We start from the raw sequence: 56877 nt of genomic DNA, 5'->3' as shown, positions 1-56877 counted from the left end.
ATGCCGCTGGTTTTCAGCGTGATGTTCTTCTTCTTCCCTGCCGGTTTGGTCTTGTATTGGTTGACCAACAACGTGCTGTCCATTGCCCAGCAGTGGCTCATCAATACCCGCATGGGCGTGCCACCGCAGTTCAATCTGCCCAAGTTCAAGTAAACGCCTGAACCACAGTCCCAGCAAAGGCCGCGCAAGCGGCCTTTTTTCCGCCACACTGCATCCTTTTGGAAGCCGATTTCACCATGCTGTCCCGCCACCACGATCCCATTGCTGCCATTGCCACTGCTCCAGGTCGGGGGGCCGTGGGCATCGTGCGGGTTTCGGGTAAGGGGCTGGAGCCACTGGTGCATTTGCTGTGTGGCCGCTCCCTCCAACCACGCGAGGCCACCTACCTGCCCTTTCGTGATGCCCAAGGCCAAGCCATTGACCAAGGTCTGGCCCTGTACTTTCCCGGCCCACACAGCTACACCGGCGAGGATGTGCTGGAGCTGCAAGCCCACGGCGGCCCGGTGGTGCTGCAACTGCTCTTGGCCCGCTGCTTGGAGGCGGCACAAACCCCCCACGCCAGCAGCGGTCAGCCCCTGTTGCCGGGGCTGCGGCTGGCCCAGCCGGGCGAGTTCACTGAGCGTGCCTTTTTGAACGACAAAATTGATCTGGCCCAGGCCGAAGCCATTGCTGACTTGATTGATGCCAGCACCGAGGCCGCCGCGCGCAGCGCCAGCCGCTCGCTCTCTGGGGCGTTTTCGCAGCAGATCCATTTGCTGCGCGATGCGCTGATTCACCTGCGCATGTTGGTAGAGGCCACGCTGGATTTTCCAGAGGAAGAAATCGACTTTTTGCGCCAGGCCGATGCCGAGGGGCAGCTGGCGCACCTGCGCCAGACACTGACGGGGGTGCTGCAACGCGCCCAGCAAGGCGTGCTGCTGCGCGAAGGCATCAAGGTGGTGATTGCTGGCCAGCCCAATGCAGGCAAGAGTTCACTGCTCAATGCGTTGGCCGGGGCCGAATTGGCTATCGTTACGCCGATTGCGGGCACCACCCGCGACAAGGTGCAGCAAACCATTCAGATTGAAGGTGTGCCGCTGCACATCATCGACACCGCTGGGCTGCGTGACAGCACCGACGAGGTGGAACGCATCGGCATTGAACGGGCTTGGAGCGAAATTGCCAATGCTGATGCGGTGCTGTTCTTACACGACCTGACCCGCACCCACCTGCCCGATTACCAAGCTGCCGATGCGGCCATTGCCCAAACCATGCGCGCCAGCTTACCAGCCCAAGTGCCCGTGCTTGATTTGTGGAACAAGAGCGATTGCCCCCCTCCCGGACAACCCTTGCCGGGCACTGGCATCTTGCTCTCGGCCCGCACGGGGGCCGGTCTGGACGCCCTGCGCCAGCAATTGCTAGCCCTGGCGGGCTGGCAAACGGCGGCCGAGGGCTTGTTTATTGCCCGCGCCCGCCATGTGCAGGCGCTGCACAGTGTGCAAGAGCATCTGGATACCGCCGCGCAGCAACTGCAAGGCCACAGCCCCGCGCTAGACCTGCTGGCGGAAGAGCTGCGGTTAGCGCAAAACGGCCTCAGCGCCATCACGGGCGAGTTCACCTCCGACGATTTGTTGGGGGTGATCTTTTCCAGCTTCTGTATTGGCAAATAAACAGCATCCAACGGCTGTTTAGCCGTGCGTGTGCGGGGGGGAGGCCACCTCTGCCTCTCCTAGTGCACCGTCCTCTTCAGCGGATGGTGCCCCTTCCTGATCGAGCCGCTGCATGTTGTCTAGCAGCTTGAGCAGGTAATGCAGGGTGTGTGCCATGTCCCCCACCGAAAAATCGGCCAGCGCCTGTGCGTAATAGCGCCGGATATTGGGCTGAGCCTCATGCAGCCAGACATGCCGCCCCGATGCCGTCATCGTAATGCGCCGTGAGCGCCGGTCTCGGCCATCGGGGGCATTGGCCAGATGGCCATCGCGCTCCATGCGGCTGAGCAGCCCCGAGAGGTTTTGTCGGCTCACCATCAGGTAACGGGCCAGATCTCCCACGCTCATACCGTCCTGCGCTTCGGGCCTCGACAGCGCGCCCAGCACCGCCCATTGCTGGGTAGTTAGCCCCTGCTCCTCTACGGCCCGGGTGCCAGTTTTGTGCAACATATTGGCACATTGATACAACCGGAAGAAGATGCGATTGGCTAAATCCATCTGAACTATTTCTCTTGTATCAGGGTTTCCCATGAAAAAATTTCCTATTTTTGTGGCTTGTGCAATGTGGGGTGTCGTTCTAATATATGTCAATGTATTGATATAAATGGCTGCGGAAAAACCCAGGGGCTGGCAGTCGATCAATCTCAAATCCATCTCAACCTTAACGGAGAAACAGATGCAAAGACTAGATGGCAAGACCGTGATCGTGACGGGCGGCGGCGGTGGCATTGGTGCTGCCACCTGCCGACGATTGGCCCGTGAGGGGGCCAAAGTGGCCGTGTTGGACATGAACCTCGACGCGGCCCACAAAGTGGTTGCCGACATCTGTGCCGATGGCGGCCAAGCCGTGGCCTTTGCCTGCGATATCACCGACCGCGCTCAGGTAGATGCTGCGGTGGCCGCCACCGAAGCGCAACTGGGCCCCGTGGCTGTGCTGGTCAACAACGCGGGCTGGGATGTGTTCAAGCCCTTCGTCAAAACCGTGCCTGAGGAGTGGAACAAGCTCATCGCCATCAACCTGACGGGTGCATTGCACATGCTGCACGCCGTGCTGCCCGGCATGGCCGAGCGCAAATATGGCCGCATCGTCAATGTGGCCTCGGATGCCGCCCGTGGCGGCTCTTCAGGCGAGGCGGTGTATTCCGCCTGCAAGGGGGGGCTGGTGGCCCTGTCCAAAACGCTGGCGCGTGAGCATGCCCGCCAAGGCATCACTGTCAATGTGGTGTGCCCCGGCCCCACCGACACCGCCTTGCTGGCCGGTGTGGCCGAGGGCGCCCGCGACCCAGCCAAGCTGATCGAGGCCTTTCGCAGTGCCATTCCGCTGGGCCGTTTGGGCCAAGGTGACGACTTGGCCAATGCCATTGCCTTCTTTGGCAGCGATGACGCAGCCTTTGTGACCGGCCAAGTGCTCAGCGTGTCGGGTGGCCTGACCATGCACGGCTAACCCCCCCGACCCTACCTTTCCCCTGACAGAGAAAAACACCATGCAATTTGAAGACATCCTGTACGAAATCCGCAACGGCGTGGCTTGGATCACCATCAACCGCCCAGACAAAATGAACGCCTTTCGGGGCACCACCTGCGATGAGATCATCAAGGCGATGAACAAGGCCGGTTACGACCGCAATGTCGGTGCCATCGTACTGGCGGGCGCGGGTGAGCGGGCCTTCTGTACCGGCGGCGACCAGTCGGCCCACGATGGCAACTACGATGGCCGGGGCACCATTGGCCTGCCGATGGAAGAATTGCACAACGCCATCCGCGACGTGCCCAAGCCCGTGATTGCCCGTGTGCAAGGCTTTGCCATCGGCGGCGGCAATGTGTTGGCTACCATTTGCGACCTGACCATCTGCTCTGAGAAGGCGATTTTTGGTCAAGTCGGCCCCAAGATGGGTTCGGTCGATCCGGGCTATGGCACCGCCTTTCTGGCCCGCGTGGTGGGTGAAAAGAAAGCCCGCGAAATCTGGTACCTGTGCAAGCGTTATTCTGGCCAAGAGGCCGTGGCGATGGGCTTGGCCAACGTTTGCGTACCACACGACCAGTTGGATGCCACCGTGCAGCAATGGGCTGAAGAAATCGCCGAGAAAAGCCCTACCGCGCTGGCCATTGCCAAGCGCAGCTTCAATGTGGATACCGCACACCAAAGTGGCATTGCGGGCTTGGGGATGTACGCGCTCAAGCTGTACTACGACACCGAAGAATCGCGCGAAGGCGTGAATGCGCTCAAAGAAAAGCGCAAGCCCGATTTCCGCAAGTACGCCAATTGACATCCTCGCCGCCATGAATGGCGGTGATTTCCTCTACAGGACGGCCATGCCCGACCGCATCGGCTTGTGCCGACTCATTCAGCAAAGCGCCTACCTTTCGGACTCCCACAAGGGGACGGCGAATTACCGGAGATTTCTGTGCTCAATCCCGACTGCCTGATGGCAAAAGAAGAATTCGGAACTGTTGTCGCAACAGGCGAAATGCTAGCTCAATCCAACATGAGGACGCCTACGGCGTCCGCGCTCTGCATCCTCGGCATGAATGCCGAGGCTTTTCGCGCAACTTGGTAAACCACTGGAGCCGTGACGATGAACCCGAATCCCTATATCGACGAGGACTTGCAGGCGCTCGCCACAACGGCCCGCCGTTTTGCCCAAGAGCGTGTGGCCCCCGGCTTTTTGGAGCGCGACCAGACCCGCGTGCTCGACCGTGCCCTGCTGCGCGAGATGGGCGAACTCGGCTTCATCGCTCCAGAGCTGCCTGAGCAGTTTGGTGGGTTGGGCATGGGCTGCTTGGCCGCTGGCGTCATCCATGAAGAAATCGCCCGTGCCGACCTGAGCTTTTCGTACCTGAACCTGCTGGCCTCGCTCAACGGGCAAATCCTATCTAAATATGGCAACCCAGAGGTTGTTGGCCCTTGGCTGCAAAAGCTGATTGCTGGGCAGGCCATTTGCGCCATTGCCCTGACCGAACCGCGCGGCGGCTCGGACGCGGCCCACCTGCGCTTGCGCATTGAGCGCGATGGTGACGAATACATCATCAATGGCGAAAAAACCTCCATCTCTGCCGCAGACCAGGCCGATATGGCTGTGGTGTTTGGTCGCACCGGCACGCCCGAATCGGGTGCGCACGGCGTGACGGCCCTGCTGGTGCCTATGAACACCCCTGGTATCACCACCAACCGCTTTGACTGCCACGGCCAGCGCGCCATTGGGCGCGGCTCGATCTTTTTTGAGAACGTGCGTGTACCCGCCAACCACCGTTTGGGCGATGAGAACAAAGGCTTTGTGCAAGTGATGCACGGTTTTGACTTCTCGCGCTCGCTCATTGGGCTGCAATGTCTGTCGGTGGCCCGTGTATCGCTAGAAGAAACCTGGGAATACATCACCCAGCGCGAAGCCTTCGGCCAGCCGCTGTCGGCCTTTCAGGGGGTGACGCACCCGCTGGCGCAGTACGACACCGAAGTCGAAGGCGCACGCCTGTTGTGCCTGCAAGGACTTTGGTTGAAAGACCGAGGGCTGGCACACACCGCTGAAGCGGGTATGGCGAAGTGGTGGGGGCCGAAACTCGCCTATGACGTCATCCACCAGTGCTTGCTGTGCTACGGCCACGGCGGCTACGACCGTGGGCTGATGGAGCAGCGCCTGCGCGATGTGCTGGGCTTCCAGATTGGCGATGGCACGGCACAAATCATGAAAACCATCATTGCCCGTGTGCGTGCCGGACGCAAGTTCGTGCCTGCCTGAGAGCCGCCACGGTGGCCCCTATCGGCACCTGCCAACGCAGTGGGTGCCGGTTTATCCCAACAATCACCAGGAGACAAGACATGGAATTTGACGCCGTATTGCTGCCGCCCCGCCGTGCAGCCATGGTGGCCCAAGGTTGGTGGCCCGAGCGCACCATCAATGATGCACTCGATGCCTGCGTGGCCGTCTGCCCCGACCAACTCGCCCTGACGGCGGTACAGGTAGAAACGGGAGAAGTGACCCGCTTTACCTACCGCGAACTGGCCCGGATGGCCGATCGCATTGCGGTCGGCCTTTCCCGTCTGGGGGTTGGAAAAAACGACATCGTGGCCTGCCAGTTGCCCAACTGGTGGCAGTTCACGCTCACCTACCTGGCCTGCTCGCGCATTGGGGCCGTTATCAACCCACTGATGCATATCTTCCGAGAGCGCGAACTCTCATTCATGCTCCAGCACAGCGAGGCCAAGGTGATGATTGCACCGCACACCTTCCGGGGCTTCGATTTTGAGCAGATGATCACGGCATTGCAACCCAACTTGCCACACCTGAGGCAACTGGTGGTGGTGGGTGGCAACGGTGCCAACAGCTTTGATGCCTTGCTCAGTGGCCCTGCGTGGGAGCAAGCCCCCGATGCTGCTGCCATTCTGGCCCTGCACCGCCCCGGCCCCGATGACATCACCCAGCTCATTTACACCTCGGGCACCACGGGCGAGCCCAAGGGCGTGATGCACTCGGCCAACACCACGATGGCCAACATCTTGCCCTATGCCCAGCGCATGCAGCTCGACAGTGAGAGTGTCGTGCTGATGGCCTCACCCATGGCGCACCAAACCGGCTTTATGTATGGCCTGATGATGCCCATCTTGCTCAAGGCCCGTGCTGTGTTGCAAGACATTTGGGAGCCGAAAAAAGCGATAGAACTCATCCGTACCGAAGGGGTCACCTTCACGATGGCTTCCACCCCATTCCTGACCGACCTGGCCCGCACCGTGACAGAAACCGGCCAGAGCGTGCCCACGCTGCGCACCTTCTTGTGTGCCGGTGCCCCCATTCCTGGCCCCTTGGTAGAGCAAGCCCGTGCGGCACTGGGTGCCAAAATTGTGTCGGCCTGGGGCATGACAGAAAACGGTGCCGTCACCACCACCTGTCTCGATGACGATGACGAACGCGCGTTCAACACCGATGGTTGCCCGCTGCCCGGCGTTGAGATCAAGGTAGTCGATGGCGATGGACACCCCCTGCCCGCAGGCCAACCGGGCAAATTGCTGTTGCGGGCCTGTTCCAACTTTGGTGGCTACCTGCACCGTCCACACCTCAATGGCACCGATGCCGAGGATTGGTTTGATACCGGCGACTTGGCCCGCATTGACGAGCGTGGCTATTTGCGCATCACTGGGCGCAGTAAAGACGTGATCATCCGGGGGGGAGAGAACATCCCGGTGGTGGAGATTGAGTCGCTCTTGTACCGCCACCCGGCGGTGGCACTGGCGGCCATCGTCGCCTATCCCGACGAGCGCCTGGGCGAGCGTGCCTGCGCTGTGGTGGTGCCCAAGCCCGGCCAGAGCCTCGATTTGCCCGGCATGGTGGAGTTTTTGAAGGCGCAGAAGGTGGCGTTGCAATACATCCCCGAGCGGCTGGTAGTGCGCGACGACCTGCCCTCCACCCCCTCAGGAAAGATCCAGAAGTTCCGCCTGCGTGAGCTGATGCGCCACAGCGCCCTCTGATGCTGCCCAAGGTGATTTTGAGACAACTACGACGGAGACCACACCAGATGACTTCCCCTTTCTCTCTTGCTCGCCGCACGGTGGCACAAGCGGCTTTGGCCCTCTGTGCCGTCACGGCCTTGGGCAGCGCGCAGGCGCAACAAAACGGCACGGCCTGGCCCAGTGCCAAGCCCATCCGCGTGGTGGTGGGTTTTGCTCCCGGCGGCAGCACCGATGTGATGGCCCGCATCGTCTCGCAGGCGATGGGTGAATCCCTCGGCCAGTCGGTCGTGATTGACAACAAGCCCGGCGCCAGCGGCAATATTGCCGCCTCGGAAGTGATTCGTGCAGCCCCCGATGGCTACACCTTTCTGATCGCCCCTACCTCGGTAGAAACCGCCAATCCCTCGCTGTTCAAGTCCAACATCTTGCCTGCGCGTGATCTGGCCCCAGTGGGCGGCGTGGGCAAAACGCAAATGTATTTGGTCAGCAAGCCACAACTGGACGTGAAGGATGCGCGTGAATTGGTGGCACTGGCCAAGGCGCAACCGGGCAAGCTCTCATTTGCTTCGGCAGGCCCAGGCACGCCGCCCCATTTGGCCTGTGAACTGTTCAAGCTGGCTACTGGCACTCAGATGGCCCATATCCCCTACCGGGGGGCTGCCCCAGCCTTGCAGGATGTGATGGCGGGCCAAGCCGATTTTGTCTGCGATCCGGGGATTGCCTTTCCGCACATCCGTACGGGCAAGGTCAAGCTGCTAGGGGTGGTGAGCGCCAAGCGTTCGCCATTCTTCCCAGAAGTGCCCACCGTGGGTGAGCAGGGCTTCAAGGAGGCTGACTTGGACATTTGGTTTGGTTTGTGGGCACCCAAAGGCACGCCGCCTGAAGTGATTGCCCGCATGAACAAAGAGCTTGCCAAAGCCTTGGCCTTGCCGGGCACCAAGACGCGCTATGCCGACCTGGGGGCCGAGCCAGTGCCGCTGGACACGGTGGAATTCAAGAGCCTGCTGAGTAAGGAAGGAGCCTTGCTGGCGAAGCTCATCAAGGAGCAAAAAATCATCGTGGATTGATGGACGATGGTTGGATGCAGGGGAGAAGAAAAAACCGGGCCTGACGGCCCGGTTTTTTTCTGTCTGGGCGGCGATGGCCTCAGTGCTGCAAAAAGTCCAGCACCATACGGTTGAACTTGTCGGCATGTTCCCACTGCGCCCAATGGCCGCAGCGGTTGAAGATGTGCAGCTCGGCGTTGGGCAAGCCCCACACCAAACGCAGACCCACATCCAGCGGCACGAAGCGGTCGTCGCGGCCCCAAATCACCAGCGTCTCGGCCTTCACTTCGCCCAAGCGGTGTCCATAGTCTGGGAACTGCTTAGGATTGGCTTCTAGGCTCTTGACAAAGTTTTCTAGGTGATCGCGGCGGTTGAGCATGTTTGCCAAGCGTGCTTGGTACAGCTCTTCGGTCAGGCTGCTGGCGTCAAACACAAACACATTCATCATGCGTTTCAGGTTGTCGATGCTCGGGTCGCGGTAGAGCGCCCCAATCAGTTTGATGCCCTCGGTGGGCATGGGCACAAACTGGCTGGGCCCGCCCGTGCCGCCGCCCATCAAGACCAGCTTGCCCACGCGCTCGGGGTTGGCCAAGGCAAAAGCCACGGTGCTGTGTGCGCCCATCGAGTTGCCGATGATGTGCGCTTTGTCTATACCCAGCGCATCCAGCGTGCCCTTGAGCGCACGGGCATTGAGGTCGGAGCGCGAGCCAGTGTTGATGATGGGGTCGCTTTTGCTCCAGCCGGGGCAGTCCAGCAGAATCACGCGGTAACCAGCGTTCACCAACGGCTCAATGTTGCGGTGGAAGTTGGCCCAGCCGCTGGCACCGGGGCCAGAGCCATGCAGCATTACCACGGTCTCGGCTCCAGAGCCGATGTCGTTGTAGTGCAGTTGCAGGTTCAGGTCGCCGTCTTGGATACGGACAAATCGGCTGGTAGCAGCTTCGCTCAGGGCGGGGGTGGTGTCTGACACAGTAGCTTCCTTGGAGATAGCGGTTTAATCCACGCTGGCGCCGCTGGCCTTGATCAATGGTGCCCAACGGTTGACTTCAGACTGCATGAAGCTGCCAAACTGGGCCGGAGTCGATGGGAAGGGCTGCATGCCTTGGTCGGCAAAACGTTTCAGAATGGCGGGGTCTTTCATGGCCGTCACAAAGGCCGTGTTGAGTTTATCGACCACTGGGGCAGGTGTGCCTGCCTTGGCTACCGCACCAAACCAAACACCCGCATCCACGCCCTTGATGCCCAATTCGGCCAATGTGGGCACTTCGGGCAATTGTGGCGAGCGTTTGGTGGCAGCAATGGCCAGCGGCTTGAGTTTCTTGCCCGCAATCAGTGGGGCGGTGGTGATCACAGGGTCAAACATCATGTCGACTTGACCAGCCATCACGTCTTGCAGGGCTGGCGCCGAGCCTTTATAGGCCACATGGTTGTAGCTGCCGCCAGTTTGGCCACGGAACAACTCCCCCAGCAGGTGGCCGATGGAGCCGATGCCTTGCGAGGCAAAATTCAGGCCACCCTTGGTGCTTTTGGACTGTTGCACCAAGTCGTTCACATTGTTGATTGGGCTGGTGCTGGGCACCACCAACACCAGTGGCGAGGCAATCAGTGAGGTGATGGGGGTGAAATCTTTGAGGGGGTCGTAAGAGAACTTGCGAAACAGGTTCTGGTTGATGGCAAACATTTCGGTGGCAGCCACAAACACAGTGTGGCCATCGGCCGCCGCTTGCTTGACTTGCATGGCTGCAATCTGACCACCGCCACCGGGTTTGTTGTCCACAATCACCGATTGGCCCAAGGTTTCACCCATTTTTTGGGCCAGGGCACGGGCAATCTGGTCGGTGATGCCACCAGCAGGAAAGGGCACGACCATGGTCACGGAGCGACTGGGAAAGGCTGGCGTCTGGGCATGGGCCACACCGGCAAGGGCGGTGGCAGACAGGGCGGCAATGACAGTGCGGCGAAGCAGCATGGTGGAGGTTTCCTAAAGGATAAAAAAGAGACCCGGCACCCTGGGGCAGCCGGATCGGTGGAGAAACAGCAAAGAGGTTTAGTGGCCGAAATGCGCCCGCACGGTGCCCACACCGCTGATGTGCGCCTCAAAACGGTCGCCCAGTTGCACCGGAGCCATTGGCCCTAAGGCACCGGTCAGCACCAAGTCACCCGCACGCAGCGGCTGGCCCAAAGAGGCCAGACGACGGGCCAACCAGACGGCCGCGTTGAGTGGATGGCCCAAGCAAGCGGCACCGTTGCCGCTAGAGACCTGCTCACCGCCACGGGTCATGGTCATTTCAACCATTTTCAGATCGAGACCATTGAGCTTGGTGGGCACGCCGCCCAGCACCACCAGACCGCTGGAGGCGTTGTCGGCCACGGTGTCGATGAACTGAATGTTCCAGTTGGCAATACGGCTGCCTACGATCTCGATGGCGGGCAACACATAGGCGGTGGCGTTGATGACGTCAATCAGCGTGGCATCGTCCAAGTCCAGATCGCGCTCCAACACCAGTGCCACCTCGGCCTCGACCTTGGGTTGCAGGGTGCGGCTGGTGGGGATCTCTTCGTCGTCGCCATACACCATGTCCGACAGCAGGGTGCCAAAGTCGGGCTGGTCTACGCCCAGCTGCTTTTGCACGGCTTTGGAGGTCAGGCCAATTTTGCGGCCCACAATGCGCCGACCCTGTTCCACCGCATGGCGCACATTGGCCAGTTGCACAGCATAGGCAGTTTCACCATTGGGGATTTCGTCGCGCAGTGGCGCTATGGGGGTGCCGGTGGCCTCGGCGTGGCGCAGGCGTTCGGCCCAAGCGTTGATTTGCAATTGTTCGGGAGTGCTCATGGGGTTCCTTGGGTTGAAAGAGCGCCATCATGCACGTTGCACGAATAGCAGGCCACCACCCATGACCGGCCAAGTGGCAGGAGATGGCAAGGCATGGCACGGGGTATTTAACCCATTGTCTTGAGGCCCGGGCAGGCTGTAAACTGAGTGCATCTGGTGCACCTCTGGTTGGGGGTAAACCCTCACCTGCTCTCGGAAACATTGCCCTTGCCGTCTCTGTCCATCCCCGCCGTGCATCCCGTGGCCCCCCCTGCGGTGCCCTACAAAGATGTGCGCAGCTTGGCGCGGGGGCTGGAGGTGCTCAAGGCACTCAACCGTGCCCCCGGTGGCCGCGCCACCACCACCGAACTGGCGCGGGCCTGCGGTATGCACCGCACCACCGTGAAGCGCCTGCTAGAGACGCTGCGCCGCGAGGGGTTTGTGCGCCACGGCGAGCGTGAGGGCCAGTATTACCTGACCTTTGAAGTGCGCCGCCTGAGTGAAGGCTTTGAAGACGACCCCTGGATTGACCATGTGGCTGCCCCATTGATGCGGGCCTCGGTGCGTGAGCTGCTTTGGCCCTGCGATTTGGGCACGGTAGAGTCGGGTTTTATGGTGGTGCGCGAAAGCACGCACCGCTGGAGCATGCTGTCGCAGCACCGGGCCATGATTGGCGAAAAGATGCCGCTGCTGGTCACGGCGTTGGGGCGGGCTTATCTGGCCGCCTGCCCCGAGGCCGAACGACAGAGCCTGTTGGCACTGCTGGCACAGCGCCAAGACTGGATTGGTGAGCGCGCCCGCGACCTTCCATCTATCGAGCAAATGGTGCAAGAAACCCGCCAGCGGGGCTATGCTTACAACGCTGGCGAGTGGATACGTGAGGCCGACTTCGCCGCGGTGGCGGTGCCGGTACATTGTGAACAACGCCTGCTGGCAGTGCTCAATCTGGTGTTTCCCAAAGCCGCTGTGCCTGCGCACGACCTGCAAGAGCGTTATGTCCCAGCTTTGCTGCGGCTGGCCCAAGAGATTGGCAAGGGCAGCCGCTTTTGGTTAGAAGGTTAGTTCCCAAAGGGGCGTTGGCGTCAAAAGGGGCGTTTGAACGATGTTACTCACCCACCGCCCTGTGAACGGGCAAGATATTCCAACGATTTGTTGTTTTCCACAAACGGCACAAGAGTTGTTTTTTTGCTTCCCAAAGGCATCGTTTCCATTGACCCCCGCGCAGTTGCTGGCGGCGATGGCGCAACGGTCGGATGCCACTGTGGTTGAGTACGCAGGGCGAGTGGTTGCATTTGCCAACTTTTACCGTTGGGAGCGCAAGGGCCGCTGTGCCATTGGCAATGTGATGGTCTGCCCCTCGGTGCGGGGCCGTGGTGTGGGGCGGTATTTGATGGCACAGATGTGCAGTTTGGCTTTTGCCAAGCACCAAGCTACAGAAGTCACGGTGTCGTGTTTTCACCAGAACATGGCCGGGCTGTTGATGTACCCCCAACTGGGGTTTGTGCCCTATGCGATAGAAGAGCGGCAAGACCCGCAACACAACCGGGTGGCCTTGGTTCATTTTCGGTTGCTGCGCCACATGGCCTCTATACCAACCAGTGGGGCTTTGCACATTCGGCATTACGCGGCGGCTGATTTAGCCGCCGTGGTGGCGGTGTTTCAGCGGTCGGTATGGGAGGTGGCCTGCCGCGATTACTCGCCAGCCCAACTGGCGGTTTGGGCTCCAGAGCCTCCACAGAGTGCTGCATGGGCTGCCCGTCTGTCGGGCAGCGGTGGGGTTTTTGTGGCTGAGCGGTTGGATGCCATCCTCGGCTTTACCCGCATCACCGATGCGGGCCATATCGATCTGCTGTTTGTCCATCCAGAGTGCCAGGGGCAGGGCGTGGCCCGGTTGCTCTGTGAGCACGCCATCGCATGGGCAGTGGGGCGTGGTGCCTCTACCCTGACTGCCGATGTCAGTACCACAGCACGGCCTTTTTTTGAGCGCATGGGCTTTGGCGTGGTGCGCTCGCAAACTGTGGAGCGCCAAGGGGTGCAATTGCAGAATTTTTGTATGGTGCGTCCCAGTGCCAGCGCAGAACATGCCAGTGCCCACGGTGCCAACACGCCCTGAAGTTGCCCCAAGGGCAGGCTACATTGCTGCCCATGTCTGAACCACCTTTGCCCCAAGCCTCGCCGCCTCCTGTCCTGCAGTCCGCAGAGCCTCCTGCGCCTGCGCCTGCGTCTGGGCATGGATGGCCGGTGCGGGCCGTGTTGCTGTGGCTGGAGGCGGATGGCTTGCGCATGAGTGCAGCCATGTCGTTTTATGGCATGTTGAGTTTGGCACCCTTGCTGGTGGTGGTGGTAGCCACTTTGGGCTGGTGGTTGGACAGGGCGTTGGTAGAGCACAACCTGCTGGCACAGATCCGTGCCTTCACGGGCGAGCGCACTGCCGAGGTGGTGCAACAGGCGCTGGCCAGCGCCCAAGCACCATCCGAGGGTTTGCTGGCCTCGGGGGTGGCCTTGCTGTTGCTGCTTTGGGGGGCTACCGGGGTGTTTGCCGAGTTGCAAGCGGCCTTTGGTCGGGTGTGGCAGACGGTGGCTACCACACCCTCGCGCTTGGGCTGGCGTGAAACGGCCACCTTGCGCCTGCGGGGGCTGGCCTATCTGCTGGTGATGGGCTTTTTGTTGCTGTTGTCCTTGGTGTTGTCGGCGGCATTGGCGGTGGCTACGGCATGGCTGGGGACGCATTTTCCGTACCGTCTGTTGCTGCTGGCCTTGAGCGAGGGGGTGTCGTTTTTGTTTGCCACAGCCTTGTTTTTGGGGCTGATGCGTCTGAGCGCCAGCCCCAAGCCCCGCCTGCGTTTTCTGACCTGGGGGGCGTTGTTGGGTGCAGGGTTGTTCACCGTGGGGCGCCACGGCTTGTCTAGCTATCTGTCTGGGGCGGCTGTGGTATCGGCCTATGGTGCTGCCGGTTCGCTGGTGGCTCTGCTGGTGTGGATTTACTTTTCTTCGGCAGTGCTGCTGTTGGCGGCTGCCTGCGCCAGGGCGCTGGAAGAGCAAGCCTTGGCCGCTCAGCCTGGCAGCAGGTAGCCTTGCTCGCGAAAGAGCCGCACGCACACATCCACCACCGCAGGCTCGTACAACACGCCCCGGTGCGCTTCAATCTCCTGCAAGGCCGCCTCTGGCCCCAGACTGGCGCGGTACGGGCGGTGCGACATCATGGCCTCGACCACATCGGCCACTGCCAGCACTTTGGCCTCGGGCAAGATGTCGGGGCCGTGCAGGCCTTGTGGGTAGCCCGAGCCGTCTAGCCGTTCGTGGTGTTGGTACACCGTTTGTGCAATCGGCCACGGAAAGACGATGGATTGCAAAATGTCGTAACCGGTTTTGGAGTGCTCTTGCACCAGCCGGAACTCCAATTCCTTGAGCCTGCCGGGTTTGCACAGGATTTCAGTAGGAACCCGGATCTTGCCAAAGTCGTGCACCACACTGGCTAAATACAGCCCCTCAATTTGCTCTTGCGGCCATTCCAAACCCCGTGCAATGGCGCCAGCTAAATCAGCCACCCGGCGCTGGTGGCCGGCCGTGTAAGGGTCGCGCAGTTCCACCGTAGCCCCGAGGGTGGTAATGAAGTCCACCAGCGTTTTGCGCTGATATTCTTGGCTCTCTTGCAGTTTGCGGGTGCGCTCCTGCACCGCTTCTTCCAAGTGGTTGCGCAGCCGGTCTACTTCCAGATGCACCCGCACCCGCGCCAGCAGCTCTTCGCGCTGGAAGGGTTTGGTCACAAAGTCCACTGCACCCAGTTCAAAGCCGTGTAGCTTTTCGTCGGTGTCGGTCAGGGCACTGACAAAAATCACCGGCACCTGTGTCGTACTGGGGTGGGCCTTGAGGCAGCGGCAGACCTCAAAGCCATCCATCTCGGGCATGCGAATGTCTAGCAGTACCAGTTCGGGTGGGCTGAGGGTGGCAGAGCGCAGCGCCAACTCGCCGTTGATGGCCGAGCGCACATCGTAGCCCTCGTTGCGCAGCAGATCGGACAGCAGCTTCAAGGAGGCCGGGGTGTCATCGACGGCCAGAATTTTTCCTTTATGGGACATGAGAGCGGGCTTCTAGGGTGTTGAGGATGGCCGGGTAATCAAAGTTGCCCACCAGACGGCGCAGCACCTTGCCCAGCGTTGCATCCTGTGCAGTCACGGCTTGCAGTGCAGCATCGATGCGTTCATTCTCCAAGCTCTCGAGTGCCTGCTGCAACTGTTGGCACACCGCATCGGGCACGTTGGCAAACATTTCGGCACTCAGGGCCATAGCGGGGCTGTCATCTGCCTCTGGCAAGCCCTCGTAGATATAGCGCACCCCCAAGTGTTTGGCCATGCAGTCAAAAATCTCGCTGGAGCGGTATGGCTTGCGCACAAAGTCGTCCATGCCCACTGCCAGCAGTTCGGCCTTTTGCTCTTGCAAGGCCGATGCGGTGACGGCGACGATCTTCACCTCTTTGCCTCCCGGCAATTGGCGAATGCGCCGTGTGGCCTCTACGCCATCCATCACTGGCATGCGGTGATCCATCCAAATGAAGTCGGGGTGCCACTCCTGAAACATCTGCACGCCCTTGGCACCGTTTTCGGAAATGCGCCATTCAAAGCCCATAGATCCCAGCAGTTGCGACAACAGCACTTGGTTGTCGCGTTGGTCTTCTACGATCAGAATGCGCCAGTGCTGCTGGCCGGGTGCCAGCCCCAGCACATCACCATGCTGTATGGCATCGGGATGGCGCATGTCGGCCTCAGCGGCGGGTTGCAAAGGCAGCTCTATGCGAAATACCGAGCCTATGCCGGGTGTGCTGTGCAGGGTGATTTGGCCTTGCATCAGTTGCACAAACTGGCGCGTGATGGTCAGGCCCAGCCCCGTGCCCTTGTTGATGCCCTGCTCGCCAATTTGGGTGAAGGGCTGGAAGATGCGCTCTTGGTCTTCGGGGGCAATACCGGGGCCGGAGTCTTCTACCTCGATCACCAGGTGCGATTGCTGGTTTTGTCTGGTGCCCAAGCGTATCGATACCCCCCCTTGGTCGGTGAACTTGACGGCGTTGCCCAGCAGGTTGATGAGCACTTGGCGCAGGCGTGCCTCATCGCCAACAATGTAGCGCGGAAACTCCGAGTCTTGATCAATCAGGAGTTGCAACCCCTTCTCTTGCGCCCGTATTTGCATCATGTCGGTGACATCGCGCACCAGCGCGCCCAAATCAAAGGGCAACTGCTGCAACTGCACCCGTCCCGCCTCAATTTTGGCCATGTCCAGCACATCGTTGATGAGTGTGAGCAGGTGCTCGCCGCTGCGGTTGATGATGTCGAGGTTTTGGCGTTGGCGCTCGGGCAGCAGCGGGTCTTTGCGCATCATGTTGGAAAAACCCAGCACGGCATTGAGCGGTGTGCGCAGTTCGTGGCTCATGTTGGCCAGAAAGGCGCTCTTGGCTTGGTTGGCGGCTTCGGCGGCATTGCGCGCCAGCACCAAATCGGCGGTGCGCTGCTGCACTTCGGCTTCTAGGCGATCTTTGTAGCGGCGCATTTCTTCGTCTAGGCGCTGGCGCTCTGTCACGTCGCGGGCAGCGGCCAGCACCCCCAACACCTCGCCCGAGGCGCTGCGAAAAATTCCTGCGTTGTAGAGCACGTTGGTGATGTGGCCGTCTACATGCCGTATGGACAAGGCCCGGTCTGTCACTTGCTCACTGGCCAGTGCCTGCACAAACAGTTCATGGGCCTGCTCTGGGGCCGTGCAGTGGTCGGCAAAGTCGGTGCCAATCAGTGCCTGACGGCTGCGGCCCGTGACGGTTTCGGTGGCCCGGTTGAGGTCGCTGATCTTGCCATCGCGCCCCACCACGAGCAGCGGGTCGAGGTGGGCTTCGATCAGGCTGCGGCTGTAGCGTGATGCGGTGCGCAAGGCCTGTTGGTTCTGTTCTAGGGCGTCTAGCATGCGGTTAAAGCTGGCGGCCAGCAGGGCCACCTCGTCGGTAGTGCCGGCCATGTCGGCTCGCACGCTGGTGTCGCCAGCCCGCACACTGTCGGCCACCCGCACCAGTGCGGCAATGCGCCGGGACAAGCGGTTGGCAATCAAGACGGAAGCCAACAAGGCCAAGGCGGTAGCCAGCCCAATAAAGGTGGCGCTGCGCATTCCCACGGTGTGCAAATCGGCCTGAATGCTCTTGCGCCCCAGTGCCACCCGTGCCCAACCGACATGGCGCTCGCCCAAAGGAATCGGTACGGCCACATCGATGGTTTCTGGATCGTCCACCAAAATCTGGTGCAGTCCGGTGGGGGGGCGCAGCAGCACCTCGCTGGTGGCATCATGGACAAACAGCCCGATCTTGGTGGGGTCGGTATGGGCCAGCACCCGTCCAGTGGGCGAGAGCACCATGGCATAGTGCAGGTGTGGATAGTTGGCAAACGAGACAATCACCTCTTCCAGCCCCACCAGGTCATTGGCCAGCACCCAAGAGCGTGAGCTGACCGCCAGCGAGTGCGCCAACCCACGGGCGGCATTGTGGTTTTCTTCGTACAGGTTCTGGCTTTGTGTTCGCACCAGATAGGCCACCAGCGCGCTAAACAGGCACAGAAAGCCCAGCACAAACACCAGCACAATTTGCCGCTTGAAGGCACCACCGGCCAGCAGCCGCCATCCGGTGGTACTCATGATTGCTCCTTGGGCAAGGGGCGTACCTTTTGGACAAAGAGGCGCAAAAACTCTTCAATCACTTGGTAACGCTGGTTGTCGGCCCGTTCAAAGTGCGACAGTTCTAGGCGTTTGAGCAGGGCTTCGCCTTCGGGGGTGGTGTGCAAGGTTTCCAGCAGCACCGTGACTTTTTCTGCCAGCTCGGGGGGGATGTCGTCGCGCACCACCACCCCGTTGTTGATCAGCGGTTCTGTCTCCCATTTGACTTCCAGTGCCGCGGCTTTGTCGGGCTGCTCTTTCTGAAACTCACGCCAAGGCAAGGGCCAAGTCGCCCCGGCGGCGGTTTGCCCGTAATAGACGTTGAGGATGGAGGACTCTTGCGAACCGACATAGAGGTTGTCCAATTCGCGTTGCACGTCCAGGCCGTGGGTTTGCAGATAGTACTGCGGCATCATGGTGGCCGCCAAAGCGGTGGGGGCTGGATAGGCGATCTTCTTGCCCCGCAGGTCTGTCACTTGGTGGATGCCGCTGTCGCGGCGCACCAGAATCAGCCCGGTAAACAATTGGTCGTCCCCCATTTTGGCAATGACTCGGTAGCCATGCTGCAAGGCGTTGAGGGTTTGGTAGGGGTTGGGCAGGGCAAAGTCGAGCTGGCGGTTGTAGAGCTTTTTCTCAAACTCTTCGTAATTGCGCGATGCCTCCAGCCGCAGTGGTGTATCGGGCAAATGCAGGTTGAGGTGGTCAATCAGAGGCCCATACACCGCAAACAGCCGTGCGGGGTTGTGCAGTGGGTGGATGGCAAACACATACTGCCGCACGGTATGGGGTGCCTGGGTGCTGTATTGGGGGCTGGTGTGTGCTGTGTCGGGCTTGGGCCCGCAGGCGACCAGTGCCATGCACCAAGCTGCTGCCCACCCTTTTGTCACCATGCTGGCCTCCCGTTCTAAGTGCCTACCGTCTGATGGCCCATGATAAGCCTGTCTACTGCACGCATGGGCCCGCATCTGATACGCCCCAGATAGCCGCATCTGCTGCTGTTATCTATGGGCCTGCCATTCCATAGTTGAAGCCTTGATGCCGCAGGGGCCGTATGTGCCCACCGGCCATTGTTGCAAGGCCTATATGTCAGACCCTTCTCCGCTGCCACCGCGCGCGCCTGTGCCGCGCAAAGTCATTCCCATCACACCAGAGCCTGCATCGGCTTCGTTTTACGAGGCGCAGATCAAAATTCAGCCCCGGGCCATTCGGGGCGTGTTGGCCCGTTGGCGCTGGGCGCTGGTGTGGCTGACGCAATTGTTCTTTTATGTGGTGCCGTGGTTGCAGTGGAATGGGCGGCAGATGCTGCTGTTTGATTTGGAGCAGCGGCACTTTTACCTGTTTGGCTGGCTGTTGTACCCGCAGGACTTTATTTACCTGACGGCACTGCTGATTGTTTCGGCGCTGTCCTTGTTTTTATTCACGGCAGTGGCTGGGCGCCTATGGTGTGGCTTTGCCTGCCCGCAGACCGTTTATACCGAAATGTTTCTGTGGATTGAGCACCATGTAGAGGGCGACCGCAGCGCACGCTTGCGCTTGGACGCCTCGTCTTGGACAGCAGAGAAGCTCTGGAAAAAATCGCTCAAACACCTGCTATGGCTGCTGCTGGCATTGTGGACAGGCTTTACCTTTGTGGGCTACTTTGTGCCCATTCGTACGCTGGCGCTAGAGGTGCTGGCGCTGCAAGGCTTTTGGCAGCTGTTCTGGGTGCTGTTTTATGCGCTGGCTACCTATGGCAATGCAGGATTTTTGCGCGAACAAATCTGCAAATACATGTGCCCCTATGCACGCTTTCAAAGCGTGATGTTTGACCCCGACACCCTGATTGTGACTTACGACAGCGCCCGTGGCGAAACCCGTGGGCCACGCAGCAAAGCCGTGCAGGCCAAAGCGCAGGGGTTGGGCGATTGCATCGACTGCACCCTGTGCGTGCAAGTGTGCCCGGTGGGTATCGATATTCGCAAGGGCTTGCAGTACGAGTGCATTGGTTGCGGCTTGTGTGTGGACGCGTGCAACTCGGTGATGGACAAAATGCAGTATCCGCGCGGCCTGATCCGCTACACCACGGCCAATGCCTTGGCCCAAGGTTGGGGCGCGCCCCAGATGTGGCGGCGGGTGTTGCGCCCGCGTGTGTTGCTCTACAGCATGGCACTGGTGGCACTGACGGTGGCGATGGTGGTCAGTTTGGCCGTGCGCACCCCCTTGAGAGTGGATGTGATCCGCGACCGGGGCGTGTTGGCACGGCAGGTGGGGCAAGGGCTGGTAGAAAACGTGTACCGTTTGCAGATGGCCAATGCCACCGAACAGCACCAACGCTACCGTGTCACGGCCAGTGGCATTGCAGGTTTGCAAGTGGCCTCTGAGGCCGAGGTGGATGTGCCCGCCGCCAGCGCCCGCTGGGTGGTGCTGCGCCTGCGCGCGCCCCATGATGCCTTGCCGACTGGCCCACATGCGGTGGCCTTGGACTTTGTGGCGCAGGGGCAGCCGGGGCTGGCGCTGCGTGAAGGCACCACTTTCTTGTTTCCGCGTTAGGGCCATGCCGGCCCTGCGCTGGCAGCCAGTTGGCCCAGCGCGGCCAAGGCTTGCTCGGTGCGGGCGTTCCAGGCGTGGCCGTAGTTCAGGCGCAAGCAATGGCTAAATGCGTGCGAAGCCGAAAAAATCGGCCCCGGTGCCATGCTGATGTGCTGGGCCAGCGCCTGTTGGTGCAAGCGCAGCGCATTGCAGCCCTCGGGCAGCTCGACCCACAAAAAGTAGCCCCCTTCGGGCCGAGTGGCTTTGGTGCCTGCGGGAAAGTAATGTCCCACGGCCTCGGCAAACAGGGCTTGCTGTGCCGCCAGCGTCTGGCGCAGTTTGCGCAAATGCTTGTCAAAACCGCCCTGCTCCAGATACAGCGCCAGCGCCATTTGTACCGGCACCGAGGCACTGAGCGTGGTGGTCAGCTTTTGTCGTGCCACAGCGCGGGCAAAGCGCCCCGGTGCTGCCCAGCCAATGCGGTAGCCCGGTGCCAAGCATTTGGAGAACGAAGAGCAATGCAGCACCAGCCCTGCGGTATCAAATGCCTTGGCCGGCAGCGGACGCTGGTCGCCAAAGTACAGCTCGGCATACACATCGTCTTCAATCAGCGGCAATTGGTAGCGGGTGATGAGTTCTACCAAGGCCCGTTTTTTGGCCGTAGGCACCAAACTGCCCAGCGGGTTCTGAAAATTGGTCATCAGCCAACAAGCTTGGGGGCGGTGGCGCACGATGGCCGCCTCCAGCGCACCCAAGTCTATGCCCTCGCGCGGGTGGGTGGGCACCTCTATGGCTTGCAGCCCTTGGCGCTCCAATGCTTGCAGGGCCGCGTAAAAGGTGGGGGACTCCACCACCACGGCATCCCCAGGGCGGGTGACGGCAGATAGGCACAGGTTGAGCGCCTCAAGTGCGCCATTGGTAATCACAATATCGTCGGCGGGCACGGCCACACCAGCGGCCAAATAGCGCAGTGCAATCTGGCGGCGCAGGCCCGCATGGCCGGGGGTCAGGTCGTCCACGGTGCTCCAAGGGTCGAGGGTGCGCGCACCAGCCGCAAGGCACTGGCCCAGCCGTTGCAGCGGGTACAGCAGTGGGCTGGGAAAGGCCGAACCCAGCGGTACCACTTGCCGGGCCATGCTCGATTGCAGCACCTCAAACACCCGCTCGCTCACATCCACGGCAATGGCGGCATCACTGGGCTGTGAGGGCAGTTCTGGCTCCGGGGGGGCGCGGCGCAGGCTGGGGTTAACAAAGTAGCCCGATCGCTCGCGCGCTTGCACCAAGCCACGCGCTTCTAGCAGGTAGTACGCCTGAAACACCGTGGAGGCACTGACGCCCCGGCTGGCGCAGGTATGCCGCACGGAGGGCAGCCGGTCGCCAGGGCGCAGCAAACCGCTATGGATAGAGCTGGCAATATCAGCTGCGAGGGCTTCGTAGCGTTTCATTGGAGCCGTGGCCTGGTTGGGGGTGCGGCGCTGCACGATGCCTGTGCTTTGTGGCCTCAGACCAAGCGCCCTTTACCGGGCCATCAGCCCAAATTGGGGGCCAACAGGCGGCGCAGCACCTCAATGTCCATGCCCCGGCGCTGGGCCATGTCTTGCAACTGGTCTTCGCCAATTTTGCCCATGCTGAAATACACGCTGTCTGGGTGGCCGATATAGAAGCCGCTCACACTGGCGGCGGGGTTCATGGCCAGGCTTTCGGTCAGGCCCATATCGATGTCGCCGCATTGCAGCAGGGCGAACATATCGGTTTTGGCACTATGGTCGGGGCAGGCCGGGTAGCCGGGGGCGGGGCGAATGCCCCGGTATTGCTCGGCAATCAAGGCTTCATTGCTCAGTTGCTCGCCTTGGGCGTAGCCCCACAGGTCTTGGCGCACACGCTGGTGCAGGCATTCGGCCAAGGCTTCGGCCAGCCGGTCTGCCAAGCTCTTGAGCAGGATGGCCGAATAGTCATCGTGGGCGGCCAAAAATTCTTGCTCTTTTTTCTCGACTCCTAGCCCGGCTGTGACGGCAAACAAGCCTGCATAGTCGGCAATGCCACTGTCTTTGGGGGCCACAAAATCGGCCAAGCAGCGGCTGGGGCGCGTCACGCCATCCACAGTATGTTTTTCGGCTTGCTGGCGCAGGCCGTACCACGTCAGGGCCACTTGGCGGCGCGTGTCGTCGGTGTAGAACTCGATGTCGTCACCGACGCGGTTGGCGGGGTACAAGCCCAGCACGGCGTTGGCTTGTAGCCAGCGGCCTTCAACGATTTTTTTCAACATGGCTTGCGCATCGGCAAACACTTTGCGCGCCTGCTCGCCCACCACCTCATCTTGCAAAATGGCCGGGTACGGGCCAGCCAAGTCCCAGGTTTGGAAGAACGGTGTCCAGTCAATAAACGGCAGCAGCTCGGCCACATCAAAGTTTTTAAACACCCGGCGGCCCAAGGCACGCGGCACGGTGGGCTGGTAGTGGCTCCAATCGACTGGAGTCGCGTTGGCCCGGGCTTTCGCCAACGGCCAGAGTGGGGTTTGCTTTTTGTTGGCGTGCTGCTGGCGCACCTTGTCGTAGTCGGTGTGCAGCTCTTGCACAAATTGCGTCACGCCATCACCCAACAGGTTTTGCGCTACGCCCACGCTGCGCGAGGCATCGGGCACATACACCACTGGGCCTTCGTAGTGCGGGGCAATTTTGACGGCGGTATGCACGCGGCTGGTGGTCGCGCCACCAATCAGCAGCGGGATTTTTTTCACGCGGAAATGCTCGTCTTTTTGCATCTCGGCGGCCACGTACTGCATTTCTTCCAGGCTGGGCGTAATCAAACCTGACAGGCCAATGATGTCGGCCCCTTCGGCTTTGGCCCGCGCCAAAATCTCGTGGCAGGGCACCATCACGCCCATGTTCACCACTTCAAAGTTGTTGCACTGCAAAACCACGGTGACGATGTTTTTGCCAATATCGTGGACATCGCCTTTCACAGTCGCCATGATGATTTTGCCTTTGGTGCGCACATCGCGCCCGGCCAGCTCGTCTTGGCGTTTTTCTTCTTCAATATAGGGAATCAGGTGCGCTACGGCTTGCTTCATGACCCGCGCCGATTTGACCACCTGTGGCAAGAACATTTTTCCTTGGCCGAACAGGTCGCCCACCACGCTCATGCCATCCATCAGTGGGCCTTCAATCACATGCAGTGGGCGGCCCCCTTGGGCCAGAACTTCGCGGTAGGCCTCTTCGGTGTCTTGGGTGATGAAGTCGGTAATGCCATGCACCAGGGCGTGGCTCAGGCGCTCGCCCACGGTTTTAGGGGCTTCGGGCGTGCCGCGCCACTCTAGCTTTTTGCTGTCGTCACGGGCAGCGCCCTTGGCGTTTTCGGCAATCTCGACCAAACGCTCGCCCGCATCGGGGCGGCGGTTGAGCACCACGTCTTCTACGCGCTGGCGCAGCTCAGGGTCGAGGTCGTCATAGACCCCAATCATGCCCGCATTGACGATGCCCATGTCCATGCCCGCTTGGATGGCGTGGTACAAAAACACAGTATGGATGGCCTCGCGCACCGGGTCATTGCCCCGGAAGCTAAAACTGACGTTGCTGACGCCGCCAGAGACCTTGGCACCGGGCAGGTGCTGCTTGATCCAGCGTGTGGCCTCGATAAAGTCCACGGCGTAGTTGTTGTGCTCTTCGATGCCGGTAGCGACGGCAAAGATGTTCGGGTCAAAAATGATGTCTTCGGGCGGAAAGCCCACCTCATCCACCAAGATGCGGTAGGCACGCTCACAGATTTCAATCTTGCGGGCAAAGGTGTCGGCTTGGCCTTGTTCGTCAAAGGCCATCACCACCGCAGCGGCACCATAGCGGCGCACCAGCTTGGCTTGCTGTTTGAACGGTTCTACGCCCTCTTTCATGCTGATGGAGTTGACAATGCCTTTGCCTTGCAGGCAGCGCAGACCGGCCTCAATCACCTCCCATTTGGAGCTATCGACCATCACCGGCAGGCGGGCAATGTCGGGCTCGGAGGCCATCAGATTCAAAAAGCGCACCATCGCAGCTTTGCTGTCGAGCATGGCCTCGTCCATGTTCACATCGATGATTTGTGCGCCGTTTTCTACCTGCTGGCGGGCCACGGCCAAGGCTTGTTCAAACTGGCCGTTCAAAATCAGGCGGGCAAAGGCTTTGGAGCCCGTGACGTTGGTGCGCTCACCAACGTTGACAAACAAGGTGCCTTGGCCGATAGAGACAGGCTCCAGGCCAGACAGTTTCATGGGGGGGATGGTCAATTCGGACATACGTCGCACCTGTGCAATGGAACCCGGAACAGGCGAGCGTGGTTGCCGGAGAGGGTGTGGGCAGTAAGTAGCAGCGTGCCCAAGCCTGACGGCGCCGAGTGGCTGGCCGTTGCAACGCTCCTTGGGCGCGGGCGATTTTAGCGGGGTGGCTTTTGCTTTGCGCTGGTGGCATGGCCCCACGCAGAAATTCTTGGTGATTCAACAGACCACTCAGGGTGCAGTGGTGCCATTGCTGGGGGGACTACTGATGGTGCAGCGGCCACGCACCTGGAATTTGCCCAAGGATTTGCTGCCATAGTGGTTGCCACTGCTGTCCTCTACCTCGACAGACCCAGCCACTAGATGACCAGAGACCAAATCACGGGCAATCCAGCCCCGTGTTTCTTGGAGCAGGTCGCCGTTGCGCACATTGCACACCGATTGAAGCCGGGTAAGCACAGCGGTGCGCCCTTGGAGACGCACCAACCCTACGCTTTCAGACCGCAGCGAAAACCGGCCAGTCACCTGCTCTGGATCTTGCTCGGTTTTCTTGTCTGGGTTAGACAATTTGCAGGAGGTCTCGGCCTTGAATTGGCTCTCGCCTGCATGGTGGTACACATGCAGCCAAGCATTGCGCTCGGTCAGAACATCTACTTGGCCTAGGCTCAAAAACTTGATCATCTCCAGCAGATTTTCTCGCTCTTTGCTGTTCAAGAGGCGCACCTCATCGCTGCGCCAAACGATGTTTTCTGTGCCTATATCGTCACCAGACTCGAACTGGATGGCACGAACATCCAGAAAATGCCCATCGCTCGAAAATCGTACACCATAGATGCGGTCGAAACGAACCCGATCCTCTTTGAGCTGGTATTGGACAACCAAGCCCACACCGTCTTTGTCTTGGTGGCGGATGGTGTAGATGGGCATACCGTGGTACTCATGCAGCGCCCCCTGCAAGACCAGATGCCCCCGCCCTGCCCATGGAGCAGAACGCATCCACAAGTTGCCGCTCAATTTGCAATCGCTTTGGTAACCCGGCTGGTGTACCAGTGCCTGCGAGGCGGGCAGGGGCAACACCACCCGTGGCTCTGCGTCTTGCGCTATGGCTTGGCAGACCCAGCACAACAAGGGGAGAAGTTTGCGTTGCATGAAAGAGCACCCCCGCACACCCAGAATGGGTTCAGTGTCGCTCTCAATGTAGTGCAGTGGGTACGGCTTGGCAAGCCGTCAGGCTTGCGGCATGGGCCCAGCACAGGCCGATGCTGGTAGCCCAAAAATGCGGTCAAACACCCAGTTGAAGCAGAAGGTGTAAACCAAGAAGAACACCACCATCCAGAAGTCCATCACCAAGGCCTGCCAGAGGCTGACGTTGAACCACCAGGCAAACACGGGTATCAAAATCAGTGCCAGCCCACCCTCAAAACCAATGGCATGGGCCATGCGTCGGCGCAGGCTGCGCCCGCGCACTGTTTGGCGAGCCTCCCAGCGTTCAAACAGGGTGTTGAACAGCAGGTTCCAGAGCACGGCAATGGCCGAGGCCAGCACCGCTACCACGCCCGAATGGCCGGCCCCCTGATCTGACAGCCACATCAGCCCGATGGTGGCCGCCACAATGGCAATCAGTTCATACAACGTGACATAAACGACGCGGCGGCGCAGGCCGTACAGGCCGGGAATCAGGGCGGGGGGATGCATGGTGGCAATGTACCAAGGCTGGCGTATCCGTGCAGGAGCAAGGCCTGTGGCCTGCCGTGGCCTTAGCAGGGTGGCAGCCGTGGGTGTTGCAGAAAAAAGCGCAGCATTTCTTGTGAGGCGTTGACCCCCAGCGGGTCGGTATAGCTGCCTTCGGGGCTGCCACCAGCCCACGCATGACCCGCACCATGCAGTTGCCAGTGCTCCACCAGCACCCGGTCGGGCATCTGGTCGTGGTGGCCTTCCCAATACACGGTACGGGTGTAAGACTGCCCGCCTGCCGATTGTCCGGTGCAGGCGCACCGTTGCAGTGGTACGCCCCGGCGCATGGCATCGGCCAACACGGCATCCACCAGGTATTCGCCATTGCGCACATGCACGGTATCGTCCGAGTCGCCATGAAAGACGATCACGGGCAAGTGCGGCCCTTCGTCTAGGAGGGCTGGATCGGTTTGCGGGCCGTGGCTCATGGCCCGCAAGGCATCTTCTATGTTGCGGGCAGCTCTGGCCTGCAAACCGGAGTGCACGCCCACGGCAGCAAAGAGGTCTGGGTATTCGCTGCCCAACAGCGCCGCCATGGCACCACCCGCCGACAGCCCCGCCACATAGATGCGCCGCCTGTCCACGGGCTGCTGGTGGGCGGCTACATCGTCCACCAGAGCCACCAACAGCGCCAATTCACCCGTACCTCGGCGCTGGTGTTGGGGGTCAAACCAGTTCCAGCAGCCTTGGGGGTTGGCCCAAGGCGACTGGGCGGGGTAGAGCACCAACACGCCCGCTTGGGCTGCGGCGGCATTCATGGCGGTGCCCAAGGCAAAATCTTCGGGGCTTTGGTGGCAGCCGTGCAGCATCAGTACCAGCGGCAGTGGGTGGTGGGCAGCGGCGGCGGGGGGCACGAACAGCCAGTAGTCGTGTGCCACACCCTGCCAGCGCAAAGCAACGCGCCCAAACTGCCCCGGTGCCAGAGGGGCTGGTGGTTTGGTCAGCAGGCTGTCTGCCACCAAATTGCTGCGCACCAGCTTGGCAGATTCAGACAACAGCAGCGAGAAGGGGTCCATCCAGTTCATGGACATTCGGGGCAAGCCCCGCCGTAAATTCTCAGAAACACAGGACCAGCAAAGGGTGGGCACGGACATGCCCTGTCCCCATGCAGGAGACGATGGGCGCAGAAAGGTTCAGGCTTTTTTGAGGAACTCGGATTTGAGCAACAGACTGCCAAGGTCGGTTTTGCAATCGACGTTGTGCCCATCGGCCCCATCCACCAAGCGGATACCTTTGATCTTGGTGCCCTTTTTGAGGGTGGCACCTGCCCCTTTGACCTTCAAATCTTTGATCAGAATAACGGCATCGCCATCGGCCAATGGGTTGCCGTTGGCATCGCGCACCACGCCATCGTTGCTGGCTTCATCGGCATCGGTGGGGATGGGGTTGGCAGGCCACTCAAAACCGCAGTCGGGGCAGACACAGTGGTCGCCATCGGGATAGGTGTTGTCTAAGCCGCATTGGGGGCAGGGGGGCAAGGTGTGGGGCATGTATACGCACGGGTGTAGTGATCAGAGGCCCGCCAGTGTGGCACAAGCGGGCCTGCCACTCAGCGGCGGTGGTGAGGCCTAAGCAGTGCCAGCAGGGGCCAAGAAAACACAGCAGCCACTGTGCCCAAGCCCAGAGCCACAGCCAACAAGTTGGCCCAGTCTACCCAGTAATCCAGATTGGACAGGGACGATTGTGTGAGCGTAGGCACTGTCAGAAACAGCAGCAGCGCCACCACCGCACCTACGCCCACTGCCCGTGGCCCCTGTTGCCAGCCGATATGCTGACGGGCCCACACCAGCAGCACCAGCCAAACCGCCAGGGCCAGCGCCACCACTGGCCAGATGCTCAGTGCCAGCTCGTACACGATGTTGATCACCAGCCAGATTTCGTACATGGTGTGTCTCCTGTGGTGTGGGTTTTAGACGCGGCCCTTGAGCACCGACAGATAGGCGGGCTTGAGCATCCGCACCTTCATCAGCCAGGCAAAGTAGCTCTCTTGCAGGGGCTCGATCATGGGCAGGGAGGGCACCAGCCGCCCCTCGTAGTCAAACTCAATCAACATGGCCGAGCCTTCGCGCACGATCATGGGGCAGGAGGTGTAACCATCAAACTTCTGGCTGGGGGTGTTGCCTGCTATCACTTCCACCAGATGTTGGGCCACGATGGGGGCGCTTTTTTTCACGGTGGCCGCCGTCTTGCCGCGTGGGGTGCCGTTGATATCGCCCAAGCCAAACACATTGGGGTAGCGCCGGTGCTGCAAGGTGTCTTTGTTCACTTCGAGCCAGCCGCCTGCGGCCATCGGGCCTTCTTTCCAGGCCAAGTCGGAGTTTTTGACGGAATCGGGCGCACGCATGGGGGGCACTACATGGATAAAGTCGTAGGGCACTTGCACCAGCGTGCTGTCGGGGCGTGCAAAGGTGGCGCGGCGGGCGCCGATATCCAGTGCCTTGAGGGTGTGTGTAGTTTGTACCTGCACCCCCAAGGCTTGCCAGCGTTGGAGCACGTTGTCATTGACGGGCTTGACACCAAAAATGTTGCCCAAGGCCGAGTAGAACGTGACTTGTGATTGGGGCAGCGTGCCTGCTTGTGCCAATCGGTCGCGCACCATGAAGGTCATTTTCAGTGGGGCACCGGCACACTTGAGTGGCGTAGCAGGCAAAGTCATGACCGCCTGCCCACCCTTGTGCCGAAAGGCATCCATGGCCGCCCAAGTGGCTGCAGCTGCCTCGGGGCTGGGGTAAACGCTGGCCAGGCCATTCTGACCAATGGCGCGCACATCCATGCCTTCAATCTGTTGCCAGTCTTGGTGTGTGCCTACGGCCACCACCAGATAGTCGTAGCGTATGCGTTGCCCACTGCTGGTGACCACTGTTTGGGCTGTGGGGTCAAACTGGGCCACCATTTCTTGGATCCAACGCACGTCGGTGGGCATGAAGTCGGCATTGCTGTCTATCACCTTGCTGACCGGCCACACGCCACTGCCAACCAAGGTGTAGCCGGGCTGGTAGTTGTGGGCTTTTTTGGCATCAATGATGGTGATTTGGGCACCGTCGAGCAAGTTCAGCAGCCTGTGGGCCAATGCCAAGCCTCCCAGACCACTGCCCGCAATCACGATATGTGCCTTGGTGCTTTGCCGTGCGTGTGTGTTGGCAGGCTGGCCCAACCCAAAGGCCAAGGCAGCACTGGCACTGGTGGAGCCCACCAGCCAACGGCGCCGCGAGGGCATGGCGTCCAAACAGGGGGCAGGGGTGCGTTGCATGCTTTTGTCTCCTCATCAGGTGGCCAAAGAACCAACCATGACTTGCGCCAAGCCACCCATTTTTTATCTGCGCAGGCCGTTTTGGCTATCTTGCCGATGCCTTTTAGACACCCACGCGCACGGCAGTAGCCAATCCTAATGCCAGTATCAGCGCCCACCCAGAAAATAGCCAGCGCCATAGCCACCAGCTCGGTATAAACCCGACGCCACGCACCAGTCCGGCGCTCATGGCCCAGAACAAGGCGACCGCCAGGCCGTGGTCGGCCCGCCCCTGGGCATTGGCAAACAGCAATGGATAGATACTGCCAGCCACCATAATGAAAAGGGCGATGGTCAGACAGGGCCAGTGCATCTGGGGGGTGGGTGTCGGCGTGATCATGGTGCGTTGGCACCACGTTGGCTCACGGGAGGGAGACGGCCTTCTTCATGCTCGCCCCACAGCGCATTCAAAATCGCCAGTAGCACGGCAAAGCCGACCCCCAGCATCCAGGCAAAGTACCACATGGTTGGTTCTCCTTGGTTGGTGTGGCTTTAATACGCTGCGTGGTCGTTGTCACGGATATAGGCTTCTGTGACCTTGCCACGCATGACCCGGTAAGCCCAGCCGGTATAGAGCACGATGAGGGGCATGAAAATGACGGTGGCCCCGAGCATCAAGCCCAACGTCAGGTGGCTGGAGACACTGTCCCACACCGTTAATGAGGCATTGGGCATGGTGGACGATGGCATGACAAACGGGAACATCGCTGCCCCCGCTGTGCCGATGACTCCCACCACCGCCAGCGACGAAGCCACAAACGCACACAGTGTGCGCCCGACTGCCACCAAAGCTGCCGCCGCCAAAGCACCAGCCACCCCCAACAGTGGCAGCAACCACAAGGCAGGCACGCGCTGGTAATTGAGCCACCACGCATCGGCACTGCGCACCACAGTTTTGGTCAGGGGATCAGGCAGGGCTGCCGGGTTGACTACCGAGGTGATCTGAAACCCCTCCATGCCGCCCCATTGCAGCCACAGGCCCGCTGCTACAAAGCCTGCCACCATCACCACAGCGGCAGCCACCGTAGCGCGCACCGTGCGCGCTTGGATGGTGCCTTCTGTACGGTGGGCCAGATAGGTGCCGCCTTGCAAAGTTATCATGGCACTACTCACCACGCCTGCCAGCAGCCCAAACGGGTTGAGCAATTCCCAAAACGAGCCGGTGTAGTAAGACACCAAGTTGTCGTCAAAATGGAATGGCACGCCTTGCAGCAGGTTGCCAAAGGCCACGCCAAAAATTACAGGTGGCACAAAGCCCCCAATGAACAAGCCCCAGTCCCAAATGCTGCGCCAAGTCGGGTGGTGGATCTTGCTGCGGTAGTCAAAACCTACGGGCCGAAAGAACAAGGCCCACAACACTGCCAGCATGGCCCAGTAAAACCCACTGAAAGCGGTGGCATAGACCAGCGGCCAGGCTGCAAAAATAGCGCCGCCCCCAGTGATAAACCAAACTTGGTTGCCGTCCCAGTGCGGCCCCACGGTGTTAATGACGATGCGGCGCTCAATGTCGCTGTGGGCTACAAAAGGCAGTAAGGTGCCCACGCCCATGTCGTGGCCGTCCATGATGGCAAAGCCCACCAGCAGCACACCCACCAGCAGCCACCAAATGATTTTGAGGGTTTCGTAATCGAACATAGCAGCAACTCCTGGGCTTAGGCGGGGTGGTGGTGTGCGTCGTGGTCGTAGCGGCCCGTGCCCAGACTGCCCGGCCCTTGGCGGGCAAACTTGACCATCAAGTACATCTCCACCACCAACAGCACGGTATAGAAGCCAATGAACCCGGCCAGCGAGCCATACAGGCTCTCCACACTCAGGGTGGAGACACTCAGGTGCGTGGGCAACACACCGTAAATCGTCCAAGGTTGGCGGCCATACTCGGCTACAAACCAGCCCACCTCACAGGCAATCCAGGGTGCAGGCAACATCCACAAGGCCCACTTCAGCAGCCAAGGGTGCTGCGTCATGCCGTTGGTTTTCAGGGTGCTCCAAAACGCCAAGCCAAACAGCACCAGCATGGCAAAACCGAGGCCCACCATCAAGCGAAAGGCCCAGAACATGGGGGCCACACGCGGCACCGTGCTGTCCACGGCGCTTTGAATCATTGCGGGCGTGGTTTGGCGCACATCGGTGACATATTTTTTGAGCAGCAGGCCAAAACCCAGATCGGCTTTGTGGCGCTCAAACACTGCCAGTGCAATCGCATCTTGGCGGTTTTTGCGCAGGGCTTCTAACGCCACCACGGCCTCGATGCCGCTCAAGATACGCTCGCGGTTCTTGGCTTTGATCTCTTGGATGCCCGCAATCTCTTTGTCCAGCGAGCGGGTGCCAATGATGCCCATGACCCAAGGGATATGGATGCTCCAGTCATTGGCTTGTTTTTCTTCGTTGGGCCAAGCTATGACGTTAAAACCAGCGGGGGCGGGTTCAGTCTTCCACATGGCTTCTATGGCCGCCATTTTGGTCTGTTGGGCCTCGCCCACCACATAGCCCGACTCATCGCCCAGCACGATCACGCTCAGCACCGAGGCCAAACCAAATGCCGAGGCCACCCGAAAACTGCGCTTGGCAAACTCGGTATTGCGGCCCTTGAGCAGGTACCAACTCGACACCGACAGCACAAACATGGCCCCCGTCACATACCCGGCAGACACGGTATGGACAAACTTGGCTTGGGCATCGGGGTTGAAGACAATGGCCCAGAAATCCACCATCTCCATGCGCATGGTGTGGTAGCTAAACTCGGCCCCCACGGGGTTTTGCATCCAGCCATTGGCAATCAAAATCCACAGTGCCGACAAATTGGTGCCCACGGCCATCAGCAACGTGACCAACAGGTGCTGCTGTTTAGAGAGCCGATCCCAGCCAAAAAAGAACAGACCGATCATGGTCGATTCGAGGAAGAAGGCCATCAACCCCTCAATCGCCAGTGGCGCACCAAAGATGTCGCCCACATAGTGCGAGTAGTAGGCCCAGTTGGTACCAAACTGAAACTCCAGCGTGATGCCAGTGGTCACGCCCAACGCAAAGTTGATGCCAAACAGTTTGCCCCAAAAGCGGGTCATGTCTTTCCAGACGATCTGGCCTGTCATCACGTAGACGCTTTCCATGATGACCAGCAGCCAGACCATGCCCAGAGTGAGCGGCACAAAAAGAAAGTGGTACATCGCCGTGGCCGCAAATTGCAGCCGCGACAAGTCCACCAGTTGTTCGGAAACCATCAGATTGACTCCTTGGAAGGGAAATGGCCTTGTGCTGGGGCGGCGTGCGGCGGCTGCAATATCTGGGCGGCCATGCCGCCGTCATCCACGGCCACCTTCTGCCCATCTATGAAGCACCACCACAACAGCGTGAGCACCATCAACTTGAGCACCACTGCCCACACCAGTTGGCGCAGCAGGCGACGGTCTTGCAAAGACAAAGGTGAAACAGACATGGATTGCATAAGGCAAAACCCATGCCATTCGGATCAGTAGAAAAAGTCTTTTAATTTCAATGGGTTAGATTTATGTGTGGCTGGAGAATCTGCGGTCTAGACTGCCATTGGCAGAGAAATGGCAGTCTTTTGGCAGTCAATGGGTAAACTGCTGGCACCATGCCTAAGCCACCTTCTTCTGTGCCAGCCGAGCTGGTTTCTCTGCTGGAGGGGTTGCCCGAGCCCCATATCCTTATGGACGAGCAGTACCTGATCTTGGCTGCCAATGCGGCCTACCGGCGCCAATTTGGGCCGCAGGATGAAGTGGTCAATCGCCCGTGTTATGCGGTGTCCCACCATTTCACATTGCCTTGCGATCAGGCTGGCGAGACCTGTCCGCGCGCTCAGGCGCTGTTGTCGGGGCAGGTTCAGCGTGTGCTGCATTTGCACCATACCCCGCAGGGCGAGGAATATGTGCAGATTGAATTGACGCCCGTGCGTGGTTCGGCCAGCGGGCCGGTGTTTTTCATCGAGAAAATGGCCCACCAGCCGCTGGCCCAACCTCGGCCCAGTGCCGAGGGGCTGGTGGGCCGTTCGCCAGCTTTTCGGCACATGCTGGGGTTGGTGGCCCGTGTGGCCCCATCGCAGGCCAGCGTGTTGCTATTGGGCGAATCGGGCACGGGCAAAGAATTGGTAGCCCATGCTCTGCACCGTGCCAGCCAACGTGCCCACCGCCCGCTGGTGCCCGTCGATTGCTCCAGCCTGCCCGAGGCACTGTTCGAGTCCGAACTGTTTGGCCATGAAAAAGGGGCGTTTACTGGCGCGACCCAAGCCCGCCCCGGTCTGGTAGAGAGTGCTCACGGCGGTACGCTGTTTTTGGACGAGGTGGGCGATATCCCGCTGGCGCAACAGGTCAAACTGCTGCGGCTGTTAGAAACCGGCACCTACCGCCGGGTGGGTAGCACAGAACTGCGCCATGCGGATATTCGGGTGGTGTCGGCCACCCACCGGCCATTGGCCCAGATGGTGACGGAGGGGCGCTTTCGTGAAGATTTGTATTACCGGCTAGGCATCTTTCCGATCCACCTGCCGCCGCTGCGCGAGCGCCGCGAAGACATCGCCCCGCTGGCCCAAGCCTTGCTGGAGCGGGTAGCACCGGGCCGCCAGCTTCAACTGGCCGCTGGGGCGTTGGTGCTGGTGCAAGCGCAGCCCTTTCCGGGCAATGTGCGCGAACTGCGTAACCTGCTCGAACGTGCTGCCTTGCTGTGTGATGGTCATACCATTGGACAAGAGCAAATGCGCGCCGCCTTGGCCTGCGGCTTGGCACCGGCGGCAGGGCAGGTAGCCCCTCATGGCATGGAGAAGATACCCCCAGACGACGCCACACTGGCCCATCTGCTGGCTGATTACCCAGGCCGCCGTGCCGATTTAGCCCGCAGCCTAGGGATGAGCGAACGCTCACTCTATCGCCGCTTGCAGCAGCTCAAGAGGCGAGCCACAGACGGCGGTAGACCTCCCTGTGGCTCGATAGAATCCTTACCATGCAGCCCCTTGTAACGTCACTCCAGTGCAGCCATAGGTCGTGTGTGGGTGTGGATGGTGGGCCATGATGCATCTGAGAGGGTGGCGTCAGCGGCTAGTGTGGTGGTTGCTGTGGGGCATGGTCTTTGCTGCGATAGCGCCTGCCATTTCCAAAGGGCTGGCAGCCAACGCCAGCACCGTGGTGGAGGTGTGCAATAGCCAAGGTATCCAGCGCATTACGGTCAATCTTGGCAGTACCAATTCCCCTGAAACACACGTTGCCACCGATGTGCATTGTGGCTACTGCCTGCTGCAACACCACTGTCCCACTCTGCCCTCACAGCCGCCGCAGTGGGGCTTGCTCACCGTGGCGCGCCATGTGCTCAGGCTAGATCCAGATCGCACCACGGCCTTAGGGCACTTCGCCCGCAGCGCCCACCGAGTGCGGGCACCACCTGCTTTTTCCTGAACGGTTGATTGCGCCAGACGCCATCGCACGCACTGCGGTGGCGCCTTCCCCTGTGCTCGTCTGCCACCTCGGCAGGTGGCACTGCACACGCCTTTTTGGAGAAGCTGATGATCTTCCCCCTTAGAAGAACGCTAGGGCTACACCCCATTGGGTGGTTGGCCGGTTCATTGTCTGGAGTGACATGATGTTCTGCCTCCACACCATAGCCCCACCACCGCTGCCTACGGCTCCCGAATACCCGGCGCTGGTGGGGCATTCGCCCGCGTTTCAACATTTGTGCCACCTGATCCACCGTGTGGCCCCATCGCAGGCCAGCGTGTTGCTGTTGGGTGAATCGGGCACGGGCAAAGAATTGGTAGCCCATGCTCTGCACCATGCCAGCCAACGTGCCCACCGCCCGCTGGTGCCCGTCGATTGCTCCAGCCTGCCCGAGGCACTGTTTGAGTCCGAACTGTTTGGCCATGAAAAAGGGGCGTTTACTGGCGCGACCCAAGCCCGCCCCGGATTGGTCGAAAGTGCCCACGGCGGCACCCTGTTTTTGGACGAGGTGGGCGATATCCCGCTGGCGCAACAGGTCAAACTGCTGCGGCTGTTAGAAACCGGCACCTACCGCCGGGTGGGTAGCACAGAACTGCGCCATGCGGATATTCGGGTGGTGTCGGCCACCCACCGGCCATTGGCCCAGATGGTGACGGAGGGGCGCTTTCGTGAAGATTTGTATTACCGGCTAGGCATCTTTCCGATCCACCTGCCGCCGCTGCGCGAGCGCCGCGAAGACATCGCCCCGCTGGCCCAAGCCTTGCTGGAGCGGGTAGCACCGGGCCGCCAGCTTCAACTGGCCGCTGGGGCGTTGGTGCTGGTGCAAGCGCAGCCCTTTCCGGGCAATGTGCGCGAACTGCGTAACCTGCTCGAACGTGCTGCCTTGCTGTGTGATGGTCATACCATTGGACAAGAGCAAATGCGCGCCGCCTTGGCCTGCGGCTTGGCACCGGCGGCAGGGCTGATAGCCCCTCATGGCATGGAGAAGATACCTCCAGACGATGCCACACTGGCCCATCTGCTGGCTGATTACCCAGGCCGCCGTGCCGATTTAGCCCGCAGCCTAGGGATGAGTGAACGCTCACTCTATCGCCGCCTGCGGCAGCTCAAAGGGGGAGGATAAAGAGGGGCTACCAATTCTTTTAGGAAAGAGGCAGGCGGTTCTGTGCTGCTCTATGTACCACCCGACGCGCACCCATAGCGGCAGTGCGCAAGGTGTTTATTTATATTTATCTGTGATGTACTTAAAGAGTAACATAAGAACAATAATAAGGTAAGAGAGGGTGTTGGCATAAATTGCACCATTTCTGATGGCGTTGTGAGGTGCATCCAATCGTTTCTTTAGATAAGCATACTCGATATACCAGGAAACAAGATAGTTGACCAAAATGGCGAAAGCTATGGCTAGATAGTAATACCATTCTGGTTCCTTCTGGTAGGTGTGTGGAATTTTATCATTTAATAAAGTAGACCATCTGGATGTATCAAACCAAAAGAACCCCAGTGTGGCTTTAGCCAATGTGGATGCTACGGAATTAGAAATATGATGCCAACTGATTCCTGTTGCATACGATGCCCATGTCAATAAAAGGCCCAGTGCATTGGATAAGGGAAGTCCAACAAAGGTGCTAAGCAAATTGGCACCAGCAACGGCTTTGAGCACTGTTTTGGAGGGGGCTTGGGTGTGTTTTTGAATAACGGCAGCTTCCGATATGATGAGTGGAATCAGTGCCAAAATCATGAATGGAAGCGTGTTAAAAATCATCGGAAACCCGCTGTTTGCGTATGCGACCGATGTGCTGCCAGCCAATGTTAAGAAAAAAAGTAATCTTTTCAAGATGTTCTTGGGTTTAATTTTTGAATCTTTAATTCTTTAGGTTAAGTATTTATTATTTATTAATCATTGAATTATTTTTTGTTGAATGTTCTTATCCAGAACCAAAATTCTAGGATAACGCCAAGAGCGAATAGCAGAAAGCTGCCGATCGAAGATCCAAAGCCTTGCGCCATCAATGCAGTAATAATTAATAGCCCTGTAAAAATATGATGCATGTGGGTAAAGATTGATGTTTGAATGGATGTGTGGTTTGGAGTGTTATGTATAAAATGTACTAATCTGAATATCGTATTTTTTAGCATTTAAGCCGGTTGAAAGCTTAGGTTAGGGTTGGTAGTGTATATAAAACCTTCTCATCATTGATCTTTGCGTAGTGGTTGCTGATGAGTAGATCATATACCTGCTCTGTGATTTCTGCGGGTGTATCTTTGCCCAGCTTGGATTGAATAGTGTTCTTTAGTGATTTTGTAGATTTAGGCCTTGAAGAATTTCTGTTGATTAAGTCGTTAACCACTAGTTTTAGATAAGAATCGATGGATTTTTGGGGGGTAGGTGTGGGTAGGGTGGTAGTAGATATTTCTGTAATTTTGGGCGTGAGAGCTTCGATAAAGCATGGCATTTCTTTGATTGAAGGTGAGCGAGTGCAAGAAATTTTGCGCGACTTGAGGTGCTGAATTAATGGATCAAAGCCGGTGTCTTTGGAAATGACATGAAAATAGGCTCTTGGATCGGTAATGGCTAAGTTTCCAAGATAATAGGCGATGTGAAAATCTAGTGCGTTGGTTCCCGATGTTTCCACAGTCACATAGCCAGACCTTGACCCCAATTGGTGCATTGCAAGTACAAAATCAACACGCAATTTTGTATTGGTGGGCCCAAGAAATACCATGACTCTAAAATGCTCTTCTGTGAGAAGATGCAAAGATTGTGCTTGGACGTTTTCGTAGTCAATTAGAACGTAATTAATACGCAAGGCGTTCTCCAAAACCTAATTGCCAATAAACCACAGCCATCGTAGCGGAGAGAGTGGGCTCAAACAATACACGCCGCAACTTTCCGAATCAAATCCTGCTTTGGTGCTGTTGGAGGGGAATCCAAGAATCTCTCAGATGCTTTGCCTTCTTGGGTGCTACCAAAGATCGGAGCCCCTCACCCGGTGCGCGGGAAGCCCCGCAGTTCAGTCCGGGGTTGAGAGCAGGGATTTGCAATCCATAATCTACGTCATGGACTGCACCAAAACCCTGCGTCTGCGCATCAAAGACAAGCACGCCAAAGTGCTGGCGTTGATGGCGCGTGAGGTTCATCAGGTCTGGAATTTTTGCAACGAAACCAGCCACCGCGCCATCCGTGAGCGCCACCAATGGCTCTCGGGCTACAACCTGCAAAAGCTAACCAACGGTTTCAGCAAGTGCGATGGCATACACATCGGTTCGCCCACCGTGCAGCAAGTGTGTGAAGACTACGCCAAGGCCCGCAAGCAGTTCAAAAAGGCCAAGCTGCGCTGGCGTGTCTCCAATCCCCAAAGCAGCAAATACAGCTTGGGCTGGATTCCTTTCAAAGCACGGGCCTTGCAGTACAAGGCAGGGCAAGTCGCCTTTGCCGGACAGAAATTGAGCCTCTGGGACAGCTACGGTCTGGCGGACTACGAGTTGCGCGCTGGCAGCTTCAGCCAAGATACACGCGGGCGCTGGTACTTGAATGTGGTGGTGAAGGTGCAAGTCCAAGCCAGCGCGGGCACAGCCAGCGTGGGGATGGACTTAGGTCTGAAAGAAGCGGCGGTCGCCTCGACTGGAGAGCGCATCGAGGGGCATTTTTACCGCAAGCTCGAATGCCGGTTGGGCATCGCACAGCGGGCACACAAAAAACAGCGGGTGCGGGCCATCCATGCAAAAATTGCCAACCAGCGGAAAGACCTGCTACACAAATTCAGCACTGCAATGGTGAAACAAAACGCTGCCATCTTCGTGGGCGACGTAGCCAGCAGCAAGCTGGTCAAAACCAAGATGGCCAAGTCCACGCTGGATGCGGGCTGGGCCATGCTCAAGACGATGTTGGAATACAAGAGCCATCAGGCCGGTGTCGTCTTTGAAGTAGTGAATGAAAGCTACACAACCCAGACTTGCTCGTGCTGCGGGGCCATCCCTGCCAGCAGTCCGAAAGGTAGAGCGGGTTTGCGAATAAGAGAGTGGAAGTGCAGCGATTGCGCAGCGGAACACGACCGCGATGTGAATGCAGCACGCAACATTCTCGCGGCGGGGCATCGCCGTCTAGCAGTAGGAATCCCCGTCCTTTAGGGCGAGGAGGATGTCAACCGGCAAATTCAGCAGGGTCTTGGTGCTCCACGCCCTGTCTACTTCCCTGCCGCCCAATAAGCCCGCGCTTTCTTCCAATGGGCTGAATCTAAGAGGTCATTCTGCCAAGGGTGTCATCTTGCCAAAGCACCCTATGGTGCAGAGCGCACCAGTGCTTCTGCTGGTTCTAGCAAGGCATTGGCCGCACGCAGTGCCGATTCGTCCAGTTGTCCAGCCAGAGCGGCCAGACGCAGGCTGTCGAGCAGCCAATCGGTGCGTGCTTGGGCCAGTGCCAAGCGGGCGCTGGCGGTGTCGTTCTCGGCGTTGAGCAAGTCCAGTGTGGTGCGGTGGCCCACTTCATGGCCGACCTGGGTGGCGTCGCGTCGCGACAAGCTGGCTTGCAGGGCTTCGTTCAGGGCTTGCACCCGCTCGTGGCCTGTGGCCAGCCCGAGCCAAGTGGCATGGACTTGTTGGGCTACATTGGCTTGGGTGCTGTCTACTTGGGCTTGGGCTTGCTCGAGTTGGCTGAGGGCTTGCGCTTGCTTGGCGCTGCGCCAGCCCCCCGTCCACAGTGGCAGCGTCAATTGCACGCCAATCAGCGCATTGCTGCCTTTGTTGCGTGCGTTGCCAAAGTCGCCGCTGCCGTGCAGCCGCTCTTGCCCAGCTTGGGCTACCAGATCCACACTGGCCGATGCACCAGGCTGGTACTGGCTGGCTTGGGCGCGCGCCAAGTCCACCCCTAGGCGCTGCATTTGCAACTCCAGGTTGCCGGTATTGGCTTGGGCCTGCCAAGTGGACTCATCCTGTGCGCCAGTGTTGGCGGTGGTGACGGGCAGTCGAGGTTGCAAGGCTTGGGGGGCCAAGCCGGTGTTGTCGGCCAGCCAACGGCGTTGCACGTCCAAACTGGTTTGGGCGGCCCACCGTTGGGCATGCAACGCTGCCAAGCGAGCGCGGGCCTCGCGGGTGTCGGTGATGGGGGCACTGCCCAAATCAAAGCGTTCTTGTACCTCGGCTGCTGCCTGTTGTACGGCAGTCAGTTGTTGGTCGAGCACGCGTACTGTCTCTTGCGCCAGGGCCAATGCCAGATAGTGCTGCGTGGTGCGCAAGATCAGTGCTTGCTGTGCCGCTTGCCATTGCAAGTCGGCTTGTTCAGCAGCCAGACGCAATTGTTGTTGCTGGGCTTTGCGCTGGGGGCTGTAAAGCGGCTGGTTGGCCTGAATGGCCCAACGGCTGGACGTGCCCCCCGTGACTGAGGTGCTGAAATCCACCCCGTTGGAGCGGTTCATGCCCGGCGCAGCAAACTGCGCGCCTTGGGTGTCGGTCTCGCTGCTGCCCACGCCTGCGGTGGCACTCAAGGTCACATTGGGCCGCCACAACGCCGTGGCTTGGTCACGCTGGGGCTGGGCGCTGGCATGGGCGGCCCGGGCCACAGCATGTTCACGGTCATGCGTTTGTGCTGCCTGCCATGCCTGAAGCAGATCGGTAGCGTGGGCATTGGGCAAACAGGTGGCCCATGCCGACAGGGCGAGCAAGGTGCATTGAAACGCTTGGCGCATGGTGTGTGTTATCTCCGGCGGGTAAAGCGGGCTTTGATCCAATAAACCACATTGGCGGCGTGTCGCGCCCAGCACGGGCACATCAGGCCGCTGCCGCTGTGCTGAACTCGTCAAAGGCCGCCGATGCCTTGGCGGCGTACATCAGCGAGGGGCCGCCGCCCATATACACCGCCATTGCCAGCACCTCGGCCAATTCGGCACGGGTGGCCCCCAGCTTGACCAATGCCTGCAAATGGAAGCCCACACATGGATCACAACGGGCTGCCACCGATAGCGCCACGGCTATCAGTTCTTTGGTTTTTTTATCCAAAGCACCCTCGGCAGAGGCCGACTTGCCCAGTGCATGGAAGGCTTGCAGCGTTTCGGGGATTTCAGTGCGCAGCTTGCCCAATTCGGCAGAGATGTCACGGGTCAAATCACGGTAAGAGTCCAGCATGGTCACACTCCAGAAGTTAGAAAAACACAAGCAAACGGGGTCAATCGGCTGCAGGGGCCGGTGCTGGGTGCAATGCGTCCAGCCGGTGGCGGTAGGCCACGTAATAGAGGATGGGAATGACCACCAGCGTGAGCAGGGTGGAGACGGCAATGCCAAAGATCAGCGAGATGGCCAAGCCGTTAAAAATAGGGTCGTCCAAAATAAAGAAGGCTCCGAGCATGGCCGCCAGCCCAGTGAGCACAATGGGCTGGGCACGGGTGATGGCCGATTGCACAATGGCCTGCTCAAAGGGCATGCCGCTGCGCACTTGCAGGTTGATAAAGTCCACCAGCAAAATGGAGTTGCGCACGATGATGCCCGCCAGCGCAATCATGCCAATCATGCTGGTGGCGGTGTATTGCGCTCCCAGCAGCGCATGGCCGGGCATGACGCCAATGATCGTTAGCGGGATGGGGGCCATGATGATGAGCGGCGTGAGGTAAGAGCCAAATTGCGCCACTACCAGCAGGTAAATCAAAATCAGTCCCACGCCATAAGCCGCACCCATATCGCGGAAGGTTTCGTAGGTGATTTGCCACTCGCCATCCCACTTCAGGGCATAGCCGCGCCAGGCGTCTTGGGGTTGGTGGATCAAGTATTCGGTCAGCGGGCCGCCATCGGGCATGGGCAGTTGGGCGATTTCGCTGCGCATGGTGAACATGCCGTAGAGCGGGCTGTCCACAGTGCCAGCCATATCGGCCACCACAAAATTCACGGGCAGCAAATCTTTGTGATAGATGGGTTGCTCGCGCACGGTGTCGCTCACCGTCACCAATTCACGAATTGGCACCAAGGCACCCGAGGCACTGCGCACCGTCAGTTGCAGCAGGGCTGCCAGATCGCCATGTTGTTCGGCGGGCAGTTGCAGCACAGCGGCGGTGGGGTATTTGCTTTCATCGTGCAGGTAGGTGGCAGCCTCGCCAGCCAGTCCGGCGCGCAGGGTGGTCACGATGGCTTGCTGTGGCACACCCAACAGGGCTGCTTTGCGCCTGTCCACCAATAGCAAGGTGCGTGGGGCCGAGGCAATACTGCTATCGTCCACGTCCACTACGCCGGGGGTTTTGGCAAACACGGCGCGCACGGCCTTGGCCACTTGGCGGCGGCCTGCTTCTTCGGGGCCGTAGATTTCTGCCACGATGGGGGCCAACACGGGGGGGCCGGGCGGTACTTCCACCACCTTGACGTTGGCGCCGTAGCGCAGGCCAATTTGCTGCAAAGCTGGGCGCACACGGGTGGCAATGGCGTGGCTTTGGTCTTTGCGCTGGTGCTTGTCCACCAAATTGACCTGGATGTCCCCTACTTCGCCGCCTGCACGCAGGTAATACTGGCGCACCAACCCATTGAAGTTGATGGGGGCAGCGGTGCCCGCATAGGCTTGGTAGTGCGTGACTTCGGGCACGGTGGCCAAATGGGCACCCAACTCGTGCAGCACGGCAGCGGTTTGCTCTACCGGCGTACCGGCGGGCATGTCTACCACCACTTGGAATTCGGATTTGTTGTCAAACGGCAGCATCTTGAGCAGCACCAGCCCAGCCACTGGCAGTGCTACCGACAGCACAATCAGCCCCGCAATGCCCAGCCCCAGCAGAGCGCGGTGGCGCGAGCCACGGTTTTTATCCAGCAGTGGCGTAAAGATGCGGGTAAACAGTGGTGTGATCTGGCCTGCCAGCCCGTGGTTTTGTGCGGGGGCGGTGCTGTCGTGCGCGGGTATGGCCTTCATCCACAAACGGGCTAACCACGGCGTCACCACAAAGGCAATGGCCAGTGACAGCAACATGCCCATGCTGGCATTGATGGGGATGGGGCTCATGTACGGCCCCATCAACCCAGACACAAACGCCATTGGCAGCAACGCAGCAATCACCGTGAGCGTCGCCAAAATAGTGGGGCCGCCCACTTCATCTACCGCACCAGGAATGATCTGCGCCAGCGTTTTGCCAGGGTACAGCTGTTGGTGGCGGTGGATGTTTTCTACCACCACGATGGCATCGTCCACCAAAATGCCAATGGAAAAAATCAGCGCAAACAACGACACCCGATTGAGCGTAAAGCCCCAAGCCCAAGAGGCAAACAGCGTGACGGTGAGCGTCAGCACCACTGCCGTGCCCACAATCGCCGCCTCACGCTTGCCCAGTGCAATGAACACCAGCGCCACCACCGAGGCGGTGGCAAACAGCAGTTTCTGAATCAGCTTTTGCGCTTTGTCGTTGGCAGTAGCGCCATAGTTGCGCGTCTCGGTGATGTGGACGTCTGCCGGAATCACCGTGTTTTTGAGCAGTGCCACCCGTTCTAGCACGGCATTGGCTACGTCGATGGCGTTTTCCCCCGGCTTTTTGGTGATGCTGAGGGTGATGGCAGGGGATGTGGTGGCGTCTTTACCCGCCGTGCCATGCCAAACATAGCGGCTTGGGGGCAAGGGGCCATCGCGCACATTGGCAACTTCGCGCAAAAACACTGGCTTGCCACTGCGCACGCCCACCACCAGTTCGGCCACCTCGTCGGCACTGCGCAAGAAGGGGCCAGACTCGATGCTCACGGCTTGGTTGCCGCCCAGCAGTTCACCCACGGGTAGGCCCAGATTGGCCGATTGCAGAGCACGGCGCAGGTCATCCACCGTCACGCCGCTGCTGCGCATGCGGGCGGTGTCTAGCTCTACCAACACAGCACGGCCCGGGCCGCCCACCGTGCTCACTTCGCGTGTGCCGGGCACACGCTTGAGATCAGCCTCGATGCTGTGGGCCACCCGCTCCAGATCGAAGGGGCCTGCATCGGTGCGCGGGCTGTGCAGTGTGAGGGTGACGATGGGCACATCGTCAATGCCCTTGGGTTTGATGATGGGCGCCAACGTGCCCAAGCCCGCTGGCAGCCAGTCGGCATGGGAGTGTACGGTGTCGTATAAGCGCACCAGCGCCTCGGTGCGTGGTACACCCACCTTGAATTGCACGGTCAGAATAGCCAAGCCGGGGCGTGAGAGCGACATCACATGTTCAGTGCCAGTGATTTGCGACAACACCTGTTCTGCCGGGATGGCGACCATCTGTTCCACATCGCGCACGCTGGCACCCGGAAATGGCACCAACACATTAGCCATCGTGACATTGATCTGTGGCTCTTCCTCGCGTGGCGTGACCAGTACGGCAAAAACGCCCAGCAGCAGCGCCAACAGCGCCAGCAGGGGTGTGATTTGTGCGCTCTGGAAAAAACCGGCAATGCGGCCCGAAACGCCCAAGGCGTGTTTCTCAGTGGACTGGCTCATGGTGGTGGCCTCACTGTGCTGGCGCACGGCTGGCCGCTGCCGGGTCGGTGATGACGTTTTCGCCAGCCGTCAGGCCGCTCAGCACCTCTACCCTATCGCCGCTGGTGCGGCCTAGCCGCACTTGGCGCAAGCGGGGTTGGCCGCCCTCGCCTTGCACATAAATACCTGTCATTTCGGCGCGGCGCACCACCGCTTGGAGTGGCACAGAAACGGTGCCCGGACGGGCAACGGCAGCGGCAGCCCGGTCTGCCAGAGGCAACCAGAGGCGGGCAAACTGGCCCGGCACCACGCCTGCAAGGCCCGTGGGCAAATCAGCCCGGATTTGTACGGTGTGTGTGCCCGCATCTACCGTGGGCAACACTTGCACCCGTAGCGGTTGCGGCCATTGGGCTGTACCGACCACGCCAGGGAGTTCTACCTGTATGCCCGAGGCTATTTCGGGCTGCACTACCGACTGTGGCAGCGCCGCCGTGACGCGCAAGGCATTGGGGTCGTACAGGGTGAGCAGTGGCTTGCCGGGCATGGCCATATCGCCCAACACCACCGGCACCTCAGCGATGACGCCTGCATAAGGTGCGCGCACCGTGTGCAGCCCACTTTGGGTGCGGGCGGCTCCCGCCTGGGCCATTTGTGCAGTCACTTGTGCCTTGTTGGCCTTGAATTGTGCTTGGGCCTGCTCTAAAGCGGCTTGGCTGATATATTTTTTCTGGTGCAGCTGTTGCTGGCGCTGGTACTCGCGCGTGGCTACCTCCAGCGCCGCTTGGGCTGCCTGCACTTGGGCATCGACGGCAGCGGCATTTTGGTCGGCTGTGCGGGCATCCAAGCGCAACAGTAGCTGCCCAGCCTGCACCCGCTGGCCTGCCTTGACGGCCAGCTCGACCACCGCACCGGGCACCTGTGCCGCTACGACTGTCTGGCGCACAGCCTCTACGGTGCCATCAAAGCTCGTGCGGCCAGGAGTGCCTGCCGCTTGGGCGGGCACCGCTGCCAGATTGGCGGCAAGCACAACATTGGCCCCGCCAGACAGCAGCACAGCCAAGAACAGCGCAAGGAGACGAATTTTCAGCATGGGCAGCAGCGATAGGCAGGGGAAGACATAGCAGCTATTATTTGCATAAGTAGTTAAATAGTCAAATAGTTGATGAACAACGACCCCTGCCGCCACTACAGTGCGTGCTGCGTGGGTTTTTTCTCCTTTTTTCTTCTGGCTTCACAATCTATGAACCGCAACCTGTGGCTACTGGCCTTGTGCCAAGGCCTTTTTCTGACCAATAACGTGGTCTTTATCGCCATCAATGGCTTGGTGGGTCTGCAATTGGCCCCCTATGGTTGGATGGCTACGCTGCCCGTGATGGGCTATGTGGTGGGGGGCGCACTATCGACCGGGTTGGTGGCGCGCAGCCAGCGGCGCTGGGGGCGGCAGGTGTCGTTTCAGATAGGGCTGGCGGTGGCGCTGGTCTGTGCTTTGTGGTGTGCTTGGGCCGTACACAGCGGCCAGTTCATCGGGCTTTGTTTAGGCACGATGGTGGCGGGTTACTACAGTGCCAATGGCCAGCTTTATCGTTTTGCGGCGGCAGAATTGGCTGCACCCAGTTTTCGGGAAAAAGCGGTGTCGTTGGTGTTGGCTGGGGGCTTGCTGGGGGCGGTGGCTGGCCCTTATCTGGCCAACCACACGCGCAACAGCTTAGAGGCACCGTTTGTGGCTACTTACCTGGCATTGGTTGGTGTGGCTCTGTTGTCTATGGCTTGCATGGCTGCCATCCGTTTTGAGGCCATCACTTCTGCTGCTGCCAGCCAAGCCGGGCCGGGGCGGCCTTTGGCACAGCTGCTACGCCAGCCCGCTTTTGTGGTGGCTATGCTAGGGTCGGCATTGGGCTATGGTGTGATGAACCTGCTCATGGCCGCTACCCCGCTGGCTATGCAGGTGTGCGGTTATGCCTTTGACGAAGCGGCCTTCGTACTGCAATGGCATGTGGTGGGGATGTTTGCTCCTGGGTTTTTTACCGGCCACTTGATTCGGCGTTGGGGGGTGCTGCCGGTGATGGGGGTGGGGGTGTTGCTCAATCTGCTGTGTGTGTTGGTGGCGCTGTCGGGGCAAGAGGTGGCGCAGTTCACGGTTGCATTGTTTTTGCTCGGTGTGGGTTGGAATTTTCTGTTTACCGGCAGCACGACCTTGGCCTTGCAAGCCTATCGCCCCGAAGAAAAAGACCGCGCTCAGGCGGCCATTAATTTTGCAGTGTTTGCCACTATGGCACTTACCTCTTTTGCTTCTGGCGCCTTGGTGACTACCCAAGGCTGGTGGTGGTTGAACCTCGGCTCTTTGTTCCCCATCGCTATCACGGGGGCCGCCCTTCTGTGGTTGGCCCTACACCAACGCCGGGTTGCAGGGAATAGGCCACACTAGCGTTTTGTTTTCCACAGGAGATCCACATGGGTTTGCTCGATTCCGTACTCGGCGCAGTCATCAACAGCGCCACGCAGAACCAGACTGCCGGCAACGGTTCAGCGGGCGGTTGGGAGAGTTTGCTCGGTATGGCCGCCAACAACCCCCAACTGGTGCAGGTGGTGGTGGATTTGCTGGGCCAGCAAAGCCCGGTGGGAGGTTTGCCGGGGTTGTTGGCCCGTTTTCAGCAGGCTGGGCTGGGCGATGCAGTGGCTTCGTGGCTGAGCAACGGCCCCAATGCTGCCCTGTCTGGGGAGCAGTTGGGCCGGGTATTGGGCGAAGGGCCATTGGCCCAAATTGCAGCCCAACTGGGGGTGGGTCAAGGCGAGGCCGCCGGGCAACTATCGCAACTGCTGCCGGGGCTGATCGACCGGCTCACACCCAATGGGCAGTTGCCTGCTGGTGTGCCAGGCGCAGCACCCGAGCTCGAGCTGCTCGGGATGCTGGGAGAACTGTTCAAGCCCCGGAGTTAAGTGCGACTAACCGGCAGCGGCCAAGGCTGCCCGGCACATATCGGCCAGTAACAGGCTGGTTTGTTCCTCGCCTTGGGCTTGGGCATTGGCGGCCATCAACTCCAAGTCCGCTGCAAAGGCGGCTTGTCTATCCGCTGGTAACTGGCGCACTGCGGCAAACACGACCGCTCCTAGAACATTGACAATCGCTGTCAACGTTTCAGGGGTTGCGGAAAGTGGCGATTCTGCGCTGCTCATGCGATAAATTCTAGCCCGTTGGCCGCCAATCCAACCAGGTTCACATGGCTCTGATTGGCCGGTAGTGACGCTACGGTGGCTAAAAACTCAGCTTGGGTGTATGCGCCACTGTCCATCAGCCCTGTCCATTGGCTCACAGTGGTCGTGTCTGTGGGGTTGCCCATCACATTGCGGTAAAGCAGCTGGGCCAAGGCCCCATTGGAGGCACCGCCGGCAAAATCGCGCATGATTCCTGCATCTACCAGCACCGATGCTGCATCGGCCAAGCTGCGCCCCGTATCAAAGTAGTCCAGCAGCGCCCCAAGCAGGGGGCGGTTGTCCAGCCATTCCACCCCCAGTGCTGCTCCCACTATCAGGGCGGTTTTGCCGCCAGATTGGCTGACATCCATATCCAAAGCCAAATTGATATCGGCAAAGTTGAGCCGCTCCACTGACACCAAGGTGTCTATGCCATCGAGCTCTAAGTAGTCTGCCAGTGTCCAGCGGTTGGCACTGCCGGCCAAGCTGTATTCACTGCGTGTGCCTGCATACCAGGCCCAATCGATGCCATCACCACCATCAATCAGGTCATTGCCAGCACCACCTTCTATCCAATCGTTGCCCCCCAAGCCGTAGATTTGTGAGCTGCCTCCCTCGTCAATCAGCACATCCGCCAGTGCAGTGCCTTGCAGCACGCCCTGTCCACCTGTGGTGGCACGCAATGTATAAGAGCCGTTGCCTGTGGCGTAGTCGGTCACGCCGAGGTAATAGGTGCCGCTGGTAGAGGCGGTGAACGTGATTTGGGCATTGCCGTTGCCGCCGCTCTCGTCGTCAAAACCGAGTTTGGTCAGGTCAGGCCCATACAGCAGCAGGTAAGGATCGTTCAGGCCGGTGCTGCCTGAGCGCGACAGGGCAAAGGTGTAGGTGGTACCGGCGGTGAGCGCCACTTTGAACAGGTCTGCATCGTCGGCGGTACCGATGGTGCCGGAGATGGCACTCCCATTGACCACCACCTCACCCGTAGTGGCGGTAGACCACGGGTAATCGTCCTGTGCCGTCATGGCACTGAGTTGGTAGGTGCCGGTGCCTGTGTCGTAGTCCATGGCCCCCAGGTAGTAGGTGCCGCTGGTGCTGGCCGAGAACGTGATTTGGGCATTGCCGTTACCGCCGCTCTCGTCGTCAAAACTGAGCTTGGTCAGATCAGGCCCATACAGCAGCAGGTAAGGATCGGCCAAACCGGCGCTGCCCGAGCGCGACAGGGCAAAGGTGTAGGTGGTGCCAGCAGTGAGATCCACTTTGAACAGATCTGCATCACCCACTGTGTTGATATGGCCGGAACTGTTAGCCCCATTGACCACCACTTCACCCGTAGTTGCCGTAGACCACGGGTAATCGTCTTGCGAGGTCGCAGCACTGAGCCGGTAAGTGCCGGTGCCTGTGTCGTAGTCCCAAACGGCCAAGTAGTACAGGCCGGTGGTGCTGGCGGTATGGGTAATGGAGGCATTGCCATCACCTGCACTGTCGTCGTCGTAGGTGATCAGCTCCACATCGGTGCTGTAGAGTTGCAAATAGGGGTCTGTCAGCCCGCCCGCAGTGCGTGTCAGCGTAAATGTGTAACTGGTACCGGCCGTGAGGTAGACCTTGAACAAATCCGCATCGTCTTGGAAGTTGATATTGCCTTCGGTGGCTGCCCCATTGAGTGTGACCACCCCGGTGGTGTTGGTGGAGTTGCTGTAGTCGTCGTTGAGTGCCGACACCGCGGTGCTGAAGTTCCAAGCGGTGCTGCCCGTCAGGCCCGTAAACGCATTGCCCGCCAAGTCTTTTAGCACCCCAGATGCCATTTGCACATAGTAGGTGGCACCAGCGGCCAAGTCTGCCGCTGGGTTGATGGTGACGGTGTGGCCCGAGACCGAGACCTGCGTGGTGTCTGTGATGGCAATGATCTGCGCCACGCTGCCGTTGGCGTTGTGGATCACCAGATCGCCGCTGCCAGCCTGTACAGCCTCAGAGAAAGTCAAAACCAAGTTGGCACCGGCTGCCACGGCGGTGGCGTTGTCGGCGGGGGTTCGGCTCAGCAACGTTGGGGCAGTGTTGTCTTCGTGCTCAAACAACTCGTTGGCTGGGCGCAGCACATCACTGAACTGAAAATACTCTACATTCGAGAAAATGTTGATGTCTGTGGCCGCACCTGCAATGGTGTAGAGATTGCGCACTGCATCGTAATCAAAGGTGTAGTTGGCCAATGCGCCTGTCAGTATGGCGATGTCACTGCCGCCCCCACCATCGATGGTGTCATTGCCTGCGCCGCCAATCAGCACATCATCACCTTCACCACCATTGATCACATCGTCGCCAGCCCCGGCATCGATGCGGTTGGCTACGGCATTGCCGGTGATGCGATCATGACCACTGCCCGTGATGGCGTTTTCAATCACGCAGTTGGCCGCAATCGCCAAGTTGTTGCTCATGTCGTTGCACGACGAGTAGACTCCGTCTACCAGCGACAAGTTGGAGGCGCTTGCAAAGCCGCTCAGGTTGAGCGTGTCATGACCGGCGGAGTCAAAAATAGTAAGAATGGGGTGCCGGTTGAGGCTGAAATCGTACACATTGGCAGATGTGCCCGTGATGTTGCTCGCAAAACCATAGATGGTGTCATCGGTGCGCGTGGTGGTGGATGCGCCATAGATGCGTTGGATGACGGACACATCGTTGAGCATCGGCGTTTGGGGCGAGTAGTACTCACCATCCGAGGCCTGCCAGTCCGCTTGTGCCACCTCATTAGACCGCTGCGACGAGGAGCCATAAGGCCCAAAGTAAGACATGACCGACAAAACGGTGGAGTCTTGAAACGAGGAGGGTGTGAAGGCGCCCTCGCCGTTGTAATCCCCCATGTGGTTGAGCCCGAGTGCATGGCCGATTTCGTGGATCAGCGTCAGAAAACCGTAGCTGCTGATGTCCGGTGCAGTCAGTGTAGGCTCGGCACCATTGAACCAAATGCTGCCCGTTGTGGGGTAGTAGGCGTGCGCATAACCGATGTTGGAGCGCGTATAGGCAAATTCGATGTTGGAGCCGGTGGCGGTGGTCTGCCGAAAATTGGGGGCAATCAAATCGTCCCAGGTTTGCAGGGCTTGTGCCATCAACGCTTGTTGATCAGCACTGGCCATCCGGAACAAGGCTTCTTCTCCCTGAGAGTAAGCGCCGCTGGGGCTGGAGGGAAAAGCATAGGTGATGACACCGCCCGTCCACTGGTGGCCCGAATTCAGTTGGGCATAGACCTGATCGAATGTCCAGTAGGGAGTAGCCATGAGAATCGCTCCGTATCTGCCCCAATTTGGCGGGTGTGTGAAACGATTCTATCGCCGCACAGACAATGCGGGCGTAGATTTGAACCTGTAGCCCAGCCCAAAAAAATAGCGGGAGGTTCACCAGTGCGCGGGAAGCCTCGGGGTTCAGCCCGCGGTCGAGAGCGCGGACGCCGTAGGCGTCCTCATGGGGCGTTTGCTGCTCTTGGATGGATTGTTTAAAAATACCAATCGGCGCACCTGCGCAACTTGAGGCAAAGTAGGAGGGCGACCATAGACCCCCCTGCGTTTAAGCATAATGCACAGCATGGATTGCACCAAAACCCTGCGTCTGCGCATCAAAGACAAGCATGCCAAAGTGCTGTCTGCGATGGCGCGTGAGGTCAATCAGGTCTGGAACTTCTGCAATGAAACCAGCCACCGCGCCATCCGTGAGCGCCACCAGTGGCTTTCGGGCTACGACCTGCAAAAGCTGACCAACGGTTTCAGCAAGTGCGATGGGGTACACATCGGCTCGCCCACCGTGCAGCAAGTGTGTGAAGACTACGCCAAGGCCCGCAGGCAGTTCAAAAAAGCCCAGCTGCGCTGGCGTGTCTCCAATCCCCAGAGCAGCAAATACAGCTTGGGCTGGATTCCTTTCAAAGCGCGGGCCTTGCAGTACAAGGCAGGGCAAGTCGCCTTTGCCGGACAGAAATTGAGCCTTTGGGATAGTTACGGCTTGGCAGACTATGAGCTACGTTCTGGCAGTTTTAGTCAGGACAACCGGGGGCGTTGGCATCTCAATATCGTAGTCAAGGCACAAGCTAATCCTACAACGGCAACGGCAACGGCAACGGCAACGGCAACGGCAACGGCAACGGCAACGGCAACGGCAACGGCAACGGCAACGGCAACGGCAACGGCAACGGCCAGTGTGGGTATCGACTTGGGCTTGAAAGACTGTGCCACGGCGTCAAACGAAAAAAAAGAGCATGGCCGCTGGTATCGCCAACATGAATTGGAACTGGCTAAAGCACAACGGGCGCATAAAAAGCACCGGGTCAAAGCCATCCACGCAAAAATTGCCCATCAGCGCCAAGATGCGCTGCACAAATTCAGCACCACGATGGTGCGAGAAAACGCCGCCATCTTCGTGGGCGACGTAGCCAGCGCAAAGCTGGTTAAAACCAAGATGGCCAAGTCCACACTGGATGCGGGCTGGACCACGCTCAAGACGATGTTGGAATACAAGAGCCATCAGGCCGGTATCGTCTTTATGGAAGTGAACGAAGCGTATTCAACCCAAACTTGCTCGTGCTGCGGGAGCATACCCGCCAGCAGTCCGAAAGGTAGGGCGGGTTTGCGAATAAGGGAATGGACGTGCAGCGACTGCGCAGCGGTACACGACCGCGACGTGAATGCAGCACGCAACATTCTCGCGGCGGGGCATCGCCGTCTAGCAGTAGGAATCTCCGGGGTTTAGCCCGGAGAGGATGTCAATCCCGCTAACGCATGGTTGCCACGGCACTACCGGCATGGTGTGCCGGTAGTCATGCCTCCCTCTGGATCAGAGAGCGGCCAGGCGCTGCTCCAATGCAGCCTTGGTCTCGATCAGTTCCTTAGGCATGTGGTAGGACAGCAGCTCAAAGTGGGCATCGTGCGACTTGAACTCTTCGGCCCAAGCAGCTTTGTCGATGCTGGTCACGGTGTTGAACTGTTCTGCACTGAACTCCAGACCAGTCCAGTTGATTTCGGCATACTGGGGCGCTACGCCAAACATGGTTTCTTCGCCTTGGGCTTGGCCTTCGATACGGTCCAGCATCCACTTGAGTACGCGCATGTTCTCGCCATAACCGGGCCAGACAAACTTGCCCGCTTCGTCCTTGCGGAACCAGTTGACGCAGAAGATCTTGGGCAGGGTGTGGCCTTGCTCTTCGAGCTTGTGTTCCATGTCCAGCCAGTGCTGGAAGTAGTCGCTCATGTTGTAGCCACAGAAGGGCAACATGGCAAACGGGTCGCGGCGCACCACGCCTTGGGCACCGAAGGCGGCAGCGGTGGTTTCCGAACCCATGGTGGCTGCCATGTACACGCCCTCCATCCAAGTGCGTGCTTCGGTTACCAGCGGCACAGTGGTGGAGCGGCGGCCACCAAAGATAAAGGCGTCAATGGGCACGCCAGCCGGATCATCCCAGGCGCTGTCCAGTGCTGGATTGTTGGTTGCTGCTACCGTGAAGCGGGCGTTGGGGTGGGCTGCTTTGGCGCCGGTTTCTTTGGCGATGGCGGGAGTCCAGTCTTTGCCTTGCCAGTCGATCAGGTGCTCGGGCATCTTGCCAGCATCTTTTTCCATACCTTCCCACCACACATCGCCATCGTCGGTCAGAGCCACGTTGGTGAAGATGACGTTCTTGTCCAAGCTGGCCATGCAGTTGGGGTTTGTGAGGGTGTTGGTGCCGGGGGCCACGCCAAAGTAGCCGGCTTCGGGGTTGATGGCGTACATCTTGCCATCGGCATGGGGCTTGATCCAGGCGATGTCGTCGCCAATGGTGGTGACGTTCCAGCCGTCAAAGCCTGCTGGGGGCACCAGCATGGAGAAGTTGGTCTTGCCGCAGGCGCTGGGGAAGGCTGCCGCGACATGGTACTTTTTACCTTGGGGGTTGGTGACGCCCAAAATCAGCATGTGCTCGGCCAACCAGCCTTGGTCGCGGCCCATGGTGGAGGCAATGCGCAAGGCCAAGCATTTTTTGCCCAGCAGTGCGTTGCCGCCGTAGCCAGAACCATAAGACCAGATTTCGCGTGTTTCGGGGTAGTGAACGATGTACTTGACCTTGGGGTTGCAGGGCCAAGAGGTTTCGTCTTTTTGGCCTTCGGCCAAGGGCGCGCCCACGGTGTGCATGCAAGGCACAAACTCGCCATCGACGCCCAGCACGTCATACACGGCCTTGCCCATGCGGGTCATGAGCTTTTGGTTGACAGCCACGTAGGCACTGTCGGTCAGTTCAACGCCGATGTGGGCGATGTGGCTGCCCAGCGGGCCCATGCTAAAGGGCACCACATACATGGTGCGACCTTTCATGCAGCCGTCAAACAGCGGTTGCAGGGTGGCGCGCATGTCGGCAGGGGCCATCCAGTTGTTGGTGGGGCCAGCGTCTTCTTTTTTCTCCGAGCAGATGTAGGTGCGGTCTTCGACGCGGGCGACATCGGATGGGTCGGAGCATGCCAAGAAGCTGCCGGGGCGCTTGGCGGGGTTGAGCTTCTTGAAGGTGCCTGCATCGACGAGTTGCTGGCACAGGCGGTCGTATTCTTCCTGTGAGCCATCGCACCAGACGATATTGTTGGGCTTGCACAGAGCAACCATATCGGCCACCCAAGCCAACAGGCGGGCGTTTTTGACGTAAGTGGGGGCGTTGATATTCAAGCCCTGCATGGCGGGTGCATTCATCGGAGGTTTCCTTCAATTGAAAATCGGTTTTTCAAAGGAAACAAACCCGCATGGGCACGGCAGCCACGGCACAGAGAGCGGACGCTGTGCTGCCTTTGAAAAAACGGCTTGGAAGGCACCTACCGCCACACAAGGCAGACCCGGATTGGAACCACCCCGGCGGCTGGGATGACGATTTTATGAAGCTACCCGGTTTTTGTCTGTGCGTTATCTGGGATATTTATGCAAAAAAAGCATAACGTTATGCGCGTGTTTCTGTGTTCTGCTGCCAATCGGTGAAACCGCGTTGGCGCAGCACACAGGCAGGGCATTGACCGCAGCCATAGCCCCAAGGGTGGCGCACATCGCGGTTGCCGTGGTAGCAGGTGTGTGATTGCTCGATCAGGATGTCGATCAGTGCTGTGCCGCCCAGTGTCTGTGCCAGCGCCCAGGTGTGGGCTTTGTCCAGCCACATCAGCGGCGTCTCAAAGGTAAAGCGCCGCCCCATGCCCAATGACACGGCTACCTGTAAAGCCTTGATGGTGTCATCCCGACAGTCGGGATAACCTGAAAAATCGGTTTCGCACATGCCACCCACCAGTGTGTGCAGACTGCGCCTGTAGCCCACGGCAGCTGCCAACTGGAAAAATAGCAGGTTGCGTCCTGGCACAAAAGTATTGGGCAGCCCTGCGGCGGTCATGGCGATTTCGGTGTCGCGTGTCAGGGCGGTATCGCTGATCTGGCCCAGCACAGCCAGATCGATCATGTGATCCTCGCCTAACCGATGGGCCCAGTGTGGAAACTGGGCTCGCAACGCCTGCAACACGTCTTGGCGCGCTTGCAGCTCCACTTGGTGGCGCTGGCCGTAATCAAACCCGATGGTTTCGACATGGGCAAATTGTTCCAGTGCCCATGCCAGGCAAGTGGTGGAGTCTTGACCGCCAGAGAACAAGACCAGTGCATTTCCTTCGCGCATCGACATTCCTTGCGTGGGGTTGCCAGCTGCACACCCCAAAGAAAAGCCCCGCAGATAGCGGGGCCGGATTGATGAAAAAATGGGCAATTTTAGCGATTTACCTGGCAGTGCTGCTCTGAGGTGCTACACCGCTTACCTCAAGGTTGGAGCACTGTCCCTTGCACCATGCCATCCATCAAGAAGTACAGCCGGTGGTCAGTTCCTAGCCACCAGGTTTTGCCTTGTTGTGTACTGGTCAGCATTTCATCACTCATAGGCGTGAGTGCAATATCTGGTGAAAGTACCAGCGCCCCAGTGCCGTGCTGAATACGCACCGAACCGTCTGTTTGTGTTTGCAGTTCAACCTGTGGCAACGCCTGCTGAAGGATGGCATGCAATTGCACACCATCGACAAAAGCTGGATGCAGCGTTTGCACCCGCCGTTGCGCATCGGTATACAACAGACGGCCCGAGGCATCCAGCATAAAACTGGCAGGAGTGGCAGCGGTGTTGGTCGATTGCAGCCAGTCTGGGCGCAACACCCAGGTAGTCGTGCCGATGGATGCCATCAGGCTGCCGCTGCTATGCAAAGTCAGGTGTGCCTGTGTTCCCCACTGCGCCACCTGTGCTGCCAATTGTGGCAAGTCGGCGATAGCAGGAACCAAGGTGATCACCACGCCATTGATTGCTACTTCCAAACCACCCGAGGCATGTGCCGTCACGCCATAAGGACGTGTAGCGTCGATACGGATGGGCCCCACAGGCAACGCATGGATGCTGCCTTGCGGAGTGGTCAGATGCAGATTGCCCCATGGGTTTTGGGCTGTGCTGGTCACCGTGGTGCCGATAGCATCGGTCAATGCGCGTTCTACATGCTGGTACAGCGCCAAAGTGGGATCCAGTCGTGCTGACAAGCCATTGAGACGGGGCACAAATGCATTGACGGTGAGGGGAGCAACTGGAGCCAGCACTAAAGCATCTCCGGGTTGTCCGCCATCGTGATTGAGAGACCCTAGCCAATGTCCTAGCCAGTGGCCCTGATCATCCAAGCTGGCCCATTCACCGGTCATCACCACAGTCACATCAGATGCACTGGGTGCCGCCGACATGGTGGCTGCCAGCGTTCTGGCTGCGTGGCGGGCAGAGGCCCCACCACCTTGCGCTCCTGTGGACACGCTTCCCTGAGTGGGTGCAAAGTGCAAGGTATCTGTGTGGCGGCTGATTTGGATCTGCACCTGGGCTGCATGGGCGTTCAGCACCCCTCCACCTGGCAATGCCAGTAGTGGTTGCCCTATCCCGGCCGTGGTTGTCAAGGTGAGTTGACCACTCGTTATTTGCAATACCGGTGTAGGTAGTCCATTGATGAACAAAATAGTGACTCTGAGCGTGGTCGCCTGCTGGGTTTGCAATTGCAGAGCCACATTGCCAATCACCACTTCTACAGGGGACGCACTTAAGATGCCCGCTGGTAGTTCCAAGGTGGCGCCTTGGGCCGTGTTGCCACTAGGAATCAGAACACGGCTGCCCCCGGCAACCTGTACTACTCCCGCACCATTCAGCGTGGCAGTTTGACCACTGACAATTTGGCCGCTTTGCCCACCTCCAATCGTGACTGGAGCTGGTGCTGGAGCTGGTGCTGGAGCTGGAGCTGGAGCTGGTGCTGGTGCTGGTGCTGGTGCTGGTGCTGGTGCTGGTGCTGGTGCTGGTGCTGGTGCTGGTGCTGGTGCTGGTGCTGGTGCTGGTGCTGGTGCTGGTGCTGGTGCTGGTGCTGGTGCTGGTGCTGGTGCA

General features: G+C 59.4%; 48 protein-coding genes, 2 pseudogenes and 1 riboswitch (1 of these 51 running past the window's edge). Of the genes and pseudogenes, 18 read left to right on the top strand and 32 right to left on the bottom strand.

What is annotated here, in order from left to right; genetic code table 11:
• Together yidC and mnmE are read left to right on the top strand one after the other, a co-directional pair.
• Positions 1 to 153, top strand: partial view of a membrane protein insertase YidC gene (yidC, locus tag ACFO6X_RS08550; RefSeq protein ID WP_382432025.1) — the 3' end only. Its footprint begins 1542 nt before the window's first position; the window shows 153 of its 1695 coding nt (coding positions 1543-1695); its start codon lies off the left edge, out of view; its stop codon occupies positions 151 to 153.
• 83 nt (positions 154 to 236) lie between these two features.
• The gene (gene mnmE, locus ACFO6X_RS08545) at positions 237 to 1649 is read left to right on the top strand and encodes a tRNA uridine-5-carboxymethylaminomethyl(34) synthesis GTPase MnmE (protein WP_382432023.1); all 1413 of its coding nucleotides are present in this window, start codon (positions 237 to 239) and stop codon (positions 1647 to 1649) included.
• A gap of 18 nt (positions 1650 to 1667) precedes the next feature.
• On the opposite strand, the gene ACFO6X_RS08540 is transcribed toward mnmE, so the two are convergent.
• On the bottom strand, positions 1668 to 2219 hold the full coding sequence (locus ACFO6X_RS08540; protein WP_382432021.1) for a MarR family winged helix-turn-helix transcriptional regulator: 552 nt from the start codon (positions 2217 to 2219) through the stop codon (positions 1668 to 1670).
• A 145-nt stretch (positions 2220 to 2364) separates the two neighbouring features.
• Between ACFO6X_RS08540 and badH the strand changes: the two genes are divergently transcribed.
• From badH to ACFO6X_RS08515, 5 genes are all read left to right on the top strand, one after another.
• Entirely contained in the window at positions 2365 to 3132 is a 768-nt protein-coding gene (gene badH, locus ACFO6X_RS08535) for a 2-hydroxycyclohexanecarboxyl-CoA dehydrogenase (protein ID WP_382432019.1), read from the top strand.
• 40 nt (positions 3133 to 3172) lie between these two features.
• A complete protein-coding gene (gene badI / locus ACFO6X_RS08530; protein ID WP_382432017.1) occupies positions 3173 to 3955 on the top strand; it encodes a 2-ketocyclohexanecarboxyl-CoA hydrolase in 783 nt (260 codons plus the stop codon).
• A gap of 309 nt (positions 3956 to 4264) precedes the next feature.
• Entirely contained in the window at positions 4265 to 5422 is a 1158-nt protein-coding gene (gene aliB / locus ACFO6X_RS08525) for a cyclohexanecarboxyl-CoA dehydrogenase (RefSeq protein ID WP_382432015.1), read from the top strand.
• An 80-nt stretch (positions 5423 to 5502) separates the two neighbouring features.
• Positions 5503 to 7146 carry a cyclohexanecarboxylate-CoA ligase gene (gene aliA / locus ACFO6X_RS08520; protein ID WP_382432013.1) on the top strand — a complete coding sequence of 548 codons (1644 nt, stop codon included), beginning with the start codon at positions 5503 to 5505 and terminating at the stop codon, positions 7144 to 7146.
• Positions 7147 to 7193: 47 nt separating this feature from the next.
• On the top strand, positions 7194 to 8195 hold the full coding sequence (locus ACFO6X_RS08515; RefSeq protein ID WP_382432011.1) for a Bug family tripartite tricarboxylate transporter substrate binding protein: 1002 nt from the start codon (positions 7194 to 7196) through the stop codon (positions 8193 to 8195).
• 79 nt (positions 8196 to 8274) lie between these two features.
• Here ACFO6X_RS08515 and ACFO6X_RS08510 read toward each other — a convergent pair whose 3' ends face one another.
• The 3 genes from ACFO6X_RS08510 to mhpD all read right to left on the bottom strand — a co-directional run bounded on the left by ACFO6X_RS08510 (position 8275) and on the right by mhpD (position 11010).
• Complete coding sequence (locus tag ACFO6X_RS08510; RefSeq protein WP_382432009.1) at positions 8275 to 9144, bottom strand: alpha/beta fold hydrolase; 870 nt, start codon at positions 9142 to 9144, stop codon at positions 8275 to 8277.
• Positions 9145 to 9168: 24 nt separating this feature from the next.
• Positions 9169 to 10143 (bottom strand): Bug family tripartite tricarboxylate transporter substrate binding protein, encoded by a 975-nt coding sequence (locus ACFO6X_RS08505; RefSeq protein ID WP_382432007.1) that lies wholly within the window; start codon positions 10141 to 10143, stop codon positions 9169 to 9171.
• Between the two features lie 78 nt (positions 10144 to 10221).
• Positions 10222 to 11010 carry a 2-keto-4-pentenoate hydratase gene (gene mhpD, locus ACFO6X_RS08500; protein ID WP_382432005.1) on the bottom strand — a complete coding sequence of 263 codons (789 nt, stop codon included), beginning with the start codon at positions 11008 to 11010 and terminating at the stop codon, positions 10222 to 10224.
• A 207-nt stretch (positions 11011 to 11217) separates the two neighbouring features.
• Between mhpD and ACFO6X_RS08495 the strand changes: the two genes are divergently transcribed.
• Genes ACFO6X_RS08495 through ACFO6X_RS08485 form a run of 3 tightly spaced genes read left to right on the top strand, consistent with a single transcriptional unit; the run spans position 11218 to position 14061 of the window.
• The gene (locus ACFO6X_RS08495; RefSeq protein WP_382432003.1) at positions 11218 to 12051 is read left to right on the top strand and encodes a DNA-binding transcriptional regulator; all 834 of its coding nucleotides are present in this window, start codon (positions 11218 to 11220) and stop codon (positions 12049 to 12051) included.
• 40 nt (positions 12052 to 12091) lie between these two features.
• Entirely contained in the window at positions 12092 to 13102 is a 1011-nt protein-coding gene (locus tag ACFO6X_RS08490; RefSeq protein WP_382432001.1) for a GNAT family N-acetyltransferase, read from the top strand.
• A gap of 32 nt (positions 13103 to 13134) precedes the next feature.
• Entirely contained in the window at positions 13135 to 14061 is a 927-nt protein-coding gene (locus ACFO6X_RS08485; RefSeq protein WP_382431999.1) for a YihY/virulence factor BrkB family protein, read from the top strand.
• Here ACFO6X_RS08485 and ACFO6X_RS08480 read toward each other — a convergent pair.
• Genes ACFO6X_RS08480 through ACFO6X_RS08470 form a run of 3 tightly spaced genes read right to left on the bottom strand, consistent with a single transcriptional unit; the run spans position 14043 to position 18560 of the window.
• A complete protein-coding gene (locus ACFO6X_RS08480) occupies positions 14043 to 15068 on the bottom strand; it encodes a response regulator (RefSeq protein WP_382431997.1) in 1026 nt (341 codons plus the stop codon). The two genes, ACFO6X_RS08485 and ACFO6X_RS08480, sit on opposite strands and share 19 nt — an antisense overlap.
• Positions 15058 to 17652, bottom strand: a complete 2595-nt coding sequence (locus ACFO6X_RS08475) for an ATP-binding protein (RefSeq protein WP_382431995.1) — start codon at positions 17650 to 17652, stop codon at positions 15058 to 15060. Before ACFO6X_RS08475 ends, ACFO6X_RS08480 begins: the two co-directional genes overlap by 11 nt.
• A complete protein-coding gene (locus tag ACFO6X_RS08470; protein ID WP_382431993.1) occupies positions 17649 to 18560 on the bottom strand; it encodes a phosphate/phosphite/phosphonate ABC transporter substrate-binding protein in 912 nt (303 codons plus the stop codon). The genes ACFO6X_RS08475 and ACFO6X_RS08470 overlap by 4 nt, the downstream gene beginning before the upstream one ends.
• A gap of 193 nt (positions 18561 to 18753) precedes the next feature.
• Between ACFO6X_RS08470 and ccoG the strand changes: the two genes are divergently transcribed.
• Positions 18754 to 20199 carry a cytochrome c oxidase accessory protein CcoG gene (gene ccoG, locus ACFO6X_RS08465; RefSeq protein ID WP_382431991.1) on the top strand — a complete coding sequence of 482 codons (1446 nt, stop codon included), beginning with the start codon at positions 18754 to 18756 and terminating at the stop codon, positions 20197 to 20199.
• Here the strand turns inward: ccoG and ACFO6X_RS08460 are convergent.
• From ACFO6X_RS08460 to cydP, 13 genes are all read right to left on the bottom strand, one after another.
• Positions 20196 to 21623, bottom strand: a complete 1428-nt coding sequence (locus tag ACFO6X_RS08460; RefSeq protein WP_382431989.1) for an aminotransferase-like domain-containing protein — start codon at positions 21621 to 21623, stop codon at positions 20196 to 20198. The two genes, ccoG and ACFO6X_RS08460, sit on opposite strands and share 4 nt — an antisense overlap.
• Before the next feature lie 83 nt (positions 21624 to 21706).
• Complete coding sequence (gene metH / locus ACFO6X_RS08455) at positions 21707 to 24445, bottom strand: methionine synthase (RefSeq protein WP_382431987.1); 2739 nt, start codon at positions 24443 to 24445, stop codon at positions 21707 to 21709.
• A gap of 27 nt (positions 24446 to 24472) precedes the next feature.
• Positions 24473 to 24574: riboswitch (S-adenosyl-L-homocysteine riboswitch) on the bottom strand.
• Between the two features lie 81 nt (positions 24575 to 24655).
• A complete protein-coding gene (locus tag ACFO6X_RS08450) occupies positions 24656 to 25573 on the bottom strand; it encodes a hypothetical protein (RefSeq protein WP_382431985.1) in 918 nt (305 codons plus the stop codon).
• A 78-nt stretch (positions 25574 to 25651) separates the two neighbouring features.
• Positions 25652 to 26119, bottom strand: coding sequence for a PACE efflux transporter (locus ACFO6X_RS08445; RefSeq protein ID WP_382431983.1), 468 nt, complete (start codon positions 26117 to 26119; stop codon positions 25652 to 25654).
• Between the two features lie 62 nt (positions 26120 to 26181).
• Positions 26182 to 27183, bottom strand: a complete 1002-nt coding sequence (locus ACFO6X_RS08440) for an extracellular catalytic domain type 1 short-chain-length polyhydroxyalkanoate depolymerase (RefSeq protein ID WP_382431981.1) — start codon at positions 27181 to 27183, stop codon at positions 26182 to 26184.
• Positions 27184 to 27291: 108 nt separating this feature from the next.
• Positions 27292 to 27648, bottom strand: a complete 357-nt coding sequence (locus ACFO6X_RS08435; RefSeq protein WP_382431979.1) for a zinc ribbon domain-containing protein YjdM — start codon at positions 27646 to 27648, stop codon at positions 27292 to 27294.
• A 59-nt stretch (positions 27649 to 27707) separates the two neighbouring features.
• The gene (locus ACFO6X_RS08430) at positions 27708 to 28043 is read right to left on the bottom strand and encodes a hypothetical protein (protein WP_382431977.1); all 336 of its coding nucleotides are present in this window, start codon (positions 28041 to 28043) and stop codon (positions 27708 to 27710) included.
• Between the two features lie 24 nt (positions 28044 to 28067).
• Complete coding sequence (locus ACFO6X_RS08425; RefSeq protein ID WP_382431975.1) at positions 28068 to 29408, bottom strand: NAD(P)/FAD-dependent oxidoreductase; 1341 nt, start codon at positions 29406 to 29408, stop codon at positions 28068 to 28070.
• A gap of 103 nt (positions 29409 to 29511) precedes the next feature.
• A complete protein-coding gene (locus tag ACFO6X_RS08420; protein WP_382431973.1) occupies positions 29512 to 29787 on the bottom strand; it encodes a cyd operon YbgE family protein in 276 nt (91 codons plus the stop codon).
• The gene (cydX, locus tag ACFO6X_RS08415) at positions 29784 to 29912 is read right to left on the bottom strand and encodes a cytochrome bd-I oxidase subunit CydX (RefSeq protein ID WP_382431971.1); all 129 of its coding nucleotides are present in this window, start codon (positions 29910 to 29912) and stop codon (positions 29784 to 29786) included. The genes ACFO6X_RS08420 and cydX overlap by 4 nt, the downstream gene beginning before the upstream one ends.
• A 27-nt stretch (positions 29913 to 29939) precedes the next feature.
• Complete coding sequence (cydB, locus tag ACFO6X_RS08410) at positions 29940 to 31082, bottom strand: cytochrome d ubiquinol oxidase subunit II (protein ID WP_382431969.1); 1143 nt, start codon at positions 31080 to 31082, stop codon at positions 29940 to 29942.
• A 17-nt stretch (positions 31083 to 31099) separates the two neighbouring features.
• A complete protein-coding gene (locus tag ACFO6X_RS08405) occupies positions 31100 to 32665 on the bottom strand; it encodes a cytochrome ubiquinol oxidase subunit I (RefSeq protein WP_382431968.1) in 1566 nt (521 codons plus the stop codon).
• Entirely contained in the window at positions 32665 to 32880 is a 216-nt protein-coding gene (gene cydP, locus ACFO6X_RS08400; RefSeq protein WP_382431966.1) for a cytochrome oxidase putative small subunit CydP, read from the bottom strand. Before cydP ends, ACFO6X_RS08405 begins: the two co-directional genes overlap by 1 nt.
• A gap of 159 nt (positions 32881 to 33039) precedes the next feature.
• Here cydP and ACFO6X_RS08395 point away from each other — a divergent pair, with 159 nt between their 5' ends.
• The 3 genes and pseudogenes from ACFO6X_RS08395 to ACFO6X_RS08385 form a co-directional block, all read left to right on the top strand.
• Positions 33040 to 34416 (top strand): sigma-54 interaction domain-containing protein, encoded by a 1377-nt coding sequence (locus tag ACFO6X_RS08395; protein ID WP_382431964.1) that lies wholly within the window; start codon positions 33040 to 33042, stop codon positions 34414 to 34416.
• A gap of 49 nt (positions 34417 to 34465) precedes the next feature.
• Positions 34466 to 34849 (top strand): DUF2946 domain-containing protein, encoded by a 384-nt coding sequence (locus tag ACFO6X_RS08390; protein ID WP_382431963.1) that lies wholly within the window; start codon positions 34466 to 34468, stop codon positions 34847 to 34849.
• 229 nt (positions 34850 to 35078) lie between these two features.
• Positions 35079 to 36011, top strand: a pseudogene (locus ACFO6X_RS08385) (sigma-54 interaction domain-containing protein); the annotation flags it as partial.
• A 96-nt stretch (positions 36012 to 36107) separates the two neighbouring features.
• On the opposite strand, the gene ACFO6X_RS08380 reads toward ACFO6X_RS08385, so the two are convergent.
• Positions 36108 to 36725, bottom strand: coding sequence for a hypothetical protein (locus ACFO6X_RS08380; RefSeq protein WP_382431961.1), 618 nt, complete (start codon positions 36723 to 36725; stop codon positions 36108 to 36110).
• Positions 36726 to 37044: 319 nt separating this feature from the next.
• Entirely contained in the window at positions 37045 to 37698 is a 654-nt protein-coding gene (locus tag ACFO6X_RS08375) for a PIN domain-containing protein (RefSeq protein WP_382431959.1), read from the bottom strand.
• Positions 37699 to 37948: 250 nt separating this feature from the next.
• On the opposite strand from ACFO6X_RS08375, the gene ACFO6X_RS08370 reads away from it, so the two are divergent.
• On the top strand, positions 37949 to 39019 hold the full coding sequence (locus ACFO6X_RS08370; protein WP_382431957.1) for an RNA-guided endonuclease InsQ/TnpB family protein: 1071 nt from the start codon (positions 37949 to 37951) through the stop codon (positions 39017 to 39019).
• A 149-nt stretch (positions 39020 to 39168) separates the two neighbouring features.
• Here ACFO6X_RS08370 and ACFO6X_RS08365 read toward each other — a convergent pair whose 3' ends face one another.
• The 4 genes from ACFO6X_RS08365 to ACFO6X_RS08350 form a co-directional block, all read right to left on the bottom strand.
• Positions 39169 to 40572 (bottom strand): TolC family protein, encoded by a 1404-nt coding sequence (locus ACFO6X_RS08365; protein ID WP_382431955.1) that lies wholly within the window; start codon positions 40570 to 40572, stop codon positions 39169 to 39171.
• Positions 40573 to 40654: 82 nt separating this feature from the next.
• Entirely contained in the window at positions 40655 to 41014 is a 360-nt protein-coding gene (locus ACFO6X_RS08360; RefSeq protein WP_460536223.1) for a carboxymuconolactone decarboxylase family protein, read from the bottom strand.
• Between the two features lie 34 nt (positions 41015 to 41048).
• Positions 41049 to 44303, bottom strand: coding sequence for an efflux RND transporter permease subunit (locus ACFO6X_RS08355; RefSeq protein WP_382431951.1), 3255 nt, complete (start codon positions 44301 to 44303; stop codon positions 41049 to 41051).
• Positions 44304 to 44313: 10 nt separating this feature from the next.
• Positions 44314 to 45372 carry an efflux RND transporter periplasmic adaptor subunit gene (locus ACFO6X_RS08350; protein WP_382431949.1) on the bottom strand — a complete coding sequence of 353 codons (1059 nt, stop codon included), beginning with the start codon at positions 45370 to 45372 and terminating at the stop codon, positions 44314 to 44316.
• A gap of 150 nt (positions 45373 to 45522) precedes the next feature.
• Here ACFO6X_RS08350 and ACFO6X_RS08345 point away from each other — a divergent pair, with 150 nt between their 5' ends.
• Complete coding sequence (locus ACFO6X_RS08345; RefSeq protein WP_382431947.1) at positions 45523 to 46707, top strand: MFS transporter; 1185 nt, start codon at positions 45523 to 45525, stop codon at positions 46705 to 46707.
• Positions 46708 to 46733: 26 nt separating this feature from the next.
• Positions 46734 to 47219 (top strand): YidB family protein, encoded by a 486-nt coding sequence (locus tag ACFO6X_RS08340; protein ID WP_382431945.1) that lies wholly within the window; start codon positions 46734 to 46736, stop codon positions 47217 to 47219.
• A gap of 6 nt (positions 47220 to 47225) precedes the next feature.
• Here the strand turns inward: ACFO6X_RS08340 and ACFO6X_RS08335 are convergent, their stop codons facing one another.
• The 3 genes and pseudogenes from ACFO6X_RS08335 to ACFO6X_RS08325 form a co-directional block, all read right to left on the bottom strand.
• Entirely contained in the window at positions 47226 to 47456 is a 231-nt protein-coding gene (locus ACFO6X_RS08335) for a hypothetical protein (RefSeq protein ID WP_382431943.1), read from the bottom strand.
• A complete protein-coding gene (locus tag ACFO6X_RS08330; protein WP_382431941.1) occupies positions 47453 to 50740 on the bottom strand; it encodes an Ig-like domain-containing protein in 3288 nt (1095 codons plus the stop codon). Before ACFO6X_RS08330 ends, ACFO6X_RS08335 begins: the two co-directional genes overlap by 4 nt.
• A 184-nt stretch (positions 50741 to 50924) precedes the next feature.
• Positions 50925 to 51023, bottom strand: a pseudogene (locus tag ACFO6X_RS08325) (IS200/IS605 family transposase); the annotation flags it as partial.
• A gap of 21 nt (positions 51024 to 51044) precedes the next feature.
• Here ACFO6X_RS08325 and ACFO6X_RS08320 point away from each other — a divergent pair.
• Positions 51045 to 52199: an RNA-guided endonuclease InsQ/TnpB family protein gene (locus ACFO6X_RS08320; protein WP_382431939.1), complete on the top strand. Its 1155-nt coding sequence runs from the start codon at positions 51045 to 51047 to the stop codon at positions 52197 to 52199.
• An 84-nt stretch (positions 52200 to 52283) separates the two neighbouring features.
• On the opposite strand, the gene ACFO6X_RS08315 is transcribed toward ACFO6X_RS08320, so the two are convergent.
• From ACFO6X_RS08315 to ACFO6X_RS08305, 3 genes are all read right to left on the bottom strand, one after another.
• Positions 52284 to 54155 (bottom strand): phosphoenolpyruvate carboxykinase (GTP), encoded by a 1872-nt coding sequence (locus tag ACFO6X_RS08315; RefSeq protein ID WP_382431937.1) that lies wholly within the window; start codon positions 54153 to 54155, stop codon positions 52284 to 52286.
• A 241-nt stretch (positions 54156 to 54396) separates the two neighbouring features.
• Positions 54397 to 55110 (bottom strand): 7-cyano-7-deazaguanine synthase QueC, encoded by a 714-nt coding sequence (queC, locus tag ACFO6X_RS08310; protein ID WP_382431935.1) that lies wholly within the window; start codon positions 55108 to 55110, stop codon positions 54397 to 54399.
• A gap of 137 nt (positions 55111 to 55247) precedes the next feature.
• Entirely contained in the window at positions 55248 to 56567 is a 1320-nt protein-coding gene (locus ACFO6X_RS08305; RefSeq protein ID WP_382431933.1) for a hypothetical protein, read from the bottom strand.
• Positions 56568 to 56877 lie beyond the last annotated feature (310 nt).

The organism is Giesbergeria sinuosa (assembly GCF_042652905.1).
GTDB classification, from domain to species: domain Bacteria; phylum Pseudomonadota; class Gammaproteobacteria; order Burkholderiales; family Burkholderiaceae_C; genus Simplicispira; species Simplicispira sinuosa.
The sequence above is the reverse complement of the archived record's forward strand: the minus strand, read 5'-3'. Positions and strand labels throughout refer to the sequence as shown.

What these genes read in the sequence shown, in the direction of transcription:
- ACFO6X_RS08340 (WP_382431945.1), top strand. Translation starts at nt 46,734, where the DNA reads ATGGGTTTGCTCGATTCCGTACTCGGCGCAGTCATCAACAGCGCCACG.
- ACFO6X_RS08460 (WP_382431989.1), bottom strand. Translation starts at nt 21,623, where the DNA reads ATGAAACGCTACGAAGCCCTCGCAGCTGATATTGCCAGCTCTATCCAT.
- ACFO6X_RS08320 (WP_382431939.1), top strand. Translation starts at nt 51,045, where the DNA reads ATGGATTGCACCAAAACCCTGCGTCTGCGCATCAAAGACAAGCATGCC.
- queC (WP_382431935.1), bottom strand. Translation starts at nt 55,110, where the DNA reads ATGCGCGAAGGAAATGCACTGGTCTTGTTCTCTGGCGGTCAAGACTCC.
- cydB (WP_382431969.1), bottom strand. Translation starts at nt 31,082, where the DNA reads ATGTTCGATTACGAAACCCTCAAAATCATTTGGTGGCTGCTGGTGGGT.
- ACFO6X_RS08370 (WP_382431957.1), top strand. Translation starts at nt 37,949, where the DNA reads ATGGACTGCACCAAAACCCTGCGTCTGCGCATCAAAGACAAGCACGCC.
- ACFO6X_RS08505 (WP_382432007.1), bottom strand. Translation starts at nt 10,143, where the DNA reads ATGCTGCTTCGCCGCACTGTCATTGCCGCCCTGTCTGCCACCGCCCTT.
- aliB (WP_382432015.1), top strand. Translation starts at nt 4,265, where the DNA reads ATGAACCCGAATCCCTATATCGACGAGGACTTGCAGGCGCTCGCCACA.
- ACFO6X_RS08405 (WP_382431968.1), bottom strand. Translation starts at nt 32,665, where the DNA reads ATGGTTTCCGAACAACTGGTGGACTTGTCGCGGCTGCAATTTGCGGCC.
- ACFO6X_RS08350 (WP_382431949.1), bottom strand. Translation starts at nt 45,372, where the DNA reads ATGCTGAAAATTCGTCTCCTTGCGCTGTTCTTGGCTGTGCTGCTGTCT.
- ACFO6X_RS08490 (WP_382432001.1), top strand. Translation starts at nt 12,092, where the DNA reads ATGTTACTCACCCACCGCCCTGTGAACGGGCAAGATATTCCAACGATT.
- ACFO6X_RS08315 (WP_382431937.1), bottom strand. Translation starts at nt 54,155, where the DNA reads ATGAATGCACCCGCCATGCAGGGCTTGAATATCAACGCCCCCACTTAC.
- ACFO6X_RS08365 (WP_382431955.1), bottom strand. Translation starts at nt 40,572, where the DNA reads ATGCGCCAAGCGTTTCAATGCACCTTGCTCGCCCTGTCGGCATGGGCC.
- ACFO6X_RS08420 (WP_382431973.1), bottom strand. Translation starts at nt 29,787, where the DNA reads ATGATCACGCCGACACCCACCCCCCAGATGCACTGGCCCTGTCTGACC.
- badH (WP_382432019.1), top strand. Translation starts at nt 2,365, where the DNA reads ATGCAAAGACTAGATGGCAAGACCGTGATCGTGACGGGCGGCGGCGGT.
- metH (WP_382431987.1), bottom strand. Translation starts at nt 24,445, where the DNA reads ATGTCCGAATTGACCATCCCCCCCATGAAACTGTCTGGCCTGGAGCCT.
- ACFO6X_RS08470 (WP_382431993.1), bottom strand. Translation starts at nt 18,560, where the DNA reads ATGGTGACAAAAGGGTGGGCAGCAGCTTGGTGCATGGCACTGGTCGCC.
- ACFO6X_RS08445 (WP_382431983.1), bottom strand. Translation starts at nt 26,119, where the DNA reads ATGCATCCCCCCGCCCTGATTCCCGGCCTGTACGGCCTGCGCCGCCGC.
- ACFO6X_RS08335 (WP_382431943.1), bottom strand. Translation starts at nt 47,456, where the DNA reads ATGAGCAGCGCAGAATCGCCACTTTCCGCAACCCCTGAAACGTTGACA.
- ACFO6X_RS08475 (WP_382431995.1), bottom strand. Translation starts at nt 17,652, where the DNA reads ATGAGTACCACCGGATGGCGGCTGCTGGCCGGTGGTGCCTTCAAGCGG.
- ACFO6X_RS08485 (WP_382431999.1), top strand. Translation starts at nt 13,135, where the DNA reads ATGTCTGAACCACCTTTGCCCCAAGCCTCGCCGCCTCCTGTCCTGCAG.
- ACFO6X_RS08515 (WP_382432011.1), top strand. Translation starts at nt 7,194, where the DNA reads ATGACTTCCCCTTTCTCTCTTGCTCGCCGCACGGTGGCACAAGCGGCT.
- ACFO6X_RS08345 (WP_382431947.1), top strand. Translation starts at nt 45,523, where the DNA reads ATGAACCGCAACCTGTGGCTACTGGCCTTGTGCCAAGGCCTTTTTCTG.
- ACFO6X_RS08355 (WP_382431951.1), bottom strand. Translation starts at nt 44,303, where the DNA reads ATGAGCCAGTCCACTGAGAAACACGCCTTGGGCGTTTCGGGCCGCATT.
- ACFO6X_RS08440 (WP_382431981.1), bottom strand. Translation starts at nt 27,183, where the DNA reads ATGAACTGGATGGACCCCTTCTCGCTGCTGTTGTCTGAATCTGCCAAG.
- ACFO6X_RS08395 (WP_382431964.1), top strand. Translation starts at nt 33,040, where the DNA reads ATGCCTAAGCCACCTTCTTCTGTGCCAGCCGAGCTGGTTTCTCTGCTG.
- aliA (WP_382432013.1), top strand. Translation starts at nt 5,503, where the DNA reads ATGGAATTTGACGCCGTATTGCTGCCGCCCCGCCGTGCAGCCATGGTG.
- ACFO6X_RS08450 (WP_382431985.1), bottom strand. Translation starts at nt 25,573, where the DNA reads ATGCAACGCAAACTTCTCCCCTTGTTGTGCTGGGTCTGCCAAGCCATA.
- ACFO6X_RS08330 (WP_382431941.1), bottom strand. Translation starts at nt 50,740, where the DNA reads ATGGCTACTCCCTACTGGACATTCGATCAGGTCTATGCCCAACTGAAT.
- ACFO6X_RS08390 (WP_382431963.1), top strand. Translation starts at nt 34,466, where the DNA reads ATGATGCATCTGAGAGGGTGGCGTCAGCGGCTAGTGTGGTGGTTGCTG.
- cydX (WP_382431971.1), bottom strand. Translation starts at nt 29,912, where the DNA reads ATGTGGTACTTTGCCTGGATGCTGGGGGTCGGCTTTGCCGTGCTACTG.
- ACFO6X_RS08430 (WP_382431977.1), bottom strand. Translation starts at nt 28,043, where the DNA reads ATGTACGAAATCTGGCTGGTGATCAACATCGTGTACGAGCTGGCACTG.
- mhpD (WP_382432005.1), bottom strand. Translation starts at nt 11,010, where the DNA reads ATGAGCACTCCCGAACAATTGCAAATCAACGCTTGGGCCGAACGCCTG.
- ACFO6X_RS08540 (WP_382432021.1), bottom strand. Translation starts at nt 2,219, where the DNA reads ATGGGAAACCCTGATACAAGAGAAATAGTTCAGATGGATTTAGCCAAT.
- ACFO6X_RS08435 (WP_382431979.1), bottom strand. Translation starts at nt 27,648, where the DNA reads ATGCCCCACACCTTGCCCCCCTGCCCCCAATGCGGCTTAGACAACACC.
- cydP (WP_382431966.1), bottom strand. Translation starts at nt 32,880, where the DNA reads ATGTCTGTTTCACCTTTGTCTTTGCAAGACCGTCGCCTGCTGCGCCAA.
- mnmE (WP_382432023.1), top strand. Translation starts at nt 237, where the DNA reads ATGCTGTCCCGCCACCACGATCCCATTGCTGCCATTGCCACTGCTCCA.
- ACFO6X_RS08425 (WP_382431975.1), bottom strand. Translation starts at nt 29,408, where the DNA reads ATGCAACGCACCCCTGCCCCCTGTTTGGACGCCATGCCCTCGCGGCGC.
- badI (WP_382432017.1), top strand. Translation starts at nt 3,173, where the DNA reads ATGCAATTTGAAGACATCCTGTACGAAATCCGCAACGGCGTGGCTTGG.
- ccoG (WP_382431991.1), top strand. Translation starts at nt 18,754, where the DNA reads ATGTCAGACCCTTCTCCGCTGCCACCGCGCGCGCCTGTGCCGCGCAAA.
- ACFO6X_RS08480 (WP_382431997.1), bottom strand. Translation starts at nt 15,068, where the DNA reads ATGTCCCATAAAGGAAAAATTCTGGCCGTCGATGACACCCCGGCCTCC.